At 67.6% G+C, this 56533-nt stretch carries 53 protein-coding genes (2 of these 53 cut by a window edge); 39 read left to right on the forward strand and 14 right to left on the reverse strand.

Annotated elements, in window-relative coordinates:
* Window positions 1-45: the 3' end of a CehA/McbA family metallohydrolase gene (locus IEX88_RS12475; RefSeq protein WP_188851034.1), read on the forward strand. The gene continues 852 nt to the left of window position 1, outside the view; 45 of the gene's 897 nt are visible here — the last part of the coding sequence; its start codon lies beyond the left edge, outside the window; its stop codon occupies window positions 43-45.
* 223 nt (window positions 46-268) lie between these two features.
* On the opposite strand, the gene phnF is transcribed toward IEX88_RS12475, so the two are convergent.
* Window positions 269-991, reverse strand: coding sequence for a phosphonate metabolism transcriptional regulator PhnF (gene phnF / locus IEX88_RS12480; RefSeq protein ID WP_188851036.1), 723 nt, complete (start codon window positions 989-991; stop codon window positions 269-271).
* A 135-nt stretch (window positions 992-1126) separates the two neighbouring features.
* Between phnF and phnG the strand changes: the two genes are divergently transcribed.
* The 4 genes from phnG to IEX88_RS12500 all read left to right on the forward strand — a co-directional run bounded on the left by phnG (window position 1127) and on the right by IEX88_RS12500 (window position 4361).
* Window positions 1127-1600, forward strand: a complete 474-nt coding sequence (phnG, locus tag IEX88_RS12485; RefSeq protein WP_244640118.1) for a phosphonate C-P lyase system protein PhnG — start codon at window positions 1127-1129, stop codon at window positions 1598-1600.
* Window positions 1600-2217 (forward strand): phosphonate C-P lyase system protein PhnH, encoded by a 618-nt coding sequence (phnH, locus tag IEX88_RS12490; protein ID WP_188851038.1) that lies wholly within the window; start codon window positions 1600-1602, stop codon window positions 2215-2217. The genes phnG and phnH overlap by 1 nt, the downstream gene beginning before the upstream one ends.
* 1 nt (window position 2218) lies before the next feature.
* Window positions 2219-3325 (forward strand): carbon-phosphorus lyase complex subunit, encoded by a 1107-nt coding sequence (locus IEX88_RS12495; protein WP_188851040.1) that lies wholly within the window; start codon window positions 2219-2221, stop codon window positions 3323-3325.
* Between the two features lie 160 nt (window positions 3326-3485).
* Complete coding sequence (locus IEX88_RS12500) at window positions 3486-4361, forward strand: alpha-D-ribose 1-methylphosphonate 5-phosphate C-P-lyase PhnJ (protein ID WP_188851042.1); 876 nt, start codon at window positions 3486-3488, stop codon at window positions 4359-4361.
* 116 nt (window positions 4362-4477) lie between these two features.
* On the opposite strand, the gene IEX88_RS12505 is transcribed toward IEX88_RS12500, so the two are convergent.
* Window positions 4478-4846 (reverse strand): endonuclease domain-containing protein, encoded by a 369-nt coding sequence (locus IEX88_RS12505; RefSeq protein WP_188851044.1) that lies wholly within the window; start codon window positions 4844-4846, stop codon window positions 4478-4480.
* 134 nt (window positions 4847-4980) lie between these two features.
* On the opposite strand from IEX88_RS12505, the gene phnK reads away from it, so the two are divergent.
* The 9 genes from phnK (at window position 4981) to phnN (ending at window position 12929) form a co-directional block, all read left to right on the forward strand.
* Window positions 4981-5769 (forward strand): phosphonate C-P lyase system protein PhnK, encoded by a 789-nt coding sequence (phnK, locus tag IEX88_RS12510; protein WP_188851046.1) that lies wholly within the window; start codon window positions 4981-4983, stop codon window positions 5767-5769.
* Between the two features lie 25 nt (window positions 5770-5794).
* Window positions 5795-6529, forward strand: a complete 735-nt coding sequence (phnL, locus tag IEX88_RS12515) for a phosphonate C-P lyase system protein PhnL (RefSeq protein WP_188851313.1) — start codon at window positions 5795-5797, stop codon at window positions 6527-6529.
* Window positions 6529-7146 (forward strand): DapH/DapD/GlmU-related protein, encoded by a 618-nt coding sequence (locus IEX88_RS12520; RefSeq protein ID WP_188851049.1) that lies wholly within the window; start codon window positions 6529-6531, stop codon window positions 7144-7146. Before phnL ends, IEX88_RS12520 begins: the two co-directional genes overlap by 1 nt.
* Window positions 7147-7443: 297 nt before the next feature.
* Complete coding sequence (phnC, locus tag IEX88_RS12525; protein WP_188851051.1) at window positions 7444-8307, forward strand: phosphonate ABC transporter ATP-binding protein; 864 nt, start codon at window positions 7444-7446, stop codon at window positions 8305-8307.
* A gap of 47 nt (window positions 8308-8354) precedes the next feature.
* Window positions 8355-9347, forward strand: coding sequence for a phosphonate ABC transporter substrate-binding protein (gene phnD / locus IEX88_RS12530; RefSeq protein ID WP_188851053.1), 993 nt, complete (start codon window positions 8355-8357; stop codon window positions 9345-9347).
* Between the two features lie 356 nt (window positions 9348-9703).
* Window positions 9704-10510: a phosphonate ABC transporter, permease protein PhnE gene (gene phnE / locus IEX88_RS12535; protein ID WP_210319270.1), complete on the forward strand. Its 807-nt coding sequence runs from the start codon at window positions 9704-9706 to the stop codon at window positions 10508-10510.
* Window positions 10511-10513: 3 nt separating this feature from the next.
* Window positions 10514-11185: a DUF1045 domain-containing protein gene (locus IEX88_RS12540; RefSeq protein ID WP_188851055.1), complete on the forward strand. Its 672-nt coding sequence runs from the start codon at window positions 10514-10516 to the stop codon at window positions 11183-11185.
* 24 nt (window positions 11186-11209) lie between these two features.
* Complete coding sequence (locus IEX88_RS12545) at window positions 11210-12343, forward strand: alpha-D-ribose 1-methylphosphonate 5-triphosphate diphosphatase (protein ID WP_188851057.1); 1134 nt, start codon at window positions 11210-11212, stop codon at window positions 12341-12343.
* Window positions 12336-12929 (forward strand): phosphonate metabolism protein/1,5-bisphosphokinase (PRPP-forming) PhnN, encoded by a 594-nt coding sequence (gene phnN / locus IEX88_RS12550; RefSeq protein WP_188851059.1) that lies wholly within the window; start codon window positions 12336-12338, stop codon window positions 12927-12929. The genes IEX88_RS12545 and phnN overlap by 8 nt, the downstream gene beginning before the upstream one ends.
* Here phnN and IEX88_RS12555 read toward each other — a convergent pair.
* A complete protein-coding gene (locus tag IEX88_RS12555; protein ID WP_188851061.1) occupies window positions 12904-13560 on the reverse strand; it encodes a TetR family transcriptional regulator in 657 nt (218 codons plus the stop codon). The genes phnN and IEX88_RS12555 overlap by 26 nt on opposite strands.
* Window positions 13561-13644: 84 nt before the next feature.
* On the opposite strand from IEX88_RS12555, the gene IEX88_RS12560 reads away from it, so the two are divergent.
* The 5 genes from IEX88_RS12560 to IEX88_RS12580 all read left to right on the forward strand — a co-directional run bounded on the left by IEX88_RS12560 (window position 13645) and on the right by IEX88_RS12580 (window position 21894).
* Window positions 13645-14922 carry an efflux RND transporter periplasmic adaptor subunit gene (locus IEX88_RS12560; RefSeq protein ID WP_188851063.1) on the forward strand — a complete coding sequence of 426 codons (1278 nt, stop codon included), beginning with the start codon at window positions 13645-13647 and terminating at the stop codon, window positions 14920-14922.
* Window positions 14919-18062, forward strand: a complete 3144-nt coding sequence (locus IEX88_RS12565) for an efflux RND transporter permease subunit (protein WP_188851065.1) — start codon at window positions 14919-14921, stop codon at window positions 18060-18062. Before IEX88_RS12560 ends, IEX88_RS12565 begins: the two co-directional genes overlap by 4 nt.
* Before the next feature lie 251 nt (window positions 18063-18313).
* Complete coding sequence (locus IEX88_RS12570; RefSeq protein WP_244640120.1) at window positions 18314-20209, forward strand: potassium transporter Kup; 1896 nt, start codon at window positions 18314-18316, stop codon at window positions 20207-20209.
* Window positions 20210-20384: 175 nt separating this feature from the next.
* Entirely contained in the window at window positions 20385-21014 is a 630-nt protein-coding gene (locus IEX88_RS12575) for an exopolysaccharide biosynthesis protein (protein ID WP_244640148.1), read from the forward strand.
* Window positions 21015-21141: 127 nt separating this feature from the next.
* The gene (locus IEX88_RS12580) at window positions 21142-21894 is read left to right on the forward strand and encodes a Crp/Fnr family transcriptional regulator (protein ID WP_244640122.1); all 753 of its coding nucleotides are present in this window, start codon (window positions 21142-21144) and stop codon (window positions 21892-21894) included.
* 16 nt (window positions 21895-21910) lie between these two features.
* Here the strand turns inward: IEX88_RS12580 and IEX88_RS12585 are convergent, their stop codons facing one another.
* The gene (locus tag IEX88_RS12585; protein WP_244640124.1) at window positions 21911-22300 is read right to left on the reverse strand and encodes an NUDIX hydrolase; all 390 of its coding nucleotides are present in this window, start codon (window positions 22298-22300) and stop codon (window positions 21911-21913) included.
* A 470-nt stretch (window positions 22301-22770) separates the two neighbouring features.
* On the opposite strand from IEX88_RS12585, the gene IEX88_RS12590 reads away from it, so the two are divergent.
* The gene (locus IEX88_RS12590; RefSeq protein ID WP_188851072.1) at window positions 22771-23475 is read left to right on the forward strand and encodes a hypothetical protein; all 705 of its coding nucleotides are present in this window, start codon (window positions 22771-22773) and stop codon (window positions 23473-23475) included.
* A 147-nt stretch (window positions 23476-23622) separates the two neighbouring features.
* On the opposite strand, the gene IEX88_RS12595 is transcribed toward IEX88_RS12590, so the two are convergent.
* Together IEX88_RS12595 and IEX88_RS12600 are read right to left on the reverse strand one after the other, a co-directional pair.
* Window positions 23623-24885 (reverse strand): ATP-binding protein, encoded by a 1263-nt coding sequence (locus tag IEX88_RS12595; RefSeq protein WP_188851074.1) that lies wholly within the window; start codon window positions 24883-24885, stop codon window positions 23623-23625.
* Window positions 24882-25616, reverse strand: coding sequence for a response regulator transcription factor (locus IEX88_RS12600; protein ID WP_188851076.1), 735 nt, complete (start codon window positions 25614-25616; stop codon window positions 24882-24884). The genes IEX88_RS12595 and IEX88_RS12600 overlap by 4 nt, the downstream gene beginning before the upstream one ends.
* 322 nt (window positions 25617-25938) lie before the next feature.
* Between IEX88_RS12600 and IEX88_RS12605 the strand changes: the two genes are divergently transcribed.
* The 5 genes from IEX88_RS12605 (at window position 25939) to IEX88_RS12625 (ending at window position 32566) form a co-directional block, all read left to right on the forward strand.
* Window positions 25939-27033 carry an efflux RND transporter periplasmic adaptor subunit gene (locus tag IEX88_RS12605; protein ID WP_188851077.1) on the forward strand — a complete coding sequence of 365 codons (1095 nt, stop codon included), beginning with the start codon at window positions 25939-25941 and terminating at the stop codon, window positions 27031-27033.
* Window positions 27030-30128 carry an efflux RND transporter permease subunit gene (locus IEX88_RS12610; protein WP_188851080.1) on the forward strand — a complete coding sequence of 1033 codons (3099 nt, stop codon included), beginning with the start codon at window positions 27030-27032 and terminating at the stop codon, window positions 30126-30128. The genes IEX88_RS12605 and IEX88_RS12610 overlap by 4 nt, the downstream gene beginning before the upstream one ends.
* Window positions 30129-30299: 171 nt before the next feature.
* Entirely contained in the window at window positions 30300-30992 is a 693-nt protein-coding gene (locus IEX88_RS12615) for a DUF2076 domain-containing protein (RefSeq protein WP_188851082.1), read from the forward strand.
* A 55-nt stretch (window positions 30993-31047) separates the two neighbouring features.
* Complete coding sequence (locus tag IEX88_RS12620; RefSeq protein ID WP_188851085.1) at window positions 31048-31656, forward strand: DUF938 domain-containing protein; 609 nt, start codon at window positions 31048-31050, stop codon at window positions 31654-31656.
* A 130-nt stretch (window positions 31657-31786) separates the two neighbouring features.
* On the forward strand, window positions 31787-32566 hold the full coding sequence (locus IEX88_RS12625; protein WP_188851087.1) for an SDR family oxidoreductase: 780 nt from the start codon (window positions 31787-31789) through the stop codon (window positions 32564-32566).
* 243 nt (window positions 32567-32809) lie between these two features.
* Here IEX88_RS12625 and metH read toward each other — a convergent pair whose 3' ends face one another.
* Window positions 32810-36592 carry a methionine synthase gene (gene metH / locus IEX88_RS12630; protein ID WP_188851090.1) on the reverse strand — a complete coding sequence of 1261 codons (3783 nt, stop codon included), beginning with the start codon at window positions 36590-36592 and terminating at the stop codon, window positions 32810-32812.
* A gap of 148 nt (window positions 36593-36740) precedes the next feature.
* Between metH and IEX88_RS12635 the strand changes: the two genes are divergently transcribed.
* A complete protein-coding gene (locus tag IEX88_RS12635; protein ID WP_188851093.1) occupies window positions 36741-37316 on the forward strand; it encodes a DNA-3-methyladenine glycosylase in 576 nt (191 codons plus the stop codon).
* 140 nt (window positions 37317-37456) lie between these two features.
* Window positions 37457-38836, forward strand: a complete 1380-nt coding sequence (locus tag IEX88_RS12640; RefSeq protein WP_188851095.1) for an aspartate aminotransferase family protein — start codon at window positions 37457-37459, stop codon at window positions 38834-38836.
* A gap of 94 nt (window positions 38837-38930) precedes the next feature.
* On the opposite strand, the gene IEX88_RS12645 is transcribed toward IEX88_RS12640, so the two are convergent.
* Entirely contained in the window at window positions 38931-39248 is a 318-nt protein-coding gene (locus IEX88_RS12645; RefSeq protein WP_188851097.1) for a metal-sensitive transcriptional regulator, read from the reverse strand.
* Window positions 39249-39346: 98 nt separating this feature from the next.
* Window positions 39347-40204, reverse strand: coding sequence for a manganese catalase family protein (locus IEX88_RS12650; protein ID WP_188851099.1), 858 nt, complete (start codon window positions 40202-40204; stop codon window positions 39347-39349).
* Window positions 40205-40621: 417 nt separating this feature from the next.
* Between IEX88_RS12650 and IEX88_RS12655 the strand changes: the two genes are divergently transcribed.
* From IEX88_RS12655 to IEX88_RS12705, 11 genes are all read left to right on the forward strand, one after another.
* Window positions 40622-41407, forward strand: a complete 786-nt coding sequence (locus IEX88_RS12655) for a nitrilase-related carbon-nitrogen hydrolase (RefSeq protein ID WP_188851101.1) — start codon at window positions 40622-40624, stop codon at window positions 41405-41407.
* 144 nt (window positions 41408-41551) lie between these two features.
* Window positions 41552-42280 (forward strand): HAD family hydrolase, encoded by a 729-nt coding sequence (locus tag IEX88_RS12660; RefSeq protein ID WP_188851103.1) that lies wholly within the window; start codon window positions 41552-41554, stop codon window positions 42278-42280.
* Window positions 42281-42512: 232 nt separating this feature from the next.
* Entirely contained in the window at window positions 42513-43238 is a 726-nt protein-coding gene (locus IEX88_RS12665) for a FadR/GntR family transcriptional regulator (RefSeq protein WP_188851105.1), read from the forward strand.
* Window positions 43239-43292: 54 nt separating this feature from the next.
* On the forward strand, window positions 43293-44264 hold the full coding sequence (locus IEX88_RS12670; protein WP_188851107.1) for a sialic acid TRAP transporter substrate-binding protein SiaP: 972 nt from the start codon (window positions 43293-43295) through the stop codon (window positions 44262-44264).
* 66 nt (window positions 44265-44330) lie between these two features.
* Complete coding sequence (locus IEX88_RS12675) at window positions 44331-44906, forward strand: TRAP transporter small permease (RefSeq protein ID WP_188851109.1); 576 nt, start codon at window positions 44331-44333, stop codon at window positions 44904-44906.
* Window positions 44907-44908: 2 nt separating this feature from the next.
* Entirely contained in the window at window positions 44909-46315 is a 1407-nt protein-coding gene (locus IEX88_RS12680) for a TRAP transporter large permease (protein WP_188851111.1), read from the forward strand.
* A gap of 110 nt (window positions 46316-46425) precedes the next feature.
* Window positions 46426-47955 (forward strand): PAS domain S-box protein, encoded by a 1530-nt coding sequence (locus tag IEX88_RS12685; protein WP_188851113.1) that lies wholly within the window; start codon window positions 46426-46428, stop codon window positions 47953-47955.
* Window positions 47956-47962: 7 nt separating this feature from the next.
* Window positions 47963-48586, forward strand: coding sequence for a response regulator FixJ (gene fixJ / locus IEX88_RS12690; RefSeq protein WP_188851319.1), 624 nt, complete (start codon window positions 47963-47965; stop codon window positions 48584-48586).
* A 165-nt stretch (window positions 48587-48751) separates the two neighbouring features.
* Window positions 48752-49135, forward strand: a complete 384-nt coding sequence (locus tag IEX88_RS12695; RefSeq protein ID WP_244640126.1) for a response regulator transcription factor — start codon at window positions 48752-48754, stop codon at window positions 49133-49135.
* A gap of 730 nt (window positions 49136-49865) precedes the next feature.
* Complete coding sequence (locus IEX88_RS12700) at window positions 49866-50084, forward strand: hypothetical protein (RefSeq protein ID WP_188851115.1); 219 nt, start codon at window positions 49866-49868, stop codon at window positions 50082-50084.
* 76 nt (window positions 50085-50160) lie between these two features.
* On the forward strand, window positions 50161-50640 hold the full coding sequence (locus IEX88_RS12705; protein ID WP_188851117.1) for a Ros/MucR family transcriptional regulator: 480 nt from the start codon (window positions 50161-50163) through the stop codon (window positions 50638-50640).
* A 206-nt stretch (window positions 50641-50846) separates the two neighbouring features.
* Here the strand turns inward: IEX88_RS12705 and IEX88_RS12710 are convergent, their stop codons facing one another.
* Both IEX88_RS12710 and IEX88_RS12715 read right to left on the reverse strand, forming a co-directional pair.
* The gene (locus IEX88_RS12710; RefSeq protein WP_188851119.1) at window positions 50847-51941 is read right to left on the reverse strand and encodes an enoyl-CoA hydratase/isomerase family protein; all 1095 of its coding nucleotides are present in this window, start codon (window positions 51939-51941) and stop codon (window positions 50847-50849) included.
* A 21-nt stretch (window positions 51942-51962) separates the two neighbouring features.
* Window positions 51963-53573 (reverse strand): GMC family oxidoreductase, encoded by a 1611-nt coding sequence (locus tag IEX88_RS12715; protein ID WP_188851121.1) that lies wholly within the window; start codon window positions 53571-53573, stop codon window positions 51963-51965.
* A 301-nt stretch (window positions 53574-53874) separates the two neighbouring features.
* Here IEX88_RS12715 and IEX88_RS12720 point away from each other — a divergent pair, with 301 nt between their 5' ends.
* Window positions 53875-54018 carry a hypothetical protein gene (locus IEX88_RS12720; RefSeq protein ID WP_188851123.1) on the forward strand — a complete coding sequence of 48 codons (144 nt, stop codon included), beginning with the start codon at window positions 53875-53877 and terminating at the stop codon, window positions 54016-54018.
* 66 nt (window positions 54019-54084) lie between these two features.
* On the opposite strand, the gene IEX88_RS12725 is transcribed toward IEX88_RS12720, so the two are convergent.
* The 3 genes in view from IEX88_RS12725 to IEX88_RS12735 are tightly spaced (at most 8 nt apart) and all read right to left on the reverse strand, a layout consistent with a single transcriptional unit that may run on beyond the window.
* Window positions 54085-54888 (reverse strand): heme ABC transporter ATP-binding protein, encoded by an 804-nt coding sequence (locus IEX88_RS12725; RefSeq protein ID WP_188851125.1) that lies wholly within the window; start codon window positions 54886-54888, stop codon window positions 54085-54087.
* A gap of 8 nt (window positions 54889-54896) precedes the next feature.
* Window positions 54897-56009 (reverse strand): FecCD family ABC transporter permease, encoded by a 1113-nt coding sequence (locus tag IEX88_RS12730; protein WP_244640128.1) that lies wholly within the window; start codon window positions 56007-56009, stop codon window positions 54897-54899.
* Window positions 56006-56533 carry the 3' portion of a heme/hemin ABC transporter substrate-binding protein gene (locus IEX88_RS12735; RefSeq protein WP_188851127.1) on the reverse strand. The gene runs 366 nt beyond the window's last position, so only the last 528 of its 894 coding nucleotides appear in the window; its start codon lies beyond the right edge, outside the window; its stop codon occupies window positions 56006-56008. The genes IEX88_RS12730 and IEX88_RS12735 overlap by 4 nt, the downstream gene beginning before the upstream one ends.

The following is a 56533-nucleotide window of genomic DNA, read 5'->3' on the forward strand; positions in this document are numbered from 1 at the left end:
GACGAGGCCGGCCAGCAGGCCTGGTCGAACCCGATCTGGTTGTAGGCCAATTTCAAGAGGATAAGGCGGCGAAGCTTCTTTCTTCGCCCTCCGGGGAGAAGTGGCCGGCAGGCCGAAGAGGGGCGGCGCAGCCGAACGAAGCCTTCTGATATTGTACCGCGGCGTTGCCGCGGCCCCTCTCCCACCTCGCTTCGCTCGGCACCCTCTCTCCGTTGGGGCGAGGAAAGGCGCCGAACTTGTCATCGCCGGCGAAACGGACAATGCGGCCTCACGTCCGAAACACCATCTCGATCCGGTCGGCCAAAAAGCGCGAATGCGAGAACTGGATCGGCCGCTCCTCGGCGTCGAGATTGACCGAATGGGTGACGAGCACCACGGCGTCGGCGGGACAGGCGAGATGCTCGGCGTCGGCGGGGCTGACCCGGGCAGCGGAGACGCGGGTTTCCATCCGGCGGTAGTCGTCGACGCCCTCGGCGGCGAGCGCCCTCGTGATCGAGCCGGTCTCGGCATAGGCGGCGACGATCCCGGGGAAGCGCTCGGCCGGAAACCAGGACGTCGCCATCGACATCGGCAAGCCGTCCGCGACATTCATCGACTCCAGCCGGTGTAGCGGCGCGCCGAGCCTGAGGCCAAGGGCGGCGGCGATGGGCGCCGTCGCCGGCTCGCGCCCCGAGGCGATCAGCCGGCCGGCCGGCTGGCGCGACTGGGCGGTGATGTTTTCCGAAAACCGCGTTCGGGCACCGACGGGATAGGCGATCCGGGCCGGCCGGCGCTCGACGAAGGTGCCGCGCCCCCGCTCGGCCCGCAGGATGCCCTCGGCCTGGAGCACCGCGATCGCCCGTCGCACCGTATGGCGGTTGACCTGAAAACGTTCGGCCAGCGCCGCCTCGACCGGCAGTTGCTCCATCGCGCCGCGGCTGTCGTCGATCATGGCGCGGATGGCATCGGCGACCTTGCGCCAGCGGGCAATGCCCTCGTCGCCTGCGATCATCTCTGACTCTCCCTCGGTGCTGCACAGGCCCCATTCGCGAAAAGACGGCGAGTGTCATTGTCCTGTCACGGCTTTCCCGGTAGATAACAGAAGTCAGATATAGATGTCTATACAAATAGACAAATTGGAGTCCCCATGCGGCAGGTCGATCATCCAGGCGAAGCGCTCGCCCCAGAGACGCGGCGGCGGGCCATGGCGGCCTTCGCCCTCGCCGAACCCGCTCTCCTCGCCTCGGCCTGGCAGGCAATCGGCGGAGATCAGGCGGCAACCCGGCTGCGCGGCCCCGAGGCCGGGCTGGTGATGCTGCGCGGACGGATCGGCGGCGGCGGCGCCCCCTTCAACCTCGGCGAGGCGAGCGTCGCCCGCGCGACGGTGCGGCTTCCATCGGGCGAAGTCGGCCATGCCATGGTGCTCGGCCGCGACCTTCAGCGGGCGGAACTCGCCGCCACCCTCGACGCGGCCTTCCAGCGCGAAGAATGGCGCGCGCACATCGCTGCCGAGATCGTCGAGCCGGTCCTTGCCGCGCAGGCCGGGGACGACCTTCAGCGCGCCGAGGAGACGCAGGCGACGCGCGTCGATTTCTTCACCGTCGTCAGAGGAGAAGACTGATGAGCAAGAGCAACGGCTCCGACCGCAACGGCCTCGATGGCGGCTTCACTGATCCGGTCTTCGATTCGCAGGCGATCTTTGCCGGCGTGATGCAGGCGCTGTCGCGCCCCGGAACGCTGGTCGACCTCGGCGAGAAGGTGCGCGCACCGCACGTTCTGGCCCCGGCTGCCGCCAGCATCCTCGCCGCGCTCGCCGACTACGACACGCCGGTCTGGCTCGACGAGGGTCTGCGGCACGACGGCGAGGCCGGCCGCTGGGTCTCCTTCCAGACCGGCGCGATCCTCGTCGCCGATCCCGGCAAGGCGCGCTTCGGCGTCTGTTCGGCCCACGCCGCCATGCCGAATCTCAGCACCTTTGCCTTGGGCACGGCGGACTATCCCGACCGCTCGACGACGCTGATCGTCATGCTGGAGGCACTCGAAGGGGGGCCGTCGCTGCAGCTTTCCGGTCCCGGCATCGAAACGACGGCGAATATCGCGCCGAAGACGCTGTCGCCGACCTTCTTCGCCGACTGGGCGATCAACAACGCGCTGTTTCCCCGCGGCGTCGACGTCCTCCTCGTCGCCGGCCGCCAGGTGATCGGCCTGCCGCGCACGACAAGAATTCGGAGCGCCTGAGATGTACGTTGCCGTCAAGGGTGGCGAGGCCGCCATCGCCAATGCCCACCAGCTTCTCGCCGACCGGCGCCGCGGCGATCGCAGCGTTCCCGCGCTGACGCTGGAACAGATCGCCGGCCAGTTCCAGCTCGGCCTCGACCGGGTGATGGCCGAGGGCTCGCTCTACGATGTCGAGCTCGCCGCCATGGCCGTGCGCCAGTCGCGTGGCGACCTGATCGAGGCGATTTTCCTGTTGCGGGCCTATCGCACCACCCTGCCGCGCTTCGGCGCCTCGGTGCCGCTCGACACCGGCAACATGGCGATCGAGCGGCGGATCTCGGCGACCTACAAGGACCTGCCGGGTGGCCAGTTGCTCGGGCCGACCTTCGACTACACTCACCGCCTGATCGATCCGGCCATGGCCGGCGACGGGCCCGTCGAGCCCGGCCTTCGCCGACCGCTGGCGCCGGGCGACGCGCATTGCCCGAGGGTGACCGACCTTCTCGGCGACGAGGGCCTGATCGAGCGGGACGTCGCGGCCACCGCCGACGAACCCGGCGACCTCACCCGCGAGCCGCTGGAGTTTCCCGCCGGACGCGACCTGCGCCTGCAGGCCCTCGCCCGCGGCGACGAGGGGTTTCTCCTGTCGCTCGCCTATTCCACCCAGCGCGGTTACGCCCGCACCCACCCCTTCGTCGGCGAGATCCGCATCGGCCTCGTCGAGGTCGAGGTCGACATGCCCGAGCTCGGCTTTGCCGTGCCGATCGGCCGGGTGCGCCTCACCGAGTGCCAGATGGTCAACCAGTTCAAGGGCTCGGCCAAGGAACCACCGCAGTTTACGCGCGGCTATGGCCTGGTCTTCGGCCAGTCCGAGCGCAAGGCGATGGCCATGAGCCTCGTCGATCGGGCGCTGCGGGCCGACGAGTTCGGCGAGGAGCGCGTCGCCCCGGCGCAGGACGAGGAATTCGTCATCGCCCATTCCGACAATGTCCAGGCGACCGGCTTCGTCGAGCACCTGAAGCTGCCGCACTACGTCGACTTCCAGGCCGAACTCGACCTCGTCCGCCGCATGCGCGCCGAGCACGCCGCGGCGGAGAACGCCCGGGCGGAACGGGAGGCGGCGGAATGAGAACCGACCGCGCTTCAGTTCTTTCGGCGAAGAAAATACCAGGCCGCGGCGAAGCCGACGAGAACCACCGCCAGCTCGCCGAGCGCGATCCAGCTTCCGTCCATTTTCCCTCCCTTTCGCGGTCCGCCGCGGCTTCGATTTTTAGAGAAGGCCCGGCACGATGACGGCGGCGCTTCCCACCTACAACTTCGCCTACCTCGACGAGCAGACCAAGCGGATGATCCGCCGCGCCATCCTGAAGGCGATCGCCATTCCCGGCTACCAGGTGCCCTTTGCCGCGCGCGAAATGCCGATGCCCTATGGCTGGGGCACCGGCGGCGTGCAGGTGACGGCGGCGATCCTTGGACCGGACGACGTGCTGAAGGTCATCGACCAGGGCGCCGACGACACCACCAACGCCGTCTCGATCCGCGCCTTTTTCGAAAAGACCGCGGGTGTCGCGACGACGACGAAGACGGGCGACGCCACCATCATCCAGACCCGGCACCGCATTCCGGAAACGCCGCTGAAGGCGGGCCAGACGCTCGTCTACCAGGTGCCGATCCCCGAGCCTCTGCGCTTCCTTGAGCCGCGCGAGACCGAGACGCGGGTGATGCACGCGCTCGAGGAATACGGGCTGATGCATGTGAAGCTCTACGAGGACATCGCCCGCCACGGCCACATCGCCACGACCTACGCCTATCCCGTCAAGATCGAGGGCCGCTACGTCATGGACCCCTCGCCGATCCCGAAATTCGACAATCCGAAGATGCACAAGAGTCCGGCGCTCCAGCTCTTCGGCGCCGGCCGCGAAAAGCGCATCTACGCCCTGCCGCCTTTTACCGACGTCGTCAGCCTGGACTTCGAGGACCACCCTTTCGCGGTCCAGCACTTCGAAAAGCCCTGCGCGCTGTGTGGCGCCCACGACGTCTATCTCGACGAGGTGATCACTGACGACCGGGGCGGGCGCATGTTCGTCTGCTCCGACACCGACCATTGCGAAACGCGGCGAGCCGAGGGGCATGTCGGGGATGGCGGGCCGGAGGCGCGGCCGTGACGGTCTCTTTTTGGGGGCGCGACGCTGGTCTCCGCCGATCTCCCCCCTTGAGGGGGAGATGTCCGGCAGGACAGAGGGGGGTAGGAGCGACGAGCGCGAACAGCCGAGTTTGCCGCTCAACCCTCGGCCTCGTCGATGACCGCCAGCACATGTCGGCACACCCCTTCGATGTCGCGCATCACGTCGTCGTTCCAGAACCGGACAACCTTCCAGCCCGCCGCCTCGAGACAAGCCGTGCGGGTGGCGTCGCGCTCGGCGCGGGGCTCATCTCCATGCTGCGATCCGTCGATCTCGATCACCAACCGGCGGGACGGGCAGGCGAAATCGACGATATAGCCGGCGATCGGCACCTGCCGGCGAAAGCCGAGCTTCATCAGTCTGTGCGCCCGGACAGCGTTCCAGAAGCGCAGCTCCGGCTCGGTCATGGCGTGGCGCATCTGCTTGGCGCTGGCGCGGTGCTTCGGCGGGATGGAGCGATGCGTCATCGGCCGGCTCGCGTCGTTACTGCGAGGCAGGATCCTACTGCCGCTTCGGCGCTCGTCACCCCCCTCTGCCTGCCGGCATCTCCCCCTCAAGGGGGGAGATCAGCCACACTTTTCGCCGCGCAAGGAATGCCGACATGACTGCCGATACCCCCGACACCCCCATCCTCTCCGTCCGTGCCCTCACCAAGACCTACGGCGCCCGCATCGGCTGCGAGGATATCTCGCTCGACGTCTGGCCGGGCGAAGTGCTGGCGATCGTCGGCGAAAGCGGGTCGGGCAAGACCACTCTGCTCAACTGCATCTCGGCACGGCTGCCGCGCAGCTCGGGTGAAGTGCTCTACCGGATGCGCGACGGCGAGACGCGCGATCTCGACGATCTCAGCGAGGCGGAGCGCCGGTTTCTGGCGCGCACCGACTGGGGTTTCGTCCATCAGAACCCGGCCGACGGCCTGCGGATGCGCGTCTCGGCCGGCGCCAATGTCGGTGAGCGGCTGATGGCGGTGGGCGAGCGGCACTACGGGCAGATCCGCGAGACCGCGACCGACTGGCTCGGCCGCGTCGAGATCGCCTCCGACCGCATCGACGACCAGCCGGTGGCCTTTTCCGGCGGCATGCGCCAGCGCCTGCAGATCGCCCGCAACCTCGTCACGCGGCCGCGCCTCGTCTTCATGGACGAGCCGACCGGCGGCCTCGACGTCTCGGTGCAGGCGCGCCTTCTCGATCTCCTGCGCCAGCTCGTCGCCGATCTGGGCCTTGCCGTCGTCATTGTCACCCACGACCTCGCCGTGGCCCGGCTCCTGTCGCAGCGGATGATTGTCATGAAGGACGGGCACGTCATCGAGTCCGGCCTCACCGACCGCGTGCTCGACGATCCGCAGCACGCCTATACCCAACTCCTCGTCGCCTCGATCCCGGAGAGCTGAGATGACTGACACCGTGTTCAGCGCCATGACCGGCCGGGACGCCCCCGCGTCCGGCGAGCCCGTCCTCTCCGTCGAGAACGTGAAAAAATCCTTCACCGTGCATCTGCGCGGCGGCATCACCCTGCCCGTGGTGGAGAACGTCTCCTTCGCGCTGAGCCCCGGCGAATGCGCCGTGCTCGGCGGGCCGTCGGGGGTCGGCAAATCGTCGATCCTTAGGATGGTCTACGGTAACTACGCCGTCGACGGCGGCCGCATCCTGGTCGCCGATGGCGACGGCGCGCCAGCCGATCTCGCCTCGGGCGATCCGCGGCTCGTGATGCGCCTCCGGCGCGAGAGTATCGGCTATGTCAGCCAGTTCCTGCGCGCCGTGCCGCGCGTTCCGGCGCTCGACGTCGTCGCCGAGCCGCTGTTCGCCCGCGGCGTCGATGCTGCCGAAGCCCGCGAACGGGCCGGCGCGCTTTTGGCGCGGCTGAACCTGCCAAAGGCGCTGTTCGACCTGCCGCCCGCGACCTTTTCCGGCGGCGAGAAGCAGCGGGTGAACATCGCCCGCGGCTTCATCACCGACCACCGCATCCTTCTCCTCGACGAACCGACCGCCTCGCTCGACGCCGCCAACCGCGACGTCGTCGCCGAGATGATCGAGGGCAAGCTGGCCCGGGGCGTCGCCATCCTGGGAATTTTCCATGACACCGAAGTACGCGCCCGCGTCGCGACGCGCGTGATCGACGTCACCGGCTTCTCCGCCCGGAAGGCCGCGTGATGGCCCGCCTCTCGGAACACACCCCGTCGATCCACCCGACCGCCTCGGTCGCCACGACCACACTCGGCCGCTATGTCGAGATCGCCGAGCGCTGCCGCGTCGCCGAGACCACGCTCGGCGATTATTCCTACCTGATGGAGGACTGCGCGGTCTGGGGCACGGTGATCGGCAAGTTCGCCAACATCGCCGCCTCGGTGCGCCTCAACGCCACGCATCATCCGATGACACGCGCGACGCTGCACCATTTCACCTACCGCGCCGGCGACTATTTCGACGATGCCGAGAACGAAACGGACTTCTTCGCCGCGCGGCGGGCGCGCGAGGTGCGGATCGGCCACGACGTCTGGATCGGCCATGGCGCGACGGTCCTGCCGGGCGTGACGATCGGCAACGGCGCCGTCGTGGGTTCCGGCGCCGTCGTGACCAAGGACGTCGCGCCCTACACCATCGTCGGCGGCGTGCCGGCGAAGGAGATCCGGCGGCGCTTCTCGCCCGAGATCGGCGCGCGGATGGACCGGCTCGCCTGGTGGGACTGGCCGCACGACAGACTGCGCCAGACCCTCGAGGACTTCCGCAGCCTCGATGCGGAAGCCTTTCTCGATCGCTACGACGGCTGAAACCAGCCGGTCGCCCGTCCCGCGGGCCGGCGACGACACCATCGACATCCCCGGCTCCCGCCTGTCGCGCCTTGTGCGACCGCGCCGCTTCGTCACGTCTATCCCCTGATTTGCATGACTTTTCCCCTGTCATGGAACGGTCATCCCGCTGTCACGCCGCTCACATGCAAGCCGTCTAGGCGTAACGCCAACCCGGCGAGAACACGCCGCGGGGGATGGACGGGGGACAACCGCAAGGCTGCCCCGCAGAAGCGGCAGATGCGACGCGCAATACGCCGACAGGCTGGAGAACACCTCATGAATGCGATCCGCGTCGACAAGGTCTCGAAACGCTTCGGCCAGAAGCAGGCGCTTTCCTCGGTCGACCTGTCGATCTCCGCCGGCGAAATGGTCGCGCTGATCGGCGCCTCGGGGTCGGGCAAGTCGACGTTGATGCGCATCATCGCCGGCCTCGAGCACAACGAGCAGGGCGTCGGGCGCGTCGAGATCTTCGGCAAGCCGCTGCAGGTCGGCGGCAAGCTCGACCGCAATGCCCGCGAGATGCGCCGCGAGATCGGCGTCATCTTCCAGCAGTTCAATCTCGTCGGCCGCCTGCCGGTCCTGACCAATGTCCTGACCGGCCTCCTAGGCCGCATCCCGTCCTGGCGCGGCACGCTCGGCCTGTTCTCGCGCGCCGAGAAGGCGCTGGCGCGCGAGGCGCTCGGCCGCGTCGGCATCCCCGAAGTCGCATGGCAGCGGGCCTCAACGCTTTCCGGCGGCCAGCAGCAGCGCGCCGCCATCGCCCGCACGCTGGTGCAGAAGGCAAAAATCCTTCTCGCCGACGAGCCGATCGCCTCGCTCGACCCGTCCTCGGCCCGGCGGGTGATGGACCTCATCGCCGAGATCAACCGCACCGACGGCATCACCGCCGTCGTGTCGCTGCACCAGGTCGAATACGCCCGCCGCTACTGCGCCCGCACCATCGCCATGCGCGACGGCGTGGTCGTCTTCGACGGCCCTTCGCTCGCGCTCACCAACGATTTCCTGCGCGAGCTCTACGGCACCTCCTCGGAGGAGCTGATCCTGCCGGACGCCCAGGCGGAACCGGCCCGCGACCTGAAGCCCACCCGGGACATCGCCGCCGAACTGCGCGCCTTGTCCTCGGCCTGGCACACCGCCTGACCCTTTCGCCCAGCCGATTCCACCCGCCAACCCCCACGGAGACGACCATGAATCCGATCATCAAGGGCATCGCCGCCCTCGCGCTCGCCACCGGTCTGACGACCTCGGCGCTCGCCGAAGAGATCAACTTCGGCATCATCTCGACCGAGTCGCAGTCGAACCTGCGCCCGCTCTGGGAGCCCTTCCTGGCCGACATGGCCGAGCAGACTGGCCTCGACATCAAACCCTTCTTCGCCTCCGACTATGCCGGCGTGATCGAAGGCATGCGCTTCGACAAGGTCCAGATCGCCTGGTACGGCAACAAGTCGGCGATGGAAGCCGTCGACCGGTCCGAGGGCGAAGTCTTCGTCCAGACCGTGGCGGCTTCGGGTGAAGCCGGCTACTACGGCCTGATCCTCGCGCCGTCCGACAGCAAGCTCACCGGCCTCGACGACCTTCTGACGTGCGACAAGTCGCTGAACTTCGGCATCGGCGATCCGAACTCGACCTCGGGCTATCTCGTGCCGATGACCTTCGTCTTCGCTTCGAAGGGCATCGACCCGAAGGAGTGCTTCAAGAACGTCACCAATGCCAACCATGAGACCAATGCGATGGCCGTCGCCAATCGCCAGGTCGACGCGGCCGCCAACAACACCGAGAGCCTCGCGCTGATCGAAAAGAACCAGCCGGAAGCCTTCAAGAACATCAAGGTCATCTGGAAGTCGCCGCTGATCCCGTCCGACCCGATCGTCTGGCGCAAGGACCTGCCGGAAGCCTCCAAGGAGAAGCTGAAGGCCTTCTTCCTCGACTACGGCACCGAGCGATCGAAGGGCGACGTCGAGGCCGAGAAGAAGACGCTGGCGGGCCTGCAGTGGGCGCCGTTCCGCGCGTCGACCGACGCCCAGCTGCTGCCGATCCGCGTCATGGAACTGACCAAGAAGATCGCCGGCATCACCGCCGACAAGACGCTCGCCGACGACGCCAAGAAGGCCGAAATCGACAAGCTGACCGCCGAGAAGGCGAAGTTCGAGGCCGAGATCGCCAAGAACTCGCAGAGCTAAATCCCTGTTGGAGCGCGCGGCCAGCGACGGTCGCGCGCTTCTGTACCCGGACGCACCGCCGTCAGCGCCGCCCAAGCGGCAACATCGGCTCACGGGAAGAAGCGCTGACCTCTAGGCCCTAGTCATCCTCGGGCTTGACCCGAGGACCCATGCCGAATCGCCGAACGCGCTCGATCAGGGGGATATTCCCACTCTGAGCCGGCATGGCAGCGACACCGTCTCGGAATGGGTCCCGGATCAAGTCCGGGATGACTAATTTCAGGACGTCGGCGACATGCGCCGGCTGTCATCTTCCAGCGCCAGTGCGTTTACCGCCGGCAACGATCGATCCCCTCACCACCACCCAGAAAGCCGCCATGTCCGACGTCACCCTTCCCCACGCCAAGCCGATGATCGAGCGCCGCTGGTCCGAGACCGTCTGGAGCTACGTCACCTGGGCCGCGCTGGCGATCGCCCTCGTCTGGAGCTGGGGCCCGGCGGAGATGGGCCGCTGGACCTATCTCTTCACCGATGCCGACAACATGGCGCAATACGCCTCCGGCTTCCTGTCGCCGGACTTCAAGGACTGGAATTATTACGTCGGCGAGATGATCGTCACGGTGCAGATCGCGCTGTGGGGAACCGTGCTCGCGACGATCCTCGCCGTGCCCTTCGGCATCCTCTCGGCGAGCAACATGACCCCCTGGTACATCCGGCAGCCGACGCGGCGGCTGATGGATATGTTCCGCGCCATCCACGAGGTGGTCTTCGCCGTGCTCTTCGTCGTCGCCGTCGGCCTCGGCCCCTTTGCCGGCGTCATGGCGCTGTTCATCCACACCACGGGCATTCTGGCGAAACTGTTCTCGGAGGCTGTCGAGGCCATCGATCCGCGTCCGGTCGAGGCGATCCGCGCCACCGGCGCCTCGAAGCTGCAGGAAGTCGTGTATGGCGTCATTCCGCAGGTTCTGCCGCTGTGGATGTCCTATACGCTGTACCGGTTCGAATCGAACGTCCGCGCCGCGACCATCCTCGGCCTCATCGGCGCCGGCGGCATCGGCCAGGTGATGTTCGAGACGATCCGCGGCTTCTACTATTCGCAGGCGGCCGCGGTCCTCATTCTGGTGGTGCTGACCGTGATCCTGACCGACCTCCTGTCCCAGCAGCTGCGCAAGCGGGTGACGTAAGCCTTGCGCGTTGCGATCTACTTCACCCCGCCGGCCGGGGCACCGCTGGCGCGCGCGGCGGCCGAATGGCTCGGCCGCGACGCCTTTCTCGGCACGGCGACGCGGGACACCGATCCGCTCATCGACCCGATCGTGGCCGAACCCGCCCGCTACGGTTTTCATGCGACCATGCGGGCGCCGTTCACGCTGGCGGACGGATGCGAGCTGACCGATCTGGACGAGCGGCTGGCGCGCTTTGCGGCTTCGCGGCCCGCCTTCCGCCTGCCGGCGATCCGGCTGGCGCAGCTCGGCCGCTTTTTCGCTTTGGTGCCCGCCGCTCCCGATGCCCAGCTGGCGGAGCTCGAAGCCGACACGGTGACGACCTTCGAACCCTTCCGCCGTCCCTCGACGCCGGAAGAGATCGCCCGGCGCCGGCCGCAGGACCTCAGCGAGCGCCAGCGTGGCCATCTCCAAACCTTCGGCTACCCCTATGTGTTCGAGGACTTCCGCTTCCACATGACCTTGACCGGCCCGGTCGATGCGGCGCAGACAGAGGCCGTTCATGCCCTGTTGACCGAGCGCTTTTCCGCCTTCGACGGCGCCGCCCTTCCGGTCGATGGCCTCGCACTGTTCGTCGAGCCGGCACCAGGCCAGCCCTTGCGCGTGCATTCGCTTCATTCCTTCGACGCGCGTTGAGCGTCCACTGCCAGAGCTTTCAAGATGTCCCATGAGACCGTTCTTTCCAATGCCCGCATCGTTCTGTCCGACCGCGTCGTCGACGGGCACCTCGTGCTGCGCGACGGCCTGATCGCGGCCATCGGCGAGGGTCCGGCGACCGGCGAGGACATGGGCGGCGACACGCTCGTCCCCGGTCTCGTCGAGCTGCACACCGACCATATCGAGGGCCATTACCTGCCGCGGCCGAAGGTGCGGTGGAACAAGCTGGCGGCGATCCAGGCGCATGACGCACAGATCGCCTCCTCCGGCATCACCACCGTGTTCGACGCCCTGCGCGTCGGCATGGACGAGAATGCCGACATCGGCGCCCGCGATATGCGCGACATGGCCGACGCCATCGCCCGCTCCGTCGCCGAGGACCGGCTGCGCGCCGACCACTTCATCCATCTGCGCTGCGAGGTTTCCGCCGGCGACGTCGTCGAGGGCTTCGAGGCCATGATGGGCAACGAGCTGGTGAAGCTGGCCTCGCTGATGGATCACGCGCCGGGCCAGCGCCAGTTCGTCGACATCGACACCTACCGCTCCTACTACCAGGGGAAGATGAAGCTGTCGGACGCCGAGTTCGACACCTTCTGCCGCCGCCGGATCGAGGAATCCGAGGCCAATGCGCCGGGAAGCCGCATTCACATCGCCGCCCGTTGCCGCGAGGAAGGCATCGCGCTCGCCTCGCATGACGATGCCACGCTCGCCCATGTCGCGGAGGCGATCGGCTTCGGCATCGCGCTCGCCGAATTCCCGACGACGATGGAGGCCGCGCGCGCCTCGCACGAAGCGGGCCTGAAGGTGCTGATGGGCGCGCCGAACGTCGTGCGCGGTGGCTCGCATTCCGGCAATATTTCCGCCTTCGACCTCGGCGAGGCCGGCGTGCTCGACATCCTCTCCTCCGATTACGTGCCGTTCAGCCTGATCCAGGCGGCCTTCCAGCTCGGCGCCGAGCGGGCGGACTTGGCCGCGGCGATCCGCCTGGTGACGAAGAACCCGGCCGAGACGGTGGGGCTCACCGATCGCGGCGAGATCGCCGTCGGCAAGCGCGCCGATCTGGTGCGGGTGCGGCCGGTGCAGGCCGAGGCGCCGGTGGTGCGCGCGGTGCTGCGCGAGGGCCGCCGCGTTGCGTGATGGTTGGGAGGAGCGTCCCGCCGGTCCCTTCATCGCCGTGGTCGGGCCGAGCGGCGCTGGCAAGGACACCATTCTGGCGCTGGCGCGGCCGCATCTTCGCCCCGCCATCCGCTTTGCCCGGCGCATCATCACAAGGGTGTCGCAGGTCGAAGCGGAAGACCACGACTGCCTCGACGAGGCTGCCTTCGAGGCGGCCGAGCGCGAGGGTGCCTTCTGCCTCAGCTGGGCGGCGCACGGGCTGCGCTACGGCCTGCCGGCCTCGCTCCTCGCCCATTGCGAAGGCGGAGAAGCCGTCGTCGCCAATGTCTCGCGCCGCGCGCTCGGCCCCGCCGCCCAGCGCTTCGCCCTGCTGCATGTCGTCGAGATCACCGCACCGCGCGCGCTTCTGGTCGAGCGCATCGCCGCGCGCGGGCGCGAAAGCGCCGAGGAGATCGAGGCGCGCCTCGCCCGCAACGTCGCGCTCGATGTGCCGTCGGGTGCGCATGGGCCGCATCGCATTGACAATTCCGGCCGGGCCGAGGATGCGGCGGCCGACTTCGTCCGCCTCGTGGACAGTCTCGTCAGCGGCACCCACTCTGCGACCTGAGGCCAACGGTCCCGGTGCACCCCGCGCGGAAACTGGCGAAAAGACTGTCTATCAGGGGCCTTGCCGTCGCGACGATGTCGAACTCGCGCTCCAGCCGCAGCCATTCCGAAAACAGGCCGACCATGGCGCAGAAATAGGCGTTGGCGGCCAGTGCCGGCGTCCAGTCCCGGCCGAGGCTGCCGACCAAAGCGGCGCGCTCGAAGACCTCGATCAGCACCTTCTTCATCCGTTCGTCATCGGCGCGGCGGCTGACCAGGGCCTCGCGCATTTCGCCGACGTATTCGCATCGCAATAAAATGATCGTGTAGACCCGCTGCGCGCGTTGGTCCGTAGCGAAGCCGGCAATGGCATCCATCGTCGTGGTGTAGAGCAGATCGAGGCATCGATCCGAGCGCGTCATCTCGCCGCCGTGAAAAAACGTCTCCTGCGGCAGTCGGGCCCTGTCCTGCATGGCCTTGAACAGGTCGACCTTGCCGGAAAAGTGCCAGTAGATGGCGCCCCGCGTCACCTCCGCCGCCGCCGCGATCTGGGCCAGCGACGTGCGTCCGACGCCGCGTTCGATGAACACGGCTTCGGCCGCGTCGAGGATCGCGGACCGGGTTTCGAGAGCTTCTTCCTTGGTGCGGCGCACGGGGCCTCCTTGCTTACATGCATCTATGAATGTATGGATGCTGCATTGCAATAGGCCGTGCTGCGGTTCGTTTTGGGTCTCGTCATGAATTCACTTGGTTTTTCGACCCTTCGCGCGGTGCTGGTTCTGGCCGCCCTCTCGCCCGCGGCCGCGCTCGCCCAGGCGCCCGGCGGCGCCGCGCCCCCGCCGCCGGCCGTCACCGTCGAGACGATCGCGACCCGCGCGCTGCCGATCACCTATGAATATGCCGGCCGTGTCGCCGCCTCCCGCGAGGTCGAGGTGCGCGCGCGCGTCGCCGGCATCCTGCTCGACCGCGCCTTCGTCGAAGGCGCGCGCGTCGCGCCGAACCAGGTCCTGTTCCGCATCGACCCGCGCGAGTTCGAGGCGCAGGTGGCGCTGGCACAGGCGCAGCTGCAGCAGCAGCAGGCGACGCTCGGCCAGGCCCGCCGCACCGAGGAGCGCCAGCGCGCGCTGACATCGCGCGGCGCCGCCTCCACCGCGACGCTCGACGACGCCACCTCCAGCCGGGAACTGGCCGAAGCGCAGGTCGCGGCGGCCGAAGCCAATCTCGAGACGGCGCGCCTGTCGCTCGCCTATGCCACCGTCACCGCGCCGGTCGGCGGCGTCACCAGCCTCGACCAGGTGCCCGAGGGCAGCCTGATCACCGTGAATGCGCTGCTCACCAAGATCTCCCAGCTGGACCCGATCTACGTGAACTTCTCGGCCGCCGACACCGAGGCGATCGCCATGCGCAAGCTGATCGAGGACGGTGCCGGCAACCGCAACAGCCTCTCGGTCGAGGTCTCCTTCGGCGACGGCAGCACCTACGGGCAGAAGGGGACGATCGACTTCACCGCCTCCAGCATCGACACCGAGACCGGCACCATCCTGTCGCGCGCCGTGCTGCCGAACCCGGATGTCCGCCTCATCCCCGGCCAGTTCGTCCGCGTCACGGTCTCCGGCCTCGAGATCGAGGATGCGGTCACCATCCCGACGGTGGCGCTGATGCAGGGACCGCAGGGTCCCTTCGTCTTCACCGTCAACGAGGAGAACGTCGTCGGCGTCCGCCCGATCAAGATCGGCCGGGAGCTCGGCGACAACATCCTCGTCACCGAGGGCCTGAAGAACGGCGACCGCATCGTCACCGAGGGCGTCGTCAAGGCGCGGCCGGGATCGCCGGTCAATCCGGGCGGCGCGGCAGCGCCCGCAACCGCTGCCGCGCCGGCCGGCGGGGCGACGGCCGAAGCGCCAGCCGCGCCGACCGAAGACGCCGCAGCGACGCCCGCCGCTCCCGCTCAGCCCGCCGAGACGACCGAAACCGGCGACGCGGCGAAGACGCCCGCCGGGGAGGCCGCGCAGTGAATTCCCGCTTCTTCGTCGACCATCCGGTCTTTGCCGCCGTCATCTCCATCGTCATCGTGCTCGCCGGCGTGATGGGCCTGCGCGCGCTGCCGATCGAGCAGTATCCGCAGCTCGTCCCGCCCGAAGTGGTGGTGACCGCCTCCTATCCCGGCGCCAGCGCCGAGACCCTCGCCCAGACCGTCTCCGCCCCGCTCGAGCAGCAGATCAACGGCGTCGAGGGCATGATCTACATGAAGTCGACGAACTCCTCGTCGGGTTCGGCCTCGGTCACCGTCACCTTCGCCAGCGGCACCGATCCCGACCAGGCGACGATCAACGTCAACAACCGCGTGCAGCAGGCGGTCTCGTCGCTGCCGACGGAAGTGCAGCGCCTCGGCGTCACCGTGGTCAAACGCTCGTCGTCGATCCTCGCGGTTCTCACGATGACCTCGCAGGACCCGCGCTACGACGCGACCTACGTGTCGAACTACGCCCTCCTCTACGTCCTCGACGAGCTGAAGCGCCTGCCCGGCATCGGCGAGGCGCAGCTCTTCGGCCAGCGCAACTATTCCATGCGCATCTGGCTGCGGCCCGACCAGCTCGCCCAGTACGACCTGACCCCGACCAATGTCGCCGACGCGATCCGCGAGCAGAACGCGCAGTTCGCCGCCGGCCAGTTCGGTGCCGAGCCGAATGCCGGCCCCCTCGCCTTCACCTATTCCGTCACCACGGCGGGCCGGCTGCCGGACGTGCAGGCCTTCGAGAACATCATTCTGAAGTCCAACACCAACGCCGCCTCGCTGCTCCTCAAGGACGTGGCGCGGGTCGAGCTGGGCGCCCAGGACTACGGCTTCAACGCCACCTATAACGGTGACGCGACGGTGCCGATCGGCATCTACCTGCAGCCCGGCGCCAATGCGCTGGACACGCTGGCCGGCGTGCGCACGCGCATGGACGAGCTGAGCGCGTCCTTTCCCGACGGCGTCGAATACGCCATCCCCTACGACACCACGAAGTTCATCTCGGCCTCCATCGAGGAGGTCATCGCCACCTTTATCGAGGCGATGATTCTCGTCTTCATCGTCGTCTTCATCTTCCTGCAGAGCTTTCGCGCGACGCTGATCCCCATGCTCGCGGTTCCGGTGTCAATCATCGGCACCTTCGGCGTGTTGCTGGTCCTCGGCTTCTCGATCAACCTTCTGACGCTGTTTGCGCTGGTGCTCGCCATCGGCATCGTGGTCGACGACGCCATCGTGGTGCTCGAGAACGTCGAGCGCATCATGACGGCCGAAGGCCTGCCGCCGAAGGAGGCGACGGCCAAGGCCATGGGCGAGGTGACGAGCCCGGTCATCGCCATCGTGCTGGTGCTCTGCGCCGTGTTCATCCCCGTCGCCTTCCTCGGCGGCCTGGCCGGCACCATGTACCGCCAGTTCGCGGTGACCATCGCGGTCTCGGTGACGATTTCGGGCATCGTCGCTTTGACGCTGACGCCGGCGCTGTGCGGCATCATCCTCAAGCAGTCGCATGGCAAGCCCTGGGCGCCGTTCCGCTGGTTCAACGCCGGCTTCGGCAAGCTCACCAACGGCTACGGCGCCGTCGTCGGCTTCCTGATGCGCCATGCCTTCGTCGCCCTCATCCTGTTCGCCGCCATGTCCGGCGCCACCTACTACCTCTTCACCACCCTGCCGGGCTCGCTCGTTCCCGACGAGGACCAGGGCTCGAACTTCGTCGTCGCGATCCTGCCGCCGGCCGCCTCGCTGTCGAGGTCCACCGCCGCCATGGCCGATGTCAGCACGAACATCCGCGCCAATCCCGCGGTCCAGGACGTCGTCGCCTTCGCCGGCTTCGATCTTCTGGCGGGTACCCAGAAGACCAGCGCCGGCGTCGCTTTCGTCACGCTGAAGGACTGGGGCGAGCGCACCGACCCGTCCGAAGACGGCCGCAACCTGCCGGGCGCCTTCATGGGCGCCAATGCCGGCATCAAGGACGCGATGGTGCTGGCCTTCAACCCGCCGCCGATCCAGGGCCTGTCGACCACCGGCGGCTTCGATCTCTACGTCCAGGACCGCGGCGGTGCCGGCGCCGATGCGCTGATCAAGGCGACCGACGCGATGGTCGCCGCAGCGGCCAAGCGGCCGGAGCTGGCCGGCGTGCGCAGCACGTTCAGCGCCAGCGTGCCGCAATACAGGATCGACGTCGACCGCGAGAAGGCCAAGGCTCTCGACGTGCCGATCGCCCAGATCTTCACCACCATGCAGGCGACCTTCGGCAGCCTCTACGTCAACGACTTCACGCTGCTTGGCCGCAACTATCAGGTCTCGCTGCAGTCCGAGGCGCAGTTCCGCGAGCGGCCGGAGGACCTGAAATACGTCTTCGTGCAGGCCAATTCCGGCGCGATGATCCCGCTCGACACGCTCCTGAAGGTCGAGCGCGTCGTCGGCCCGGACCTGATCGAGCGCTACAACGCCTTCACCTCGGCCAAGGTCAGCGGCGGTCCGGCCCCCGGCTTCTCCTCCGGCCAGGCCCTGACGGCCATGCAGGAACTCGCCGCGGAGCTTCCGGAAGGCTACGACATCGCCTGGACGGGCTCGGCTTACCAGGAGATCTCGACCAGCGGCACGGGCGGCATCGCCATCGGCTTCGGCATCCTGATGGTCTTCCTGATTTTGGCGGCGCAGTACGAGAAATGGTCGCTGCCGATCGCCGTCATCCTGGCGGTTCCCTTCGCCATGTTCGGCGCCCTCCTGGCGATCTACCTGCGCGGGCTGGAAAACGACGTCTACTTCCAGATCGGCCTGGTGACCCTGGTCGGCCTGGCGGCCAAGAACGCCATCCTGATCGTCGAGTTCGCGGTCCTGAAGCGCGACGAGGGGCTCAGCGCCTACGACGCCGCGCTGGAGGGAGCCAAGCTGCGCTTCCGGCCGATCATCATGACCTCGCTCGCCTTCATCCTCGGCGTCGTGCCACTGGCGATCTCCACCGGCGCCGGCGCCGCCAGCCGCCATTCCATCGGCACCGGCGTCATCGGCGGCATGCTGTGTGCGACCTTCGTCGCCATCTTCTTCATCCCGCTGTTCTACAAGCTGCTGGCGGGCAAGCAGAAGGGACCGAAGGTCGCGGCGAGCGAGGCACCGAAGGAGCACGCCCCGGCGGCGGGCTGAGCCCGCGCCGCCATGCCCCGCCGGCGCCAGGGGAATCGGGAGCCGGCGCCGTGAGCCCCGGCATCCCGGGCACAGGCACCAGAGCCCGCCCCGGACGGCGGCTCCAAGGGTTGCGCCGCGCCCCGACTGCGACTAGCAAGCAGCCCAAGCTCTGAAAGGGCGACTCCTTCCCCTGGTCATTCAATGATATGACCTGCTCGAAGCGTCGAAGCTTCCCCCTTCCGGGGTGCCGCGATGCCGGAGAACGATGCTTGGCCACTGACACAGACACGGCGCATGCCCCGCGTGAGCCGGCTCATCCGCGTGAATTCAGGACCCTGCTGCTCGGCTGTATCGGCGTCGTCTACGGGGATATCGGCACCAGCCCGCTCTACGCCCTGCGCGAGGCCCTGGTGCATGCCAGCGGCGACGGTCTCGTCGACACCGAGGTGATCGGCGTCGTCTCGATGCTGATCTGGTCGCTGACGCTGATCGTCACGATCAAATACGTGCTGCTCATCCTCAATGCCGACAACAATGGCGAGGGCGGCATCCTCTCGCTGATCGCCCTGGCGATGAAGGCTCTGGGAAGGCGCACTTTCCTGATCGTCATCGGCATCATCGGCGCCTCGCTGTTCTACGGCGATGCGGTGATCACGCCGGCGATCTCGGTGATGTCCGCGATCGAGGGGCTGAAGCTGGTGACCCCGCGGCTCGACGGCTGGGTGCTGCCGATCACCACCGTGATCCTCTGCCTCCTGTTCTTCGTCCAGAGCCGCGGCACAGGCAAGATCGCGGCCTATTTCGGACCGATCACCCTGGTCTGGTTCCTGGTGATGGGGCTTCTCGGCCTGATCCATATCGGCGACCGGCCTGACATCCTGACGGCGCTGAACCCGATGCGGGCCGTCACCATGATCATCGACCACGGCTGGCTGTCCCTGGTCATTCTCGGCTCCGTCTTCCTGGCGATTACCGGTGCGGAGGCCCTCTATACCGACATGGGCCATTTTGGCCGCAAGCCCATCCGCGTCGCCTGGTTCGGCCTGGTCTTTCCGGCCCTCCTCTTCAACTATCTCGGCCAGGGCGCCCTGATCATGTCGCGGCCCGAGGCGCTGGAGAACCCGTTCTTCCTGCTGGCGCCCGAATGGGCCCTGCTGCCGCTGGTGATCCTGGCCACGGTCGCGACCGTCATCGCCAGCCAGGCCGTCATCACCGGCGCCTTCTCGCTGACCCAGCAGGCGATCCAGCTCGGCTTCCTGCCGCGGCTGGAGATCCGGCACACCTCGGAGGAACAGTTCGGGCAGATCTACATCCCGAAGGTCAATTTCTTCCTGTTCGTCGGGGTGATGTTCCTGGTCTGGACCTTCCAGTCCTCCGGCTCCCTGGCCAATGCCTACGGCATCGCCGTCACCGGCGACATGGTGGTCACCTCGACGCTCGGCTTCCTCGTCTTCTGGAAATGCTGGAAGTGGTCGCCCTGGCTGGCGGCGGCCGTGATCGTCCCGCTGCTGTCGCTCGAGCTGATCTTCCTGTCCTCCAACATGCTGAAGGTGCTCGACGGCGGCTACGCGCCGCTCGGGCTGGCCGTGATCCTGTCCTTGATCATGTGGACCTGGATCCGCGGAACCCGCATCGCCTACAGCAAGGCGCACCGCGAGAGCATCGCGCTCAGCGATCTGACGCGGATGCTGGAGAAGTCGAAGCCCATGCGGGCGCGCGGAACCGCAGTGTTTCTGACCTCCGACACCGAGCTCGCGCCGAGCGCCCTGATGCACAACCTCAAGCACAATGGCGTGATCCACGAGCGCAATCTCATCATGACCATCAAGGTCGAGAATGTTCCGCGCATTCCGCTCGAGGATCGCGTTCAGATTGAGCCCGTCTCCGAGCTCTTCACCCGCGTCTTCCTTAATTACGGCTACATGGAAGAGCCCAATGTGCCGAAGGCCCTCTCGCTCGCGAAGAAGAAGGGCCTGAAGTTCGAGATCATGTCGACCTCCTTCTTCCTGTCGCGCCGCGCTTTCAGGGCGACGTCGCAGGACGGCATGCCGCTCTGGCAGGACCGCCTCTACATCTCGATGGCCCTCTCGGCCGCCGATACCTCGGGATTCTATTGCCTGCCGACAAATCGAGTCGTCGAAATGGGGCAACAATTCACAATTTAGCGTCATGCTTGTGCTCTAAGGCTCAGGCCGCAGGGATCCTGATATGCACTTGATCGATCGAGCAGAGACGGGCGAACGCGCCGGGACGGGCGTCGACGGCGCCGATCCGGACGGCGCTGCCGCGTGGAGCGCTGCCGAGCCGGACGAGGCGTGCAAGGAGCCGAGCGCCACGGCCTTGGCGGAACCCGATCCTCTGCCCCTGAGCAAGCGCAAGCTGGCCGAGATTCTCGTCGACATCGCCGAAGATCCCGCGCGCGAGCGTGTCTCTGTCGCGGACCTGCTCCTCGCCATGCAGGATCGCGCCTTCGGGGCGCTGATGCTGATTTTCGCCATGCCGAACGCCTTGCCGACGCCGCCCGGCACCTCGGCCATTCTCGGTGCACCCCTGGTCTTCCTGGCGGCGCAGTTGATGCTGGGGCGCAAGCCGTGGCTTCCCAAGGTGATCGCCAACCGGTCGATGACGCGCACCGATTTCGCCACGATGATCGGCAAGGTGGCGCCCTGGATCACGCGGGCCGAAAAACTTCTGAGACCGCGCCTCGTGGTGGTAGCCCGGCCGCCGGCGGAATATCTGATCGGCGCCCTCTGCCTTTTGATGGCGATCATCCTGGTGCTGCCGATCCCGCTCGGCAACATGCTGCCGGCCTTTTCCATCTGCCTGTTTTCCCTCGGCCTTCTCGAGCGTGACGGGGTCTGGATCCTCGTCGGGGCAGCGACCTCCGTCGCCTCGGTCGTCCTCGTCTCCGGCGTTCTGTTCGCCCTCTTCAAGGGTGCCCTGTTTGTCTTCTCGAACGCGTTCCTGTAGCCGAGGGCATCACCCGCCGCGGTGAGCGAGTCCTCGGGGTCGGAGTGCCTGTTGCGCGGCTTGCCGTTCGCGGGGGCATACCGCTAGGGTTCGCCGACCAGCGGAGGCAGGCAGACAGGAGAACCGATTGAACAAGTCAGTCGCATTGGGACCCACCAGTCCAATGCACATTCGGCTGTCGAAGATCATCGACCTGTCCGCTGACGATCAGCAGGCCATCGCCGAGCTTCCCGTAACCATCCGCGACTTCTCGGCCGACCACGACATCGTGCGCGACGGCGACCGCACGCAGCACTGCTGCATCGTGCTCGAGGGCTTCACCTGCCGCTACAAGGTGATCAGCGACGGGCGACGTCAGATCCTCGCCTTCAACATTCCCGGCGACATTCCCGATCTCCAGAGCCTGCATCTGCAGGTGATGGATCACAGCCTGGCGACTCTGGTGCCGAGCCGGCTCGGCTTCGTCGCCCACACCCACATGCGCGACCTCTGCGAGCGGCGTCCGGGCGTCGCCGCGGCGATGTGGCGCGAGACGCTGATCGACGGCGCGGCCTTCCGCGCCTGGATCACTGGAATGGGCCGCCTGTCGGCCCGGGCGCGGCTGGCGCATCTCCTGTGCGAACTGCTGCTGCGACTGGACGCAGTGGGTCTGGCCGACGGCTTCCGCTACAGGCTTCCGCTGACGCAGGCGGAGATCGGCGACGCGCTCGGCCTCAGCGTCGTGCACGTCAACCGCATCCTGCAGGATCTGAGGGCCGAGGGAATCATCGCCATCGACCGCCGGACGGTCAACATTCTGCATTGGGACGGGCTGCGCGCCATCGGCCAGTTCGATCCGGCCTATCTGCATCTCAAGAACGGCGCCACCGCCATCGATTGACGAGACGGCGCCGCGATCAGTTCGGCGGGCGGTAGTCGCGAAGGAGAATGCGCAGGGCCGGCTCGTCGACGAGATTGGCCGCCTCTTCCTGCGCAAACCATTGCCGGGAACGCTGGGCAGCCTCCGGCCAGATCTCGTCGAGATAGCGCACTTCGAGCGGAAAGACCGTGACGGTGCAGCGGACCGACGAGCCGTCGTCGGCGAGTTTGTCGTACTCATAGGCGCCGACGGGCTGCTTGCTCGACTTGCCGATCACGCCGGCCTCCTCGAAGGCTTCCTGCGCCGCCGCCTTGTGCGGGCTGCGCAGCTTCATCGGCCAGCCCTTGGGGATGATCCAGCGCCGCGTACCGCGCGATGTCACCAAGAGGATGCGCAGTCCACCGTCCGTCCCGACGGCGTAGGGCAACGCGCCGTATTGTACGTTCCCTCTCTTTTGCGCCAATGCCATCTCCAAGGTCCCGGGCTGCCAGCCCAGGATCGATTAGTTTGTATTCATGCCTGAGGATATCCCGGCTGCGACGTCCGCCCGCGGGAGCAGACTAACAGCGATCCGGGAGGTGACCCGACTGTGCATGATTCGTGCCATCTTTGACAGCGAAGCTTGCTTGATGCCTGCGCCGAGTCGAAGAGCATATATGGTGCATCCGCCGCCGGAACCAAGATGGTGCGCACGGCGCGCGGCCCGATCGAGGGTTCCAACGGGACCCGCCGCCTCGTGCCGATGGGATCACAACGCCGCGATGAGCACCGGCGGGCGACGGCCACACTTCGTAACAAATCATCCCGTGCTGGCCATCAATCGCAATCTGAATGTCCGAAATCCGCCACGGCGCGGGACGACCTTTGCTGCAGTGCAATCGAAGGAGATGGGTCGCCATGACGACGACGATAGGTCAGCGGGTCAACGCCATCGGCAGACGCGTGCTCGCCCAGACGGCGATGTCGGCGACCGTGATGACGGGGCTGCATTTCGCCTCTGTCGCCGATTTTCCGCCGGCACGCTGGATCTTCGGCCCCGACAGCGCCCCGCAGGCGTCGACGGCAAGCGCTCCCCATGCGCAGACAGAAGGTGGGTCCCCGGTGCGCGTCGTCACCCTGTCGCCCGGTTCCAGCGCCGCCGTCGTGCCGGCCGGCCTCGGTGCGCCGGCCGCAAGTCCTGCTGCAGACGCGATTGGGCCATCCGGACAGCGGATCGCGATGGTCGCGCCGGCGAAGGAGGAGGCCTGCGGCCTGGCCTGCACGCCGGTGCCCCAGGCCGTCGCGCACCCGACGCCGCGTCCCGTTGCACCGAAGGTCGCCACCGCGAAGCCGAGCGCCCAGCCGGGCACGGCGCGGCCAGCCATCGCACGGGACATGCGGGACGAGGCGCGAGTGCTGGCGGAAGAGCCGATGCCCGTGGCGGCCAGCATGCCCGACGACATTCCGATGCCGCCCCCGGTTCCGGCCGAAACCGGCTTCGCCCTCGCCGACCTGATCCCCGGCCACCAGATGGTGGTCGAGGGCGTCTCCTTCGTCGGCAACCAGGCCCGCGGCGTGGTGACCGGGGTCGCCAGCGGCGCGCTCGATCTCGTCCGTCGCTAAAGTTTTGGCGGGGATGGCTTTTCTTGGAATCGCCGTCCCGCTTGGTGCCTTTGTCCCTGCGAGACCGGCTTCGGCAGGGTCGGCTGGAACGCGATGGCGGGCGAAATGCCACGTCATCGCGGCCCGCCCCCGCCGACGCTCCATCCGTCAGGCCGCAGCGCTTCCCTGCGCCGGCGCGACGGGCAGCCGCACGGACTGGCGCAGCCCCCCCTCCGGACGGTTCTCGATCCGAACCGTGCCGCCGGCCTGGTCGATGATCTCCTTGGCGATCGCCAGGCCGAGACCGGCGCCGGGGCGGGATTTTCGCCGGCCGGGATCGACCCGGAAGAACGGCTCGAACACTCGGCCGAGAAGCGCCTCGGGAATGCCCGGCCCATCGTCCGATATCTCGATCACCGCCCACTCCCCGTCCCGCCGAATGGCGACCCGCGCGCCGCCGCCGTGCGAGGCGGCATTGTCCACGAGATTGCGCAGCGCTCGCTTCAGCGCCAGGGGACGGCCCTCCACCAGGAGGCCGGGGACCGCCTGCCAGTCGACCGAAAGGCCGAGATCGCGCAGTTCCTGGCCGATCTCCGCGACGAGAGGGCCGAGCGGCACGCCGCCCTCCGCCTTCTGGTCCGAGACCTCCTCGCGCACCAGCCGGATGGCGCTGTCGGCGATCCTGTCCAGTTCTTCCAGGTCCTTCAGCCAGGTCCCCTGCTCCTCCGGCGGCAGGAACTCGGCTCGAAGGCGCATGCGCGTCATCGGTGTCCGCAGGTCGTGGCCGGCGGCCGCGACGAGGCGCATGCGGCTTTCCATGGCCGTCTTCAGCCGCGACGACAGGCGGTTCAGCGCGCGCGCCGTGGCGCGGACCTCGACTGGCCCCTTTTCGTCGATGTGGAGGATCTCGCCGTCGGGCCCGACCGAAGCGATCGCCGTCTCCAGCATGCGCAGCGGACTGACGATCTTGTTGGCGGCCAGGATCGCCACGGCGACCGAGCCGAGCACGACCACCGTAAGATAGGCCGTCAGCGGCCGGATCGAGGATTGGGGCAGCGCCGGAAAGGGCAGATAGGCCCAGACATCGCCCTTGAGGGGAATGCCGAGATAGGTGTCACCGTCGATCGTGGCGACGACCACACCGAAGGCTTCGCCGATGCCGGCCAGCGCCGCGTTGATTCCGGCCGTCTGCTGCTGGCTGATCGTGTCGGTGGCGGGCGCGGGGCCCGTCTTCACCCCGAGGCGGTCGGCCTCTTCCACGGACCCCTTCAGGACCGCCGAGACGAGCCGGGCCTCCTGCGCGAAGGCTCGGTCGAAACTCTGCCGGCGCGGCGGATCGATGATGGAATAGGTGACGAAGGCCGCCAGCACGGCGACCGCCGTGACCGCGATCATCAGCAGGAGGGTGAGACGCGCGTGCAGCGAATTCATGCCGGCGTCTCCAGCCGCTCGACATGGGCGGCGAACTGGTAGCCGCCGTTGCGCACCGTCTTGAACAGCCGGAACACGCCGCCATCGCCGAACTTCCGGCGAAGACGGCTCATCGTCACGTCGATCGAGCGGTCGAAGGGATCGATGTAGCGGCCGTGCAGAAGATCGAGCAGCACGTCGCGCGACAGCACCCGGCCGGGCCGTTCGAGGAAGATCAGGAGGAGGTCGAATTCCGCACCGGTCAGCTCGATCTCCGTGCCCTCGGCGTCGCGCACGCTGCGCCGCCCGGGATCGGCGCTGTAGCCCTCGAACCGGTAGCCGGCGGCCGGCAGCGGACCGGCTTCGCCGCCGCGATCCGGGCCGCCCCGGCGCAGGACGGCGCGGATCCGGGCGGAGAGCTCCCGCGGATTGAACGGCTTGCCGAGATAGTCGTCGGCGCCCAGCTCCAACCCGACGATGCGGTCCACATCCTCCTTCAGCGCCGTGAGGAGGATGATCGCCAGATCGGGCCGGCGGTCGCGCAGTTCGCGGCAGAGATCGAGCCCCGAGCCGTCCGGCAGCATGACGTCGAGCACCACCAGGTCGATGGCGGCATCCAGCAGCTTCTGCTCGCATTCGCGCCGGCTGCCGGCGAGGATGGTGTGAAACCCCTGGCCATCGAGATACCGGCCGAGCAGCCGGCGGATTTCGAGATCGTCGTCGACGACCAGCACCCTGATCCTGTTTTCCATGCCTGGCTCCTCGCTCCGCCCTCCTCTATCCCGCATCGCGGCGCCGCCCGCGACCGCAATTTTGTTGCAGAACATGTCGAGAAGCGGCGCCGATGCCTGGCGCGCAGCGGCGGGCGGAGCTTGGATACGTTTCGTAACAGATTGACATTTCCGTTCCATACAAGCGCCAGACAATGCGATTACCTATGTAAGCGAAGGCAGGGGACGGGCACGCCCGCTCCTGCCGCGACCACGGTGCCATCCCCCCTCTGGTGCTGTGGTAGAGCCGGAGCGTCCCTGGACGTTCCGGCTCCACCCCGCTTCCGCAGCCTGCGAGACCGCCATGCGCCAACCGATGATCCTTCTTGCCTTGTCGCTGGCCGTGAGCGCGATCGTTCCCGCCGGGGCGCAGGACGCCGTGGCACCCGCGGCGGCGAGCCTGACCGTGACGACCGACGCGGTGCGCAGCGAAACCGTGGCGACCAGGATTTCGGCGACCGGCCTCGTCATCGCCGCCGAGGAGGCGACCGTCAGCGCCACTGCCGGGGGCCTGGTCCTGACCGAAGTGCTTGCCCACGAGGGCGACCAGGTGGCCGCCGGCGAGATCCTCGCCCGGCTCGACGGCGCGCTGATCGAGGCGCAGATCGCCGAACAGGAGGCGGCGATCGCCAGTGCCGAGGCGAGCTTTGCCACGGCCGTTTCCGCGAACGAGCGCGGCCAGCGCCTGGCCAAGACCGGCGCCCTGTCGGCCGAGACGGCGGAAGAGCGGCAGACCACGGTGAAAACCACGGAAGCGGCGCTGGCCCAGGCCCGGGCCGCGCTGGGGACGCTGCAGGTGCAGCTCGACCGCACCATCGTGCGCGCGCCCTTCGCCGGCATCGTCTCGGCCAAGCCTGCAACGCTCGGCATCACCGTCCAGACCGGCACCGAAATCATGCGCGTACAGCGCGACGGCGCCCTGCGCGCCGCCATCGACGTTCCCGAGCAGTATCTCGCGGCCCTGTCGACCGGCGACGGGGCCGCGGTGACGGGACCTTCCGGCAAGACGATCGACGGGACGATCGCCCTGATCGGCGAGACCGTGGATAGCGCCACGCATATGGGCCGGGTCGAGATCGGCCTGCCGCCGCAGTCGAACCTCAAGGCCGGCATGTTCGTGCGTGCGACCATCTCGGCCGGCGGCAGCCCGGCGATGACCGTCGCCGAAAGCGCCCTGACCTGGCGCGACGGCAAGACGGCGGTCTTCGTGGTCGCCGCGGACAACGCCGTCGCGCTGAAGCCGGTCGACGCCGGCACGCGGCAGGATGGGCGCGTCGCCGTCACCGGCGACCTCGCCGAGGGCGACCGCGTCGTCACCGCCGGCGCCGGCTTCCTCAACGACGGTAACACCGTCCGCGTCGTGACCGAGCAGGCCGCCAGCGGAGAGCCCGTCCAGTGAAGAACATTTCCGCCTGGTCGATCAAGAATCCGATCCCGACCATCGTCCTGTTCCTGACTCTTGCCTTTGCGGGCGTCTGGGGCTTTGCCCAGCTGCGCATCAACAACATGCCGGACATCGATTTTCCCATGGTCACGGTGACGGTCGTGCAGACCGGGGCCTCGCCGACGGAGATCGAGACGCAGGTCACCGAGATCATCGAAAACGCCGTCAACACGCTCTCGGGCGTCGAGAGCGTGACGTCCACCGTATCGGAAGGCTCCTCCGTCACCGCCATCGAGTTCGCGCTCGACACCGACCTGACGCAGGCGACCGACGACGTGCGCAACGCCGTCACCTCGGTTCAGTCGGATCTGCCGACGGCGGCCGAGACACCGCTGGTCGCCCGCGTCATCATCGGCGACAATTCGGTGCTGACCTATGTCGTCGACGCGCCGTCGATGAACCCGGACCAACTATCCTGGTACATCGACAACGACGTCTCCAAGGCGCTCCTGAAGCTCGACGGGGTGTCGAAGATCTCCCGGTCCGGCGGCGTCAACCGCGCCGTGCTGGTGAAGCTCGATCCCGACCGGCTGGCGGCGCTCGGCGTCACCGTGCAGGACATATCGCAGGCGCTGGCCGCCCAGAACGCCAACCGCTCGGGCGGCCGCACCATCGTCGGGTCGAGCGAGCAGTCGGTGCGCACGCTCGGCCGCGTCGATTCGATCGAAGCCCTCGGCGATACCCGCATCACCCTGTCCGACGGCAAATCGATGCGCCTCGCCGATTTCGGCACGATCGACGACAGCTGGGAGGAGCCGCGCTCGCGCGCCCGGCTGAACGGCAAGGAAGTCGTCGCCTTCTCCGTCTTCAGCGCCAAGGGATCGAGCGAGATCGGCGTCACCAATGCCGTTCGCGCGGCCGTCACCGCTTTCGACGCGGCGGACGACAAGGCCGAGTTCACCGAAGTCACGTCGTCCTCGACCTTCGTGCAGGAAAGCTATGACGCGGCCCTGGAGGCGCTGTGGATCGGCGCGGCGCTCGCCATCGTCGTCGTCTTCCTGTTCCTGCGCGACATCCGGGCGACGCTCGTCGCCGCCACCGCGCTGCCGCTGTCGCTGATCCCGACCTTCGCCGTCATGGCCTGGCTCGACCTCTCGCTGAACAACATCACGCTGCTGGCGCTTTCGCTCGTCGTCGGCATCCTCGTCGACGACGCCATCGTCGAGATCGAGAACATCGTCCGGCACATGCGCCAGAGCGGCAAGACCGCCTATGAGGCGGCGATCGAGGCCGCCGACGAGATCGGCCTGGCCGTCGTCGCCACCACCATGACCATCGTCGCGGTCTTCGTGCCCGTCGCCTTCATGCCCGGCATTCCCGGAAAACTGTTCGTCAGCTTCGCCATCGCCGTCTGCGTCTCCGTCCTGTTCTCGCTGCTGGTCGCCCGCACGCTGACGCCGCTGATGGGCGCCTTCTTCATCAGGGCCGCCGGCGGCGACAGCCATGACGACACGCCGAATTGGGTTTTCGGCTATCTCGCCGTGCTGAAGCAGGCGCTGCGCTTCCGCTGGCTGACCGTGCTGATCGGCATCGCCTTCTTCGCCGGCTCGATCATGCTCGCCTTGCAGCTGCCGACCGAATTCATGACCGCCTCCGACCGCGGCCGCTCGCTCGTCTCGGTCGAGATGCAGCCCGGCTCGACGCTGGCCGAAACTGACGCCGTGGCCCAGGCGGTTTCGGCCAAGCTCGCCGCCGAGCCGGAAGTCGCCTCGGTCTTCACCTCCATCGGCGCGGCGACCGAGGGCGGCGGCGGGCCGCAGCGCGGCACGACCGCGAGCGTCACCTCGGCAACGGTCACCGCAAACCTCAAGGAACGGGCCGACCGCGACGTCAGCCAGCAGGAGTTCGAGAAGCGCTCGGCGCATCTCTTCGACGACATCCCCGGCGCCCGCATCCAGTTCGGCGCCGACGGGCAGTCCGGCTCGAAGGTCTCGATCACGCTCGTCGGCGCCAATGGCGACCTCCTCGCCGAAACGGCGGCGCGGCTCGCGGTCGAGATGCGCGGGATCGAGGGCGTCAACAACCCGATTTCCAGCGCCGCCGCGGCCAAGCCCGAGCTCGTCATCACCCCGGACAAGGCGAAGATGGCCAGCCTCGGCGTGACCTCGCAGCAGATCGCGACCCTCGTGAACGTCGCCACCCTCGGCGACAACGACAGCGCGCTGGCGAAGTACAATCTCGGCGACCGGCAGGTCTACATCATCCCGACGCTGACCGACGCCGCCCGCGGCGACCTCAGCCAGATCAAGTCGCTGATGATCCGCGGCACCAGCGCCACCGTGCCGCTCGATTCCGTCGCCAGCTTCACCTTCGGCGCCGGCCCGACGAGCATCAGCCATGTCGACGGCGACCGCACCGTCGCCGTCGAGGCCGAGCTTTCCGGGCTGACGCTCGGCCAGGCCCAGGCGGCGATCAACAAGCTGCCGGTGATGCAGAACCTGCCGGCAGGAATCGCCCAGCGAGCCGAGGGCGACGCCAAGCGCATGGCGGAGCTCTTCTCCGGCTTCGTCATGGCGATCGCCGTCGGCATCCTCCTGATGTTCGGCACGCTGGTTCTCCTGTTCAACTCCTTCCTGCAGCCGATCACCATCCTCACCGCTTTGCCCCTGTCGATCGGCGGCGCCTTCGGCTTCCTCTATCTGACCGGCGCCTCGATCGCGGTGTCGGTGCTGATCGGCGTGCTGCTGCTCATGGGCATCGCGGCGAAGAACTCCATCCTCCTCGTCGAATACGCCATCCTCGCCCGGCGCGGCGGCATGGAGCGCGGCCAGGCGCTGATCGAGGCGGCGACGAAGCGCGCCCGCCCGATCGTCATGACCTCGATCGCCATGGGGGCCGGCATGGCGCCGATCGCGCTCGGCATCGGCGCCGATGCGGAAAGTCGCGCGCCGATGGCCATCGCCGTCATCGGCGGCCTGATCTCCTCGACCGTCCTCAGCCTCGTCTACGTGCCGGTGGTCTATACCGTGATGGACGATCTCGAGCGCTTCGCCGGCCGCTGGCTGTCGAAGCTGCTGCCGCGGCAGGCGAAGGTGCTGCCGGCGGAATGAGGCGCGCCGCGTCCTGCCGCGGCAGGGCGCGATGACGGAAAGGTCAGGGCGATGTCAGTCGCTGGCGGACCGTTCGGACGGCCAAGCGGTTGTGCGGGGCCGGTGGCGATCTCATCTAGGATCCATCGGCGCAGGACGCCGCCACGATCACGATCCCATGGGAGCCAGACGATGGACACCAGAGACCGCGAGGCGATCGAAGGCCTCTTTTCCAAGCTCGGCGATGTCGAGCGCCAGGCCGGACCGCGCGACGCCGAGGCCGAGCGCTTCATCGCCGACAGCCTGAGCCGCCAGCCGGGCGCGCCCTACTACATGGCGCAGACCATCGTCATGCAGGACCTGGCGCTTGCCAACCAGCAGAAGCGCATCGAGGAACTGGAGCGCGGCGTGCAGGGTGCCGGTGAAGCCCGGCCGGCTGCGGCCGACGAGCGCGAGCCGGAAGGCGGGATGCTGTCGCGCATTCTCGGCAGCGGCGGCCGGCCCCGCTCAGTCCCGAGCGTCGGCGCCTCTCGCCCGGGCAGCGCCTGGGGCGGCGCTGCCGGCCAGGACCGGGGCATGAATGCGCAGGGCGCTCCCCAGCAGGGCGGCCGCGGCATGGGCGGCGGCGGCTTTCTCGCGGGCGCGGCGCAGACGGCCATGGGCGTCGCCGGCGGTCTTCTCCTCGGCAATGCGCTCGGCAACATGTTCGGCGGCAACGAGGCGCAGGCGGCTGATGCGACGCCGGCGGCCGAGCCCGCGGACACGGCATCCGACACCGCCGACCAGGGCCAGGAGCCGGACGTCCAGGACGCCTCGGCCGATGACGGCGGCTGGTTCGGCGGCGATGATGGCGGCTTCGACGGCGGCGGCTTCGACGACATCTGACCGCGCCCGGAGACGGCCGCGCCGGCCGTCTCCTCCCCCTCACAGGAAACCTCCCATGCTGTCCCCTGATGACAGGCTTTCCAGCCCGGCGGCGCTGCGCAATCGCGAACCCATCCTGGCCGTCCTGCGAACCGTCCTTCCCGCTACGGGCACCGTACTGGAAATCGCCAGCGGCACCGGCGAGCACATCCTGCATTTCGCCGGGCAGATGCCGACCCTGACATGGCAGCCGTCCGATCCCTCGCCGGCGGCGCGATCCTCGATCGCAGCATGGATGAGTGGCGAGAACCGAACCAACCTGCGACCGCCCCTCGATATCGACGCGGCAGGCCCGGAATGGCCGATCCAGCACGCCGATGCGATCCTCGCCATCAACCTCATCCACATCAGCCCCTGGTCCGCGACCCTCGGCCTGATGCGCCATGCCGGGCAGATCCTTCCGAGCGGCGCACCGCTCGTTCTCTATGGCCCCTTCCGGCGGGGCGGCGAGGCACTGGCGCCGAGCAATATCGCCTTCGACGAAGACCTGCGCCTGCGCGATCCCGCCTGGGGCATCCGCGATTTGGAGGCGGTCGCCGCCGTCGCGGAGGCAGAGGGGCTGATCCTCGCCCGGGTTCACGATATGCCGGCGAACAATCTGACGGTGATCTTCAGGCGGCGCTGAGCCTGACCGGCGACGGGGCCGGATCGACGGGCCCGCCCTTTCCCGAGGACGATGTCGTGGTACGTATCCCGGACGAACCGGCCGCGGACCATTCGCGCCTCGGGTCCTGTCCCATCAGAAGGAGCGTTCCATGCATCTGGGTCTCGAAGGTCGCACCGCGATCGTCTGCGCGTCGAGCCGGGGCCTCGGCCGCGCCTGCGCCATGGAACTCGCCCGCGCCGGCTGCCGCGTGGTGATCAACGGGCGGAATGCCGAAACGCTGGCGCGTACGGCCGAGGAGATTCGGGCGGAGACCGGCGCCGAGGTGATCGCAGTGGCCGCCGATGTCGGCACATCGGAGGGCCAGGACGCGCTGCTCGCCGCGGTGCCCGAGGTCGATATTCTCGTCAACAACAATGGCGGCCCGCCGCTGCGCGATTTTCGCCAGATCGACCGGGAGGCGATGCTGGCCGGCGTCACCGCCAACATGGTGACGCCGATCGAACTGGTGCAGCGGGTGATCGACGGCATGGTCGCGCGCCGTTTTGGCCGGATCGTCAACATCACTTCGGCCTCGGTGAAGATGCCGCTCTCCGGCCTCGACCTCTCCAGCGGCGCCCGCATCGGCCTCACCGGCTTCCTCGCCGGCGTCGCGCGCTCTGTCGCGCACGCCAACGTCACCATCAATTTCCTGCTGCCCGGCGCCTTCGACACCCGGCGTCTTCAGTCGGGCCAGGAGGCCGCCTCGCAGCGCCGCGGCGTCGACGTCGAGACCATCCGCGACGAGCGGCGGCAGGAGATCCCGGCCAGGCGCTTCGGAGAGGCGGCGGAATTCGGCACGGCCTGCGCCTTCCTGTGCTCCGCCCAGGCCGGCTACATCACCGGCCAGAGCCTGCTCATCGACGGCGGGGCCTATCAGGGGGTGCTGTAGCGCACCGCATCAACGTTCTTCTTCTCCCCTCCGGGGAGAAGTGCCCGGCAGGGCGAAGAGGGGGTGGACCATTGAATGACAGGCCGCCCCGCGGCTACGCCGCGGCCCCTCTCCCGCCTCGCTGCGCTCGGCACCCCGGGGTCGAGCCGCCGGTCTCGACCCGTCCTTCGGACCCCCGTCGGGGCGAGGAATGGCGCCATAGCCGGCGCCGTGCGCGTCGGGGTGTGAAGCACCCGAGCGCCCCTACTCCGCCGCTTGTGCCACCGGGTTCGGCACGTAGTTGAGGATCGGGCCGAGCCAACGCTCGACTTCCGCCACCGGCATCTTCTTGCGCTGGGCATAGTCCAGCACCTGGTCGCGCTCGACCTTGGCGACGCCGAAATAGTGCGAGTCCGGGTGCGAGAGGTAGAGGCCGGAGACGGACGAGCCGGGCCACATGGCAAAGCTCTCGGTCAGCTTCACGCCGATCTTGGCTTCGGCATCGAGAAGCGCGAACAGGGTCGCCTTTTCCGTGTGGTCCGGCTGGGCCGGATAGCCGGGCGCCGGGCGGATGCCGAAATAGGGCTCGCCGGCCAGTTCGTCCGGGCCAAAAGTCTCGTCCGTGGCATAGCCCCAGAGCTCCTTGCGCACGCGCTCGTGCATCGCCTCGGCAAAGGCCTCGGCGAAGCGGTCGGCGAGCGCCTTGACCATGATCGAGGCGTAGTCGTCATTGGCCTTGGCGTAGCGCTCGGAGATCGCCTCCTCCTCCATGCCGGCCGTGACCACGAAGCCGCCGATATAGTCCGGCTTGCCCGATGCGACGGGCGCGACGAAGTCCGACAGCGCCATGTTCGGCCGCCCGTCGCGCTTCGACAGCTGCTGGCGCAGGGTGAAGAAGGTGGCGAGCTCCTCCGCGCGGCTGTCGTCGGTGAAGAGGCGGATGTCCTCGCCGACGGCGCCGGCCGGCCAGAAGCCGACGACCGCCTTCGGCTTGAACCAGTTTTCCGCGATCACCTGTTTCAGCATCGCCTGCGCATCGGCAAACAATGAACGGGCGACCTCGCCCTGCTTCTCGTCCTCGAGGATCTGGGGATAGCGGCCCTTCAGCTCCCAGGTCTGGAAGAAGGGCGTCCAGTCGATGTAGGCGGCCAGCGTCGCGAGATCATAGGCCTCGAAGACGCGGGTGCCGAGGAAGCTCGGCTTCGGCGGGGTGTAACCCGACCAGTCCAGCTGCATGGCGTTTTCGCGGGCGCGGTCGAGCGGCAGGCGCTTCTTCTCCAGCTCGCTGCGCGCATGGTTCGCCGCGACCTTCAGATATTCCTCGCGAATGCCCTCGACATAGCCGGCCTTGCCTTCCGGCGACAGGAGGTTGGAGACGACGCCGACGGCGCGGCTGGCATCGGTGACGTAGACGGTCTGGCCGGCATTGTAGCGCGGGTCGATCTTCACCGCGGTGTGGACGCGGCTCGTCGTCGCCCCGCCGATGAGGAGCGGGATGGTGAACCCCTCGCGCTCCATCTCGGCGGCGACATGCACCATCTCGTCGAGCGAGGGCGTGATCAGGCCGGAGAGGCCGATGATGTCGACCTTGTGCTTCTTCGCCTCCTCCAGGATACGCGTCGCCGGCACCATGACGCCGAGATCGATGATCTCGTAGTTGTTGCAGGCGAGGACCACGCCGACGATATTCTTGCCGATGTCGTGCACGTCGCCCTTGACGGTCGCCATCAGCACCTTGCCGGCGGCCTCGCGCTCAGCCCCGCCATTGGCGAGCTTTTCCGCCTCCATGTAGGGGAGAAGGATCGCCACCGACTGCTTCATCACGCGGGCCGACTTCACCACCTGCGGCAGGAACATCTTTCCGGCGCCGAACAGGTCGCCGACGATGTTCATGCCGGCCATCAGCGGACCCTCGATGACGTGCAGCGGCCGGGCGGCGGCCAGACGCGCCTCCTCGGTGTCGACGTCGATGTATTCGGTGATGCCGTTGACGAGGGCATGCGCCAGCCGCTTGTCGACCGGCCATTCGCGCCAGGCGAGATCCTGGACGCGCGCCTCCTTCCCGGCGGTGCCGCGGTATTTCTCGGCCTGCTCCAGCAACCGGTCGGTGGCATTGCCCTCGCCCTTCGGCGTGCGGTTGAGGACGACGTCCTCGCAGGCCTCGCGCAGCTCGGCGTCGATCGATTCATAGACCGCGAGCTGGCCGGCATTGACGATGCCCATGTCCATGCCCGCCTGGATGGCGTGGTACAGGAACACGGCGTGCATCGCCTCGCGCACCGGCTCGTTGCCGCGGAAGGAGAAGGAGAGGTTCGACACGCCGCCGGAAATGTGGACATGCGGCAGCGTCTTGATAATCTCGCGCGTCGCCTCGATGAAGTCGACGCCGTAATTATTGTGCTCCTCGATGCCGGTGGCGACGGCAAAGACGTTCGGGTCGAAGACGATGTCCTCCGGCGGGAAGCCGATCTTCTCGGTCAGGAGCTTGTAGGCGCGCGTGCAGATCGCGACCTTGCGTTCCATGGTGTCGGCCTGGCCGTCCTCGTCGAAAGCCATCACCACCACGGCGGCGCCGTAGGCGCGCACCAGGCGAGCCTGACGCAGAAAAGCCTCCTCGCCCTCCTTCATCGAGATCGAGTTGACCAGCGGCTTGCCCTGGACGCATTTCAGCCCGGCCTCGATGATCGACCATTTCGACGAGTCGATCATCACGGGGACGCGCGCGATGTCCGGCTCGGCGGCGATCAGGTTGAGGAACTCGACCATCGCCTTTTCCGAGTCGATCAGGCCCTCGTCCATGTTGATGTCGATGATCTGCGCGCCGTTCTCGACCTGATCGCGCGCCACCACCAGCGCGGCATTGAAGTCGCCGGCGGTGATCAGCTTGCGGAATTTCGCCGAGCCGGTGACGTTCGTCCGCTCGCCGACATTGACGAAGGGGATGTCCTTGGTGAGCGTGAACGGCTCGAGGCCGGACAGGCGCATCAGCGGCACGTGCTCGGGTATCGCGCGCGGCGCCTTGCCGGCGACCGCCTTGGCGATGGCGCGGATATGGTCGGGCGTCGAGCCGCAGCAGCCGCCGACGATGTTGACGAGACCCTCGTCGGCAAAGCCCGCGATCTGGGCGGCCATCTCCTCCGGGCTCTCGTCGTACTGGCCGAACTCGTTGGGAAGGCCGGCATTGGGATAGGCGCACACGAAAGTGTCGGCGGCGGCCGAGATCTCCGCCAGATGCTCGCGCATGGCGGCGGCGCCCAGCGCGCAGTTGAGGCCGATGGTGAACGGCCGGGCATGCCGCACCGAGTGCCAGAAGGCCGTCGGCGTCTGGCCGGACAGGGTACGACCGGACAAGTCCGTGATCGTGCCGGAAATCATCACGGGAAGGTCGACGCCCTTTTCGAGAAAGATCTCGTTGCAGGCGAAGATGGCCGCCTTGGCGTTCAGCGTGTCGAAGATCGTCTCGATCAGGATGAGGTCGGCGCCGCCGTCGATGAGGCCGCGCAGCTGCTCGCCATAGGCGATGCGCAGCTCGTCGAAGGAGGTGGCGCGAAAGCCCGGATTGTTGACGTCGGGCGAGATCGAGGCGGTGCGGTTGGTGGGCCCGAGCGCGCCGGCGACGAAGCGGCGCTTGCCGTCCTCCTGCTCGGCGCGGATGCAGGCGCGGCGCACGAGGCGCGCACCGTCGCGGTTCAGCTCGTAGACCTGGTCCTCCATGCCGTAATCGGCCTGGGCGATCGAGGTGGAGGAGAAGGTGTTCGTCTCGATGATGTCGGCGCCAGCGATGGCATAGGCGTAGTGGATCGCCTCGATCGCCTTCGGCTGTGTCAGGATCAGGAGATCGTTATTGCCCTGCAGATGGCAGGCGCAGCCCTCGAAGCGATCGCCGCGGAAATGGCTTTCCTCGTAGCCGAGCCCTTGGATCTGCGTGCCCATCGCACCGTCGAGGATCAGGATGCGCTCCGAAGCCGCCTTCATCAGCGCCGTGCGCGCGTCGTCGCGGGACTGGTCCGGCGTGGAGGCGAAGAGGGCGTCGCTGATGTCGGTCATGAATCACCTGGTGATGCGGCAGGGCAGTTCGGAGGCATATAAACACATCCTTATATCAATATAAGGTCTGTGGCGAGCGTGTAGACATTCGGCTACGACGAGCCTTATCAGAGGGCACCCCGCCAATCGACCCGAAGGGAAGCATAGCGTGCTCGACCGCGCCTTCTTCGACCGCCCTGCCGCTTTGGTCGCGGCCGACCTCATCGGGGTCGTGCTGACGGTCGGCGATGCCGGTGGCATCATCGTCGAGACCGAGGCCTATGACGAAGGCGATCCCGCCTCGCATTCCTTCAATGGTCGGACCGCGCGCAACCAGGCGATGTTCGGACCACCTGGCCACGCCTATGTCTACCGCTCCTATGGCATCCACTGGTGCCTGAATGTCGTCTGCGGCCCCGAAGGCACAGGCGAGGCCGTGCTGATCCGCGCCATTGAGCCGACGCGAGGGCTTGAGACCCTGCGCGAACGCCGCGGGGGGATCGCCGACGAGCAAAAACTCTGCTCCGGCCCCGGCCGGCTCTGCCAGGCGCTCGGCATCGATAAGGCGCATGACGGGCTTGCGCTCGACGCGCCACCTTTCCGGCTGGAAGCCGGCGCGCGGCCGCCAATGCTGGCGACGGGCGTGCGCATCGGCATCACCCGCGGCGCCGAGACCGCCTGGCGATTCGGCTGGGCCGGATCGCGGTTTCTCAGCCGGCGCTTTGCCGCGGCGTCGACGCCTTGACGGCAGGAAACTGGGAAGACAGCGCCGACGTCGCCACGCCCTCCGTGACGACCGTAGCGAAAGATATTTTCCTCACGGTTTTGCGAAGCCGCGCAGGGCGGTGCTAGGGTCGCACGATCGAAGCATCGGAAAGCCTCCTTATGTCGAAGCCCCTGCCCAATTCCATCTATGCCCGCGACGTCGAATACCTGCTGCATGCCGCGACCAATGCCCGCAAGCATGAGGAGACCGGGCCGATCGTCATCGATCGCGGCGAGGGCATCCACGTCTTCGACGACCAGGGCAACAAGTATATCGAGGCGATGGCCGGCCTTTGGAGCGTCGCCGTCGGTTTTGGCGAGAAGCGCCTGGCGGATGCAGCCTACCAGCAGATGCTGAAGCTGCCCTACTACCATTCGTTCTCGTCGAAATCGAACGAGCCGGCCATCCTGCTCGCCGAGCGCCTCGTGAACATGAGCCCTGACAAGCTCAGCAAGGTGTTCTTCACCAATTCCGGTTCCGAGGCGAACGACACCGTCGTCAAGATGGTCTGGTACTTCAACAATGCGCGCGGCAAGCCGAACAAAAAGACGTTCCTGGCCCGCGTCAACGGCTATCACGGCATCACCATGGCCTCGGCCTCGCTCACCGGCCTGCCCGTCAACCACCGCGACTTCGACCTGCCGATCCTGCCGGTCAAGCACCTGACCTGCCCGCATTTCTGGCGCTTTGGCCTGCCCGGCGAGACCGAGGCCGAGTTCACCGACCGCCTCGCCGCCGAGCTGGAGCAGACGATCCTCGACGCCGGCCCGGACACGATCGCCGCCTTCATCGGCGAGCCGCTGATGGGCGCCGGCGGCGTGCTGCCGCCCCCGGCCGGCTACTGGACGAAGGTTCAGGAAATCTGCCGCAAGTACGACATCCTGATCGTCGCCGACGAGGTGATCAACGGTTTCGGTCGCCTCGGCACCATGTTCGCCTGCGAGTATTACGGCATCGAGCCGGACATGCTGGTCGTCTCCAAGCAGATCACTTCCTCCTACCAGCCGCTCGCTGCCATCCTCTTCTCCGACGAAATTTTCCAGGGCATCGCCGACAACACGGCGAAGATCGGCACCTTCGGTCACGGCTTCACCGCCGGGGCGCATCCCGTGGCGACCGCCGTCGGCCTCGAGAATCTCGACATCATCGAGGAACGCGGCCTCGTCGCGCATGCCGCGGAGATGGGTGAAATTCTGCAGCGCGAGCTGCGCAGCCGCTTCACCGACCATCCGCTGGTCGGCGAAGTGCGCGGCGTCGGCCTCATCGGCGCCGTCGAACTCTCGGCCGACAAGGCGACGAAGCAGCGCTTCGACCCGCCCGGCAAGGCGGGCGCCTATCTCTTCGCCCGGGGCCACGAGCACGGCGTGATCATCCGCGCCATCGGCGACCAGATCGCCTTCTGCCCGCCGCTGATCATTACCGAGCCGGAGATCATGGACATGCTCGACCGGTTCGCCCTGGCGCTCGACGAGACCTGGGCCTTCGTCCGGGGCGCCTAGCTGCATTGCAGCCGCCCGCAGAAACAGCCAAGAGAAAGGCACTGCACCGGACCCGGTGCAGTGCCTCAAATGGACGATCGTGGCGTGCTGAGCCTTACTCCGACGCCCGCATGGCGGCTCTGAGAACGCGCATGACGTCGTCGATTGCGACCTCCTTTTGCCCGTCCTCCCCGGCCATGTGTATCCCGCAGCTGACATGCTGCGAGATGACCACCAGCGCGACTTCGCGCAGCGCGGCGGAGACCGCGTTGATCTGCTGGACTTCGTCGAGGCAGTAGCGGTCCTCGGCGATCATGTTCTGCAGACCGCGCACCTGTCCCTCGATCCGCTTGAGACGCTGCAGGATCGGTCGCTTTTCTTCTTCGGTCCGCCGCAGCAGGATTTTCTGGTCGACGATCTCGCCGTCTGGCATCGCATGACTCCTCGCGCGGGGCTCTCCGGGACTCTCGCCAAGGCCATAGCATAGCGCGCATGTGGGGCCCGGCGGTTAAGCCGGACCCCACAGACTTGTTAGCCCATCTGTTCTTTCTGCGCACCGCTGTCGGGCCGGGCCGGACCGAGGTTCGGCTCCTCGCCGAGCGGGACGTTCTGGAACACGGTGAACTCGCCCTTGCCGTCCATCGAGGGGCCTCCCGTCCAGCGGCCAGGCATGGGCGGCGTCCCATCGGCAGCCGAGGCGAAGAAGTCGTAGTTGTGCGTCTGGTCTTCCATCTCCTGCGGGAAGCTGTTGGGGATCGGCAGGACCCCTTCATGCCCGCCCAGTTCCTCGATCACCGCAAGCCACTGCTGCTGGTGCATCGTGTCGCGCGCGATCATGAAGTGCAGCATGTCCTTCATGCCTTGATCATGCGCTGCATTGTAGAGGCGCACCGCCAGCACCCGTCCGGTGCTCTCGGCGGCGACGTTGCAGTACATGTCCGCTGCCAGATTGCCGCTGGCATAGATGTGCGACATGTCGAAGGGGACGCCGTCGGAATTGGCGGGATAGGCGGCCATGCCCGTGGACAGGATATGGCGATGCAGCATGCCTTCGAGGACGTGCCGCGGGTTCTCGCCGCCCATCACCGCGCCGACCACGGCGTCGACGGCACCCGCCTCCTGCAAGGACGCCGGGGCCTTTTCCAGATTGAGCGCGACGGCCGTGGCGAGCATCTCGATATGGCCGAGTTCCTCGGTCGCCGTGTGCAGCAGCATGTCGCGGTATTTCGGATTGGGACCCCGTGCCCCCCATCCCTGGAAGAAATACTGCATCGCGACGCGGATCTCGCCTTCGACGCCGCCGATGGCCTGCTGCAGCATGCGCGCGAACTGCGGATCGGGGTTCGTGACCTTGACCGGATACTGAAGACGCTTGTCGATATAGAACATGTGTCTGGTCCCTTCGTTCGGAACGCGCTCGCTCGAAACCGGCGCGTCGGATACTCCCACCGAGTATCCTTGCGGGAAGAATGCTGTTTGCCGCCCGATGTTTCGCGCGCCGAGGCAGAAAGAAAATGGCCACCTAAAATTGCGCCGCCTAAGAGGGTTGCTCGTCCTGCGGGCTCGCATCGCGATCGGCCTGGCTCGGCGTGCCCGCGACAGGGCGAGCGGATCGATCTGGCCTTCCCGCCGGCTGCCGCACTAAAGGCGGCCCACTGGGCGAATTCGCCGGGGGAGGCCCCCTTCGGGGCGACGGGGCGCGACGAGCGGCGCAGCCCACAATTCCGCCCTTGTCGACAGGCTCTGAGGCATGCACGACATTGGCTGCCAAACCTGGCGACCAGGCGCTGCGAACGGATGACGACGATGCAAATCAGGGCCTGCCAACTCGATGCGGAAACCGGTGACGCCAAGGCGCGGATGGCGGCGATCCGCTGGCTGACCGGCGACGCGGCCTCCGATGGGGCCGACGTGGTGGTGTTTCCGGAATTGGCGCTGACCGGCTACGGCGCCGGCGACGAGATCCGCGATCTTGCCGAGACGATCGACGGCCCCACGGTGGCCGAGTTGCAGCGGCTGGCGGACGAGCATGGCATCGCCGTCATCACCGGCCTCGCGCTGCGGGAGGCGCAGGGCGTCGTCAACGCCGCTCTGGTCGCCCTCCCCCGCCGCAAGCCGATCGTCTACGCCAAGCAGCACCTCTATGGTGACTACGAGAAGGCGCTGTTCACGCCCGGCCGGGTGCCGAGCGGCCTGTTCGAGATCGCCGGCATGAAGGCGGCGGTGCTCGTCTGCTTCGACGTCGAGTTTCCCGAGCGCGTACGCGAACTCGCCGTCGCCGGTGCCGAGATCGTCTTCGTGCCGACGGCCCTGCCGGCGAGCGACGGCGCCCGCTTCGTCGCCGAGAAGATCGTGCCGGTGCGCGCCTTCGAGAACCAGATCTTCATCGTCTATGTCGACCATGTCGGAAGCGATGCGCGCTTCGCCTATCAGGGCCTGTCCTGCATCGCCGCGCCCGACGGGACGCGCATCACCGCGGCGCCCGACGACCAGTTCGCCATCCTCAGCGCCAGCATCGACCGGGCTGACTACGCCGAGTCCCGTGTCCAGAACCCCTATCTCGCCGAGCTCGCCGCCCATCGGGATCGCTGACGGCGACGGGGGCAAGACGCCGGACAGGTCGCGAGACTAGGCGTCGGACAGGGGCGCCAGACAAGGGCGGTCGCGAGCGGTGCGATTGACACCGCCGGCCGCCGCACGGCAACACGTCGGGTCAAAGCCCAGGGATCCCATCGCATGAGCCCCATCGCCGGCATTCTCTTCGACAAGGACGGCACGCTGCTCGACTTCGTCGCGACCTGGGGACCGGCGACCGAAGCCGTGATAGAGGCGCTCTGCGACGGCGACCGCGAGAGCATGGCCGACATGGCGGCCTCGGCCGGCTTCCTGCCGGAAAGCCTCGGCTTCACCGAGGAATCCCCGATCATCGCCGGCGCCACGGACGATTTCGCCCCGGCCTGGGCGGCGCGGCTCGGCCTCGCCTACGACGCCGCCTTCGCGGCGCGGGTCAATGCGCTCTACCGCGCCCATAGCCTGCGCTCGCTCGTCTTCTACGACGACGTCGCGCCGGTTCTGGCGAGCCTCGCCGCCCAGGGCATCGCCCTTGGCCTCGCCACTAACGATTCCGAGCGCACGGCCCGCGCCCATCTCGCAGCGATGGGCGTGGAAGCCTCCTTCGGCTTCGTCGCGGGCTATGATTCGGGCTTCGGCGCAAAGCCCGGCCCCGGCATGGTCCTCGCCTTCGCCGACCATCTCGGGGTCGCGCCCGGCGCCATCGCCCTCGTCGGCGATTCCGCTCACGACATGCAAGCCGCCCGCGCCGCCGGCGCCACCGCCATCGGCATCGCTCGCACCGACGCCGCCAGCCTTGCGCTCGGCACGCTGCCGGACGCCGTCGTCGTCGGCCTCGACGAACTGCACTTTTGGCTGTCGCAACGGACCGCCGCGGCGCCCAGCGCCGTCTAGCCGGCCGAAGCGGCGCGGCGTCTTCGGGGCGGCAGGACGCCCGGCGGCGCGGGTCGCATGGCCGCGATCAGCGCGGCATGCGGATTGCCTTAAGGGATGCCTCACAGCCGTTGGCGACCCGTTCCGCCAGCCGGGATTGACGCCCGTGACGAAGCGCCGCACAGTAGCGGTCAGATGGTCAGGCCAATACGCAGCAAATGCGGGGGCGTGACCACGGGGGGAACATCCAGGCATGCCGATCACGGCCATCCAGCCGCGCAGGCTCTATCAGCAGATCGCCGACCAGCTGCGCGCCCTGATCGAGGGTGGCGAGTTCCGGCCAGGCGACCGTCTGCCGGCCGAGCGCGATCTTGCCGAACAGTTCGGCATTTCCCGGCCGACCGTCCGCGAGGCGCTGATCGCGCTCGAGGTCGAGGGCCGCATCCGCATCCGGGTCGGGGCCGGCATCTACGTCACCGAAAGGGCGCCGACGCCCTCGCCGAAAAACGCCGCCATCGAGGGGCCGTTCGAGCTCCTCAGGGCGCGCGAACTGGTGGAAGGCGCCGTGGCTGCGCAGGCCGCGCTGCAGGTGACGGCCGCCCACATCGCGTCGCTCGACCGGCTCATCGACGCCATGCAGGCGGCAAAGCATCCGTGCTGCGACACGCTCGCCCTCGACCGCGACTTCCACACCGCCATCGCCGACATTCTCGGCAATGCGGTGATCGTGCGCTTTGTCGGCGAGCTCTTCGACGAGCGCATCAACCCCTATTTCGAGCGCCTGTCCGGCTATTTTGAGAACGCCGAGACCTGGCGGACCGCGCTGCAGGAACACCGCGCCATCCGCGACGCGATCGCCGCCGGCGATCCGGAAGCGGCGACGCGGGCCATGCGCCATCACCTGCAGCAGTCGCAGCAGCGCTTTTCGCCGACCTTCGGCGAAGAGGCCGAACCCGGCGGAGAGACCGGGGCGGCCTGATCGGAACGGGGCAGAGGTCCCCACCATCATCATCATCAACGGGAGGAAACCATCATGAAAATCGCACTGACCGGCCTTTTGGCCGCCGCCACGCTCGCGCTCGGCGCTCACGGCGCCGCCGCCCAGACCAATCTGAAATGGGCACATGTCTACGAGACGTCCGAGCCTTTCCACACCGAGTCCGTCTGGGCCGCCGGCGAGATCGAGAAGCGCACCGAGGGGCGCTATCACATCGACCTCTTCCCGGCCTCGCAGCTCGGCAAGGAGACCGACATCAACCAGGGCCTGAAGCTCGGCACGGTCGACATCATCATTTCCGGCTCGAGTTTTGCGGCGCGCGAATACGCCCCGATCGGCGTCACCTACTACCCCTACGCCTTCCGCAATGCAGATCACCTCATCGCCTATACCAAGAGCGACGTCTTCAAGCGCTTGGCCAAGGGCTACGAGGACGCCTCGGGCAACCACATCACCGCCGTCAGCTATTACGGCGAGCGCCACACCTCGTCGAACAAGCCGATCAAGACCTGCGCCGACATGCAGGGCCTGAAGATCCGCGTCCCGGACGTGCCGGCCTATCTCGCCATGCCGCGCGCCTGCGGCGCCAACACCGCGCCGATCGCCTTCGCCGAGGTCTATCTCGCTTTGCAGAACGGCACGGTCGAGGCCCAGGAAAACCCGCTGACCACCATCGAGGCGAAGAAGTTCTTCGAGGTGCAGAAACACATCGCGCTGACCGGCCACATCGTCGACCACCTCAACACCGTCGTCTCCGCGCCAGTCTGGGCCGCGCTCAGCGACGCCGACAAGGCTGTTTTCACCGAGGTGATGCAGGAGGCCTCGGCCCGCACCGCGAAGATCATCGTCGAGCGCGAGGCGGCCCTCGTCACGGGCTTTCGCGATCGCGGCCTGACCGTCACCGAGGTCGACAAGGCCGACTTCGAGAAGACCGTCAACGAGAAGACCAAGCCTGAGGATTTCGGCTACGTCTCCGCCGATCTCGAAGCGATCCGCGCCATCCGCTGACCCCAGCGACTAAAACGCCCCGGCCCTTGGCGGCCGGGCCACCCTTCCCTGCCGGAGCGTGACCCGATGCCGCAAAAACCCCCTTCCCCCGGCACGGCCGAGGAACTGGCGCACGCCTTCGAGGATGATGCGGCTGCCGAGGTCGACCTCTCGCCCTATGCGGTCGAGGACTGGCTGACGCAGGCCGTGTTCTGGGGCATGGCGGCCTGCGTCTTCCTGCAGTTCTTCACCCGCTACGTCCTCAACAACAGCCTCGCCTGGACCGAGGAGATCGCCATCAACTGCCTGGTCCTAGTGGTCTTCATGGGCGCGGTGATGTGCGTCCGCCGCTCGCGCCACATTCAGGTCGACGTACTCTACCACTACCTTCCGAAGGGCGCCGCCAGGGCCCTGGCGGTGTTCGTCGACCTCGTGCGCATCGCCTTCTTCGCCTACGCCGCGATCCTCTTCTGGCGCTATGTCGGCATCGTCTATGCCGAGCGCATGGTCACCATCGACCTGCCGCGCAGCATCGTCTTCTACGGCGTCTTCGCCGCCTTCGTCCTGATGCTGCTGCGGGCCGTGCAGGTCTTCGTGCAGAACCTCAGGCGCGGCTATTCCGTGCTCGAACGGCCGGAACTCTTCGACGGAATGGGTGACTGAGAATGCTGCTCCTGCTCGGATCCTTCATCGGCTTCATGCTGATCGGCGTTCCCGTCGCGATCGCCATGGCGGTCGCTTCTGTGCTCTATCTCGTCTTTTACGGCGTCGCGCCGGACATCATCGTCGCGCAGCGGATGATCGCCGGCGTCGAGAGCTTTCCGCTGCTGGCGGTGCCCTTCTTCATCCTCGCCGGAAACCTGATGAACATCGCCGGCGTCACCGGCCGCATCTACGCCTTCGCGGTGGCGCTCGTCGGCTGGATGCGCGGCGGGCTCGCCCAGGTCAACATCGTCGGCTCGGTGATCTTCTCCGGCATGTCGGGCACGGCGCTGGCGGACGCCGCCGGCATCGGCACCATCGAGATCAAGGCGATGCGCGACCACGGCTATCCCGTCGAGGCCGCCGTCGGCGTCACCGCCGCCTCGGCGACGCTCGGGCCGATCTTTCCGCCGTCTTTGCCCTTCGTCATCTACGGCATGATGGCCAATGTCTCGATCGGCGCGCTGTTCATGGCCGGCATTCTGCCCGGCCTGGTGATGACCGCCCTGATGATGGTGACGGTCGCCTTCTTCGCGCATCGCTACGGCTGGGGCTCGGACGCCCCGTTTGAGATCCGCAAGCTGTTCGCGGCCTCGCTGGAAATCGTCGTCGTCCTGGCGTTTCCGATCGCCATCTACGGCCTGACCTATGCCGGCCTGTCGCTCAACATCTCGGTCGCGCTCGCGCTCGCCATGCTGATCGCCCTCGACTGGTACTACGACTACTCGGCCGTCATGGCGCTGATGACGCCGATGATCCTGATCGGCGGCATGACGCTCGGCTGGTTCACACCGACCGAGGCCGCCGTCGCGGCGGTGATCTGGTCGCTCTTCCTCGGCCTCGTCCGCTACCGCTCGATGAGCTTCCGCTCGCTGGCGAAAGCCGGGTTCGACACGATCGAGACCACCGCCTCGGTGCTGTTCATCGTCACCGCCGCCTCTGTCTTCGCCTGGCTCCTGACGGTAAGCCAGGCCGCGCAGATGATGTCCGACGCCATGCTGTCGATCACCGACAACAAGTGGGTGTTCCTCATCCTCGTCAATCTCCTGGTGCTGTTCGTCGGCTGCTTCCTCGACACCATCGCGGCGATCACCATCCTCGTGCCGATCCTGTTGCCGATCGTGCTCCGGCTCGACATCGATCCCGTGCAGTTCGGCCTGATCCTCACCCTCAACCTGATGATCGGCCTGTTGCATCCACCGCTCGGCATGGTGCTGTTCGTGCTGTCGAGGGTGGCAAAACTTTCGGTCGAGCGGACCACCATGGCGATCCTGCCCTGGCTGATCCCGCTGTTCGCCGCGCTCCTGATCATCACCTTCGTGCCGGCCGTCAGCCTCTGGCTGCCGACGCAGATGGGCCTGATCCGCTGACGCGGCGCGCAGGGGTGGTGGCTGCGACCGAAGAACGCGACCGGCTCGCACTACCCAGGCGGCGACGGGCGACGTAAGGTCCGCCGTCGCCGATCGAGCCGGAAGTGCGCATGACCTCCCTGATGCCACCCCCTGGGACGGGCCTTGCCCAGCTCCCCGACGAGTTGCTGCTGGAGGCGGCCGACTCCATCGGCCTGATCATGCTCGATCACGAGGGTCGCGTCATGCGCTGGAATGCCGGTGCCGAACGGCTGACCGGCTGGTCGCGGCAGGACGTGCTCGGCCGGCCTATGACGGCGCTCTACAGCCCGGCGGAGTTGGCGGCCGGTCTGCCCGCCCGGCATCTCGAAGCAGTCAGGTGCAGCGGACGCGAGGAGACCAAGGAGACCCGTTTTCGCAAGGACGGCTCCTGCTTTGCCGCGCACGTCACCTGGCAGACGCTGCACGAATCCGGCGGGCCGGCGGGAACGGCCATCGTGCTTCGCGACATCTCCGAAACCGTCGCCTCGGAGATGAAGCTGCGCGCCCGCGAGGCGCATGTCAGCTCGATCCTCGAGACCGTCCCGGACGCGATGATCGTCATCGACAGCCAGGCGCACATCCAGTCCTTCAGCAAGGCGGCCGAGCGGCTTTTCGGCTACACGGCGCCGGAAGCCATGGGCCTCAACATCCGCAACCTGATGCCGGAACCCTATCGCTCGCAGCATGACGGCTATCTCACGCGCTACTTCGCCTCGGGCGAGCGGCGCATCATCGGCATCGGGCGCGTCGTCGTCGGCCAGCGCAAGGACGGCTCGACCTTTCCCATGGAACTCGCGGTGGGCGAGGTGCAGTCGGGCGACGCCCGCTTCTTCACCGGCTTCATCCGCGACCTCACCGAGCGGCGGGCGACCGAGGGCCGGCTGCAGGAATTGCAGAGCGAACTGGTGCACATGTCGCGCTTCACGACGCTCGGCGAAATGGCCTCGACGCTGGCGCACGAGATCAACCAGCCGCTGACGGCGATCGCCAACTATCTCAAGGGCTGCCGGCGCATTCTCGACCGGATGCAGGGCACGGAGGTGCCGGTGCTGCGCGACGCGGTGGACAAGGCCGGCAACCAGGCGCTGCGCGCCGGCGAAGTCATCCGGCATCTGCGCGATTTCGTCTCCCGCGGCGAAAGCGAACGCCACCTCGTCAGCCTGCCGAAACTGGTCGAGGAAGCCAGCGCCCTCGGCCTCGTCGGAGCGAAGGAACAGGGCGTGCGCGTCTCCTACCGCTTCGACACGAGGGCGCCGCGGGTGCTGGTCGACCGCATCCAGATCCAGCAGGTGCTGCTGAACCTCATCCGCAACGCCATCGAATCCATGCATGATTCGGCACGGCGCGACCTCGTGATCGGCACCCAGCGAAAGGGCGACATGATCGAGGTCAGCGTCAGCGATAGCGGCAGCGGAATTTCCGAAGAGATGGCGGCGCGTCTTTTTCAGCCCTTCGTCACCACCAAGCCGCAGGGCATGGGCGTCGGGCTGTCGATCTGCCGGACCATCGTCGAATCGCATGGCGGGCGCATCTGGGCCGACCCAGGCTCTGACGGCGGCACGACCTTCCGGTTCACGATCAAGGCCGTCAACGGGGAAGAGCTGAGCCATGCCGACTGACGCTTCCATGCCCATCGAAGCCATGGTGCACGTGGTCGACGACGACCTGGCGGTGCGCGATTCGCTGGCCTTCATGCTGGCTTCCGACGGCCTGCCCGTCTGCCTCTATGAATCCGCGTCGGATTTTCTCGACACGGTCGAGGAAGCCGCCGGCTGCATCGTGACCGATGTGCGCATGCCGGGCGTCGACGGCATCGAGTTTCTTCGCCGTCTCAAGCTTCGCGGCATGCATCTGCCGGTGATCGTGATGACCGGTCACGCCGACGTGCCGCTGGCGGTCGCGGCGATGAAGGAAGGGGCGGTCGACTTCATTGAAAAGCCCTTCGACGACGACCTATTCTTGGCGGCAGTGCGCAGCGCCCTCGACCGCCAGGCCAGCGGCGTGGCGGTCGACGCGGCAACGAAGGAGGTCCGGCACCGCATCGACCTGCTGTCGCAGCGCGAGCGGCAGGTCATGGACGGGATCGTTGCCGGCAAGGCCAACAAGATCGTCGCCTACGAGCTCGGGATCAGCCCCAGGACGGTCGAGATCTACCGGGCCAATGTCATGAGCAAGATGAAAGCTGGCAGCCTCTCGGCCCTGGTGCGCATGTCGCTGCTGGCCGCCAAGGATGGCGCTGCCGGCGCATGATCGCAAGGCGCCGACCCGGACCATCCCGGGGGAGACGCAACGCGGGCCCCCGAGCCTTCGAAGAGTCATTCCGCTTACGGGATTCTCCTGAGTTCACCGCCCGACAGCGCCGAGTCATTGTCGCCCATCGCCGGGCCGCCTGGGGAACGGGTGGGGGAGCCAAGCGTGGACCAATCGATTGCCGTGCTTCTCATCGACGACGATGCGGCGGTGCGTGGCTCACTACAGTTCGCTCTCGAACAGGAAGGCATCGCCGTCCGCGTCTATGCCGATGCGGCCGAACTTCTGTCCGCCGCCGATTTTTCCGCGCCGGCCTGCCTGGTGATCGACTACGTGCTGCCCGGAATGGACGGGATCGCCCTGATGGGGACCCTGCGAAGCCGGGCGGTCAACCTCCCCGCCATCCTGATCGCCGGCCGCACGACCCCGGAAATGCGCGATCGCGCCCTCGACGCCGGCTTTGCCGACATCCTCGAAAAGCCCTTGCAGGACAGCGCGCTCGTCGATGCCATCCGAACCGCTCTCGCCGTAAGCTCCGCAGCGGGATAGAGCGCCGGGCGAAGGCTTCCGCGCGTCCCCAAAGAGGTGATTCGCGCCGCGGCCGCATCGACGCTCGGGGAAAGCCGATCCCGGTTGTAAACTGCCATCATGGCCCGCCCGCCGCAGGGCCGGTCGTGCCGGCTGCGGGCGCGCGCTTATCGTCTTGGCCACCGGAAGACGCCGCGGGCGTGACACGCGAAGATTGCAGCAGGAGCAAGCGAAGACGGTCGCGCCAAGGCGCGCGCCGACGGGATCGGCCCTGCCGCGTCAGCTGGGCGGCGCCTCCCGCCGCCGCCGGCGCAGGCGGCCCGTGCAACCCGTCCCGCTTGCCGACGACCTGCCGACCAGTGGGCGCCAACGATGCTGCGGCCACTGCGCAGCCGACGGGACCAATAGACGCTGCGTAAACCCGTTCTGGTCAGAATCGGCAGCCCAATTCTGTCCACTTCTGCTGCATTCCATCGCATAGCTTCGACGATCTGCGATCAGCTCAGCAGACAGATCACTGCCAAGTCACCGGAAACATCTCTTGTTATGACCAGATGGACGATCTCCAGGTCTGCAACTGACAGTCGTCCTTGATCTTTACGTGAGACGACCTATCTATGATGCGGGGCGAGGCATCGGGAACCGATAGATACTTCAAGACTCTCGCCGTTTTTGCCCCTATATTCGCGGTATCGCTTCGTGCAGGGCGCGGATAGCCGACCTTCAATACCGCCGACCGAGGAATCGCTAAATGGCACTAACCAGTGAATTTTACCTGGCCAGAGCAAGTGAATGCGCCAAAGAGGCGGAAGATACTAAGCTTTCAAATGTTCGCGACCGCTCCCGTCGCGCTGAAGCGGCCTGGCTTGTCATGGCCGAACAGTCAGCACAGCGTGAGGTAGAACGAGACACTCAGTTAGCCGAAAAAGCGGCCAAGGCTGAAATCTTGGTCGACGAAAATAGCGCCTAGTCGCAATTGATCTCGCTGTGAATTTCATTTATTTAGACGACGATCAATACAGAAACTGCAGTAACGGACGAATGAAATGACCACCGAAAATACAGGGGTTCCGATGGAACTCGTCGTTAGGATTGTGGCCGCCTATGTCGGCAACAATCATGTCGGGCGCGACGACCTCGGCAGCCTGATTCAACTGGTGCACAGCGCCTTGAACATGACCCCGGACATTGGCGAGACACCTGTCGAGGCCGTGCCGCTGAAGCCGGCTGTCTCGATCAAGAAGTCGATCACGCCCGACTACATCATCTGCCTCGAAGACGGCAAAAGCTTCAAGTCGCTGAAGCGGCACCTGGCGTCTCACTACGATCTGACCCCGGACGAGTATCGCCGGAAATGGGGCCTGCCGAGCGACTATCCGATGGTGGCGGCGAACTATTCGGCGCAGCGGTCGCAGCTGGCCAAGAGCCTCGGCCTCGGCCGCAAGGCGGCCAGCGAGCCCGAGCAGGTCGAGGAAGCCCCGAAGCGCCGTGCCACGCGCAAGACCAAGGCTTCCGCCGAAGACTGAAGTCCCTTTCGCGACCGGCCCAGGCTGGCAAAGCGTGAGTTGGACAGACAATCAAACAAAAAGGGCGTGCTGCGGCGCGCCCTTTTTGTTTGTCTGGGTTTCCGCTTGCTTCCCCGTGCCTCGGCTCGCCAGGAAATTATTCGTCGGCGGGATCACGACGTCGGCGCCGATCGCAGGTCGCCCGGCGGCTTGGCCGGGACGTGATCTCAGGCCGCCGGGACAAGGTCAAACATCGGCTCGCGTCGGTCCGTCTGCCCCGCGAAAACGGTTGCCAGCGGCGGTGTCCCGGCCCCGGCCAGCCGAGACGGCCACTGCGGCTGCCGGTCCTTGTCGATGACGGCGGCACGGACCCCTTCGTAGAAGTCGCCCGTCTGCAGGCAGTAGACGGCCGCCCGGAATTCGCGGACGAGGCACTCCTCCAGCGTCGCGGGTGCGGCTCCCAGCCGCAGCAATTCGGCGGTGAGGGCGAGAGAGAGGGGCGAGCGGGTTCCGATGACGGCGATGCAGGCTTCGGCAAAACCGGCGCCCCTCCCCTCCACCGCGTGCAACCCCGCCACAATGGCCGCGGCGTCCGGCGCGGCGAAGGCCGCCGCGATCGTCTCGCCTTCATTAACGAACAGATCCGGCGCGGCGGGCCGGGCAAAGCCGGCGATGAAGGCTCCGACATCGCCATCCCCGACCGGTCCCGACAAAGCCGCCAGCGCCCGGCGCAGCGACGGCAGGCTGCCCGCCGGCAGGAAATGGTCGGCAAGGCCCGCAAACAACATGTCGCCGGCGCCGATGCTCTCGCCGGTGAAGGCGAGATAGCGGCCAAGGGCCCCCTTCAGGCGCGGCAGCAAAAAGCTGGCGCCGACATCGGGCACGAAGCCGATCCCGACCTCCGGCATGGCAAAGCGCACTTTTTCGGTGATGACGCGGTGCTTCAGATGCATGGCGAGCCCCGCGCCGCCGCCCATGACGATGCCGTCCATCAGGCAGACCACGGGTTTGGGACTGTGCGCCAGCGCCGAGATCAGCTCGTATTCCTCGCGCCAGAAGGTCTCGGCCTCGCCATCGCCGGCCTTGCCGCTGGCGAAGACGGCGCGGATGTCGCCGCCGGCGCAGAAGGCGCGCCCTTCGGCAGCCTCGAGAAGGATCACCGCCACCGCGGGATCGGCGAGGAAGGCGTCGAACCCTTCGCGCAGCAGCCGCACCATCTCCAGCGTCAACGCGTTCAGCGCCTTCGGCCGGTTGAGCCTGAGCACGCCGAGGGCGCCCTCGCGGTCGGTGACGACCAGCGGCGCCGCTGTCTGTTCGGTCATGGGAAAATTCCTTTCGGTCGATCAGGCGGCGAGGATCATCGCGGCCGCCTTGTCGGCGATCATGATCGTCGGCGAATTGGTGTTGCCCGAGGTGATGGTCGGCATGATCGAGGCGTCGGCGACGCGCAGGCCCCGGACGCCGCGCACCCTCAGCTCGGGATCGACGACGCTGCCGGGGTCGGCGCCCATGCGGCAGGTGCCAACGGGGTGGAAGATCGTCGTGCCGATGGCGCCGGCGGCCGCCACCAGTTCTTCCTCGCTCTGGTAGCTTGGCCCCGGCTTGAACTCCTCCGGCCGGTAGGGCTGCAGCGCCCTCTGCCCGACGATGGCGCGGGTGATGCGGATGGAGTCGGCGGCGACGCGCCGGTCGGCAAAACTTTCCAGATAGTTCGGGCGGATCTGCGGCTGGCGGCGATGGTCGGGGCTGTCGACATGGATCGAGCCGCGGCTCTCGGGGCGGAGATTGCAGACGCTGGCGGTGAAGGCGGGAAAGGCGTGCACGGCCTCGCCGAACTTTTCTAGGCTCAGCGGCTGCACGTGATACTGCAGATTGGCGGTCTCGTAGGAAGGATCGGACCGCGTGAAGACGCCGAGCTGGCTCGGCGCCATCGACATCGGCCCGGTGCGCCGCGCCAGATATTCCAGCCCGATCATCGCCTTGCCCCACAGCTTCGAGGCCTTTTCGTTCAGGGTCGCGATGCCGGTGACGCGGTAGGCGCAGCGCAGCTGAAGGTGATCCTGCAGGTTTTCGCCGACCGAAGGGCGGTCGACCAGGGTGTCGATGCCGGCGGCGGAGAGAACCGCGGTTCCGCCGATGCCGGAGAGTTCGAGGATCTGCGGCGAGCCGACCGCGCCGGCCGAGAGCACGACCTCGCGGCGGCAGCGCACGGTGTGGACCGTGCCGCCCTGGTCGAACTCGACGCCCGTGACGCCGGCCGCCTCCCCCGCGCCGGATGCCGCGACGAGGAGACGGCGGACATGCGCCGACGTCGCAACGGTGAGATTCGGCCGCCCCTGCGCCGGCCGCAGGAAGGCCTTCACCGTGTTCCAGCGAAAGCCGTTGCGCTGGTTCACCTTGAAATAGGACGAGCCCTCGTTGTCGCCGCGGTTGAAATCCTCGCTGCGCGGAATGCCGTATTCCTCGGCCGCGCTGCGAAAGGCTTCGAGGATGTCCCAGCGCAGGCGCTGCGGCTCGACCCGCCATTCGCCGCCCGCGCCATGCATGTCGTCGGCGCCAGCAAAATAGTCCTCGGACCGCTTGAAGATGGGCAGGACGTCGTCCCAGCCCCAGCCGGTGCAGCCGGCCTGGCGCCAGAGGTCGTAGTCGCGGGCCTGGCCGCGCATGTAGATCATGCCGTTGATCGACGAGCAGCCGCCCAGAACCTTGCCGCGGGGATAGCCGAGGGCGCGCCCGCCGAGCCCCTTCTCCGGCGCGGTGGAAAAGCACCAGTCGGTGCGCGGATTGCCGATGCAGTAGAGATAGCCGACCGGAATGTGGATCCAGGGATGGTTGTCGCGCCCGCCCGCCTCCAGCAGCAGCACCTCGTTGCGCCCGTCCGCCGACAGCCGGTTGGCCAGCGTGCAGCCGGCCGTGCCACCGCCGACGACGATGTAGTCGTATTCGCCCTTCACGCATTTCCTCCCTGCGGGACGCGGGCCTGTTCTGCCCGTCGTCCCATTCATCGCCTGGTGTCCGGCTGCCGCATCTGCCGCGGCCGGGCGAAGCATCTTGGCACGGAAGAAGCGGGGCCGCATCCCGCCCGAAAGCCGCAGGCGCGGCCGACCGGGCTTCCCCCCCTCGCGAGCGCATTCTCAGGGGGCGAGACGACGTTCCCTCGCGCGACAGGCGCGGAGGGTATGCGCGCACGGCAAGCCTCACCTGCAATTGCCCACCTGCCGCAGACGGCGTCCCGCTGCCATATGAACATGAGCAATGAAGGGAATGACCATGTCCAAGCACGAGAACGCACACCCGGCCCGCGACGGTTTCGTCGGCCGCATCTGGAACAGGATCGTCGAAGCCCGCACGCTGCAGGCGGAGCGGCAGATCCGGCACTACAACCGCCTCTGGAAGTAATCGGCGCGGCCGTTCAGGCCTCCCGAAAGCCGCCCCCGATGACGGAGCCCTGACGCGCCCGGCGGGTCAGGGAAGGCGGAGGTGGGGCCCTGCAACCGCTTGCGGCACCACGAAAGGCAGGCCGTCGCGGGGGTAGGACGCCAGCGCGATGCCGAAAATCTCGGCGAGGCGCGGATCGGTCAGCACCTCGGCCGGCTCCGCGTCGAGGACGATACGGCCGCTGTCGAGCGCGAGGTAGCGATCGGCATAGGCGGCGGCGAGATTGAGATCGTGCAGGACGGCGAAGACGAAGCCGCCGCCATTGGCGAACTCTCGCCCGATCCGCATCACTTCGACCTGATGCTTGATGTCGAGGCTGGCGGTCGGTTCGTCGAGGAAGAGGGCCCGCGGCACGCCGTCCACCACCGGCCGGCCGATCTGGCACAGAACCCGCGCCAGATGCACGCGCTGCTGTTCGCCCCCCGAAAGCTCCTGGACATTGCGGCCGCCGAAGCCGGCAAGGCCGACACGCTCGAGCGCCTCGCCGATCTGGCGCCGGCGTTGCTCGGCGGTCTCGCCGCGCCGCTTGTCCTGGCCGAGCGCCACGACCTCGCGCACGGTGAAGGGAAAGGCCAGAACCTGCGACTGCGGCAGCACCGCGCGCCGGCGCGCCAGCGCGGCGATCGGGATGGCGCCGAGCGGCTCGCCGTCGAAACGGGCCATGCCGCGGCTCGGCGCGAGCTCTCCCGTCAGAACCTTCAGAAGCGTCGACTTTCCCGCGCCGTTCGGCCCGACGAGAACGGTCAGCGTTCCCGCATCCAGCCTGAGGTCGACCGATTTCAGGATGTCGCGGCCGCCGAGTCGCAGGGTCACGCCGGAAAGATCGAACATGGCAGACCTCATAGATCGAGATGGCTGCGTCGGCGCAGCAGCATCCACAGGAAGAAGGGCGCGCCGATGGCGGCGGTGAGGATGCCGATCGGCAGCTCGGCCGGCGCGGCGATGGTGCGCGCGACCATGTCGGCGACGACCAGCAGGATCGCGCCCAGCAACGCCGAACTCGGCAGCAGAAAACGGTGGTCGGCGCCGATGACGAGGCGCAGGAGATGCGGCACGACGATGCCGACGAAGCCGATGACGCCGCTCGTCGCCACGGCGGCCCCGGTGATGGCGGCGACGAGGAAGACGGCGCTGCGCTTCAGTCGCTGCACCGCGATGCCCAGATGAAAGGCCTCGGCCTCGCCGAGAACGAGCGCATTCAGCCCGCGCCCGAGGAGAAGTGAGAGGAGGATGCCGGCGAGCATCAGCGGACCGGAGACGGCGAGTTTTTGCCAGCTGGCGCCGCCGAGGCCGCCGAGGCTCCAGAAGGTGATGTCGCGCAATTGCCGGTCGTCGCTGAGGAAGACGAAGAAGCCCGTCAGCGATCCCGCCAGTGCCGCGAGCGCGATGCCGGCGAGCAGCATGGTGGCGACCGAGGTGCGGCCCTGGCGCGTGGCGATGGCATAGAGGGAGATGGTGGCGACGAGACCGCCGGCAAAGGCGGCCAGCGGGATGAGGAAGGCGCCGAACAGGCCGGCAATTCCCGCCGAGAGCAGGCGCTCGCCGACGACGATGGTCGCCACCACGGCCAGCGCCGAGCCGGAGGAGACGCCGACGAGACCGGGATCGGCGAGCGGATTGCGAAACAGTCCCTGCATCAGTGCGCCCGCCACCGCGAGCGACGCGCCGACGAGTGCGCCCAGCAGCACCCGCGGCATCCGGATCTGCCAGACGATGATCGAGGAACCGGGATCGGCGGCGGTCGAGACGGCGCCAGGCCCCTGCAGCAGCACCTCGACTACCCGCCCCGGCGCCATTCCGGACGGCCCGATCCCGAGCGAGACGACCAGCGTCACGGCGAGAACGAGCGCCAGCACCACGAGGCCGACGCCAGCCCTCAGCGACCGGTCGCCGGCATCGCGGCGGCTTGCCCCGCGCCAGGCCTGTTCGCCGAGGGAGCCCACCCTTGTCACTGGGCCGCCAGCTTCAGGCCGGGATAGAGCCGGGCCGCCAAATCCCGGGCGGCGGCCGGCGTGCGCGGGCCGAAGCCGAGGAGATACTGCGCGTCCATCTTGATCAAAGCGCCATTGCGGCCGGCGGGCGTCGCGGCCAGCGCCGGTTGGGAGAGAATGGCGTCGACATCGTGCGACGACCCGGCCCGCACCATGGACAGCACCACGTCCGGCTGCAGGTCGGTCACGGCCTCCCAGGACAGCGCCTTGTAGCCCTTCATGTCGGACAGGACGTTGTCGCCGCCCGCGAGGGAAATCATCGCATCAGCGGCGGTGCCCGTCCCGGCGGCCATCGGCCGACCGTCGACCAGCGACAGGACGAAGAGCACGCGCTGGCGGCGACCGACGCCGGCCAGCTCCGCCTTCAACGCCGCAAGCTCCGCCCCGATCGTGTTGGCGAGGCGCGTGCCCTCGCTCTCTTCGCCGACGGCCCGCGCCACCGCCTCGATCTTCGCCGGCAGACCCGCCGCGTCGTAGCCGGAGGG

This window comes from Aureimonas glaciei (assembly GCF_014643375.1).
GTDB lineage: Bacteria > Pseudomonadota > Alphaproteobacteria > Rhizobiales > Rhizobiaceae > Plantimonas > Plantimonas glaciei.

Bases quoted from the DNA above. Each gene is read 5' to 3' on its own strand.
- phnF (WP_188851036.1), bottom strand. From the start codon at position 991: ATGATCGCAGGCGACGAGGGCATTGCCCGCTGGCGCAAGGTCGCCGAT.
- phnG (WP_244640118.1), top strand. From the start codon at position 1,127: ATGCGGCAGGTCGATCATCCAGGCGAAGCGCTCGCCCCAGAGACGCGG.
- phnH (WP_188851038.1), top strand. From the start codon at position 1,600: ATGAGCAAGAGCAACGGCTCCGACCGCAACGGCCTCGATGGCGGCTTC.
- IEX88_RS12495 (WP_188851040.1), top strand. From the start codon at position 2,219: ATGTACGTTGCCGTCAAGGGTGGCGAGGCCGCCATCGCCAATGCCCAC.
- IEX88_RS12500 (WP_188851042.1), top strand. From the start codon at position 3,486: ATGACGGCGGCGCTTCCCACCTACAACTTCGCCTACCTCGACGAGCAG.
- IEX88_RS12505 (WP_188851044.1), bottom strand. From the start codon at position 4,846: ATGACGCATCGCTCCATCCCGCCGAAGCACCGCGCCAGCGCCAAGCAG.
- phnK (WP_188851046.1), top strand. From the start codon at position 4,981: ATGACTGCCGATACCCCCGACACCCCCATCCTCTCCGTCCGTGCCCTC.
- phnL (WP_188851313.1), top strand. From the start codon at position 5,795: ATGACCGGCCGGGACGCCCCCGCGTCCGGCGAGCCCGTCCTCTCCGTC.
- IEX88_RS12520 (WP_188851049.1), top strand. From the start codon at position 6,529: ATGGCCCGCCTCTCGGAACACACCCCGTCGATCCACCCGACCGCCTCG.
- phnC (WP_188851051.1), top strand. From the start codon at position 7,444: ATGAATGCGATCCGCGTCGACAAGGTCTCGAAACGCTTCGGCCAGAAG.
- phnD (WP_188851053.1), top strand. From the start codon at position 8,355: ATGAATCCGATCATCAAGGGCATCGCCGCCCTCGCGCTCGCCACCGGT.
- phnE (WP_210319270.1), top strand. From the start codon at position 9,704: ATGTCCGACGTCACCCTTCCCCACGCCAAGCCGATGATCGAGCGCCGC.
- IEX88_RS12545 (WP_188851057.1), top strand. From the start codon at position 11,210: ATGTCCCATGAGACCGTTCTTTCCAATGCCCGCATCGTTCTGTCCGAC.
- IEX88_RS12560 (WP_188851063.1), top strand. From the start codon at position 13,645: ATGAATTCACTTGGTTTTTCGACCCTTCGCGCGGTGCTGGTTCTGGCC.
- IEX88_RS12590 (WP_188851072.1), top strand. From the start codon at position 22,771: ATGACGACGACGATAGGTCAGCGGGTCAACGCCATCGGCAGACGCGTG.
- IEX88_RS12595 (WP_188851074.1), bottom strand. From the start codon at position 24,885: ATGAATTCGCTGCACGCGCGTCTCACCCTCCTGCTGATGATCGCGGTC.
- IEX88_RS12600 (WP_188851076.1), bottom strand. From the start codon at position 25,616: ATGGAAAACAGGATCAGGGTGCTGGTCGTCGACGACGATCTCGAAATC.
- IEX88_RS12605 (WP_188851077.1), top strand. From the start codon at position 25,939: ATGCGCCAACCGATGATCCTTCTTGCCTTGTCGCTGGCCGTGAGCGCG.
- IEX88_RS12615 (WP_188851082.1), top strand. From the start codon at position 30,300: ATGGACACCAGAGACCGCGAGGCGATCGAAGGCCTCTTTTCCAAGCTC.
- IEX88_RS12620 (WP_188851085.1), top strand. From the start codon at position 31,048: ATGCTGTCCCCTGATGACAGGCTTTCCAGCCCGGCGGCGCTGCGCAAT.
- IEX88_RS12625 (WP_188851087.1), top strand. From the start codon at position 31,787: ATGCATCTGGGTCTCGAAGGTCGCACCGCGATCGTCTGCGCGTCGAGC.
- metH (WP_188851090.1), bottom strand. From the start codon at position 36,592: ATGACCGACATCAGCGACGCCCTCTTCGCCTCCACGCCGGACCAGTCC.
- IEX88_RS12640 (WP_188851095.1), top strand. From the start codon at position 37,457: ATGTCGAAGCCCCTGCCCAATTCCATCTATGCCCGCGACGTCGAATAC.
- IEX88_RS12645 (WP_188851097.1), bottom strand. From the start codon at position 39,248: ATGCCAGACGGCGAGATCGTCGACCAGAAAATCCTGCTGCGGCGGACC.
- IEX88_RS12650 (WP_188851099.1), bottom strand. From the start codon at position 40,204: ATGTTCTATATCGACAAGCGTCTTCAGTATCCGGTCAAGGTCACGAAC.
- IEX88_RS12655 (WP_188851101.1), top strand. From the start codon at position 40,622: ATGCAAATCAGGGCCTGCCAACTCGATGCGGAAACCGGTGACGCCAAG.
- IEX88_RS12660 (WP_188851103.1), top strand. From the start codon at position 41,552: ATGAGCCCCATCGCCGGCATTCTCTTCGACAAGGACGGCACGCTGCTC.
- IEX88_RS12665 (WP_188851105.1), top strand. From the start codon at position 42,513: ATGCCGATCACGGCCATCCAGCCGCGCAGGCTCTATCAGCAGATCGCC.
- IEX88_RS12670 (WP_188851107.1), top strand. From the start codon at position 43,293: ATGAAAATCGCACTGACCGGCCTTTTGGCCGCCGCCACGCTCGCGCTC.
- IEX88_RS12675 (WP_188851109.1), top strand. From the start codon at position 44,331: ATGCCGCAAAAACCCCCTTCCCCCGGCACGGCCGAGGAACTGGCGCAC.
- IEX88_RS12680 (WP_188851111.1), top strand. From the start codon at position 44,909: ATGCTGCTCCTGCTCGGATCCTTCATCGGCTTCATGCTGATCGGCGTT.
- IEX88_RS12685 (WP_188851113.1), top strand. From the start codon at position 46,426: ATGACCTCCCTGATGCCACCCCCTGGGACGGGCCTTGCCCAGCTCCCC.
- fixJ (WP_188851319.1), top strand. From the start codon at position 47,963: ATGCCCATCGAAGCCATGGTGCACGTGGTCGACGACGACCTGGCGGTG.
- IEX88_RS12700 (WP_188851115.1), top strand. From the start codon at position 49,866: ATGGCACTAACCAGTGAATTTTACCTGGCCAGAGCAAGTGAATGCGCC.
- IEX88_RS12705 (WP_188851117.1), top strand. From the start codon at position 50,161: ATGACCACCGAAAATACAGGGGTTCCGATGGAACTCGTCGTTAGGATT.
- IEX88_RS12710 (WP_188851119.1), bottom strand. From the start codon at position 51,941: ATGACCGAACAGACAGCGGCGCCGCTGGTCGTCACCGACCGCGAGGGC.
- IEX88_RS12720 (WP_188851123.1), top strand. From the start codon at position 53,875: ATGAAGGGAATGACCATGTCCAAGCACGAGAACGCACACCCGGCCCGC.
- IEX88_RS12725 (WP_188851125.1), bottom strand. From the start codon at position 54,888: ATGTTCGATCTTTCCGGCGTGACCCTGCGACTCGGCGGCCGCGACATC.